Source organism: Bacillus sp. CZDM1, assembly GCF_055502545.1.
In genome coordinates this window covers 1-44,112 of record NZ_JBUESO010000024.1, presented here as the reverse complement: position 1 = coordinate 44,112, position 44,112 = coordinate 1, and the positions used below count along the sequence as shown (strand labels likewise).

Annotated in this window: 36 protein-coding genes, 20 tRNA genes, 1 rRNA gene, 1 pseudogene and 1 other annotated feature; of the genes and pseudogenes, 6 read left to right on the top strand and 52 right to left on the bottom strand. The window is 39.8% G+C overall.

The genetic code is table 11. The features are described 5' to 3' along the window. Positions 1-91 precede the first annotated feature (91 nt). The 12 genes from ACY3XC_RS27740 to ACY3XC_RS27685 form a co-directional block, all read right to left on the bottom strand. Positions 92-165: transfer RNA gene (locus ACY3XC_RS27740), tRNA-Gly, on the bottom strand. A gap of 15 nt (positions 166-180) precedes the next feature. Further along, positions 181-257 (bottom strand) — tRNA-Pro (locus tag ACY3XC_RS27735). Positions 258-264: 7 nt separating this feature from the next. Beyond that, positions 265-341 (bottom strand) — tRNA-Arg (locus tag ACY3XC_RS27730). Positions 342-403: 62 nt separating this feature from the next. Beyond that, positions 404-489 (bottom strand) — tRNA-Leu (locus tag ACY3XC_RS27725). 62 nt (positions 490-551) lie between these two features. Further along, positions 552-636, bottom strand: a tRNA-Leu gene (locus ACY3XC_RS27720). Positions 637-697: 61 nt separating this feature from the next. Continuing rightward, a tRNA-Lys gene (locus ACY3XC_RS27715) sits at positions 698-773 on the bottom strand. A gap of 1 nt (position 774) precedes the next feature. Further along, positions 775-849, bottom strand: a tRNA-Gln gene (locus ACY3XC_RS27710). Between the two features lie 26 nt (positions 850-875). Then, positions 876-952, bottom strand: a tRNA-Asp gene (locus ACY3XC_RS27705). A 55-nt stretch (positions 953-1,007) separates the two neighbouring features. Next, positions 1,008-1,079 (bottom strand) — tRNA-Glu (locus tag ACY3XC_RS27700). A gap of 8 nt (positions 1,080-1,087) precedes the next feature. After that, positions 1,088-1,178: transfer RNA gene (locus ACY3XC_RS27695), tRNA-Ser, on the bottom strand. A gap of 9 nt (positions 1,179-1,187) precedes the next feature. Beyond that, positions 1,188-1,262: transfer RNA gene (locus tag ACY3XC_RS27690), tRNA-Asn, on the bottom strand. Positions 1,263-1,381: 119 nt separating this feature from the next. After that, the gene (locus ACY3XC_RS27685; RefSeq protein WP_464871411.1) at positions 1,382-1,855 is read right to left on the bottom strand and encodes a SprT family protein; all 474 of its coding nucleotides are present in this window, start codon (positions 1,853-1,855) and stop codon (positions 1,382-1,384) included. A gap of 94 nt (positions 1,856-1,949) precedes the next feature. On the opposite strand from ACY3XC_RS27685, the gene cmpA reads away from it, so the two are divergent. After that, positions 1,950-2,063: a cortex morphogenetic protein CmpA gene (gene cmpA / locus ACY3XC_RS27680; RefSeq protein WP_095251326.1), complete on the top strand. Its 114-nt coding sequence runs from the start codon at positions 1,950-1,952 to the stop codon at positions 2,061-2,063. A gap of 50 nt (positions 2,064-2,113) precedes the next feature. Here the strand turns inward: cmpA and ACY3XC_RS27675 are convergent, their stop codons facing one another. From ACY3XC_RS27675 to acpS, 6 genes are all read right to left on the bottom strand, one after another. Further along, positions 2,114-4,303 carry a Tex family protein gene (locus ACY3XC_RS27675; protein ID WP_464871410.1) on the bottom strand — a complete coding sequence of 730 codons (2,190 nt, stop codon included), beginning with the start codon at positions 4,301-4,303 and terminating at the stop codon, positions 2,114-2,116. Positions 4,304-4,751: 448 nt separating this feature from the next. Further along, the gene (locus ACY3XC_RS27670) at positions 4,752-5,102 is read right to left on the bottom strand and encodes a type II toxin-antitoxin system PemK/MazF family toxin (protein ID WP_034673264.1); all 351 of its coding nucleotides are present in this window, start codon (positions 5,100-5,102) and stop codon (positions 4,752-4,754) included. Positions 5,103-5,106: 4 nt separating this feature from the next. Next, positions 5,107-5,388, bottom strand: a complete 282-nt coding sequence (locus ACY3XC_RS27665; protein WP_095251323.1) for a CopG family ribbon-helix-helix protein — start codon at positions 5,386-5,388, stop codon at positions 5,107-5,109. A gap of 185 nt (positions 5,389-5,573) precedes the next feature. Then, the gene (alr, locus tag ACY3XC_RS27660) at positions 5,574-6,737 is read right to left on the bottom strand and encodes an alanine racemase (protein WP_464871409.1); all 1,164 of its coding nucleotides are present in this window, start codon (positions 6,735-6,737) and stop codon (positions 5,574-5,576) included. 126 nt (positions 6,738-6,863) lie between these two features. Continuing rightward, entirely contained in the window at positions 6,864-7,874 is a 1,011-nt protein-coding gene (locus ACY3XC_RS27655; RefSeq protein ID WP_464871408.1) for a LolA family protein, read from the bottom strand. 130 nt (positions 7,875-8,004) lie between these two features. Next, positions 8,005-8,355, bottom strand: a complete 351-nt coding sequence (acpS, locus tag ACY3XC_RS27650) for a holo-ACP synthase (protein ID WP_464871407.1) — start codon at positions 8,353-8,355, stop codon at positions 8,005-8,007. 99 nt (positions 8,356-8,454) lie between these two features. On the opposite strand from acpS, the gene ACY3XC_RS27645 reads away from it, so the two are divergent. Beyond that, positions 8,455-9,048: a rhomboid family intramembrane serine protease gene (locus ACY3XC_RS27645; RefSeq protein ID WP_464871406.1), complete on the top strand. Its 594-nt coding sequence runs from the start codon at positions 8,455-8,457 to the stop codon at positions 9,046-9,048. Positions 9,049-9,062: 14 nt separating this feature from the next. Here the strand turns inward: ACY3XC_RS27645 and ACY3XC_RS27640 are convergent, their stop codons facing one another. The 8 genes from ACY3XC_RS27640 to ACY3XC_RS27605 form a co-directional block, all read right to left on the bottom strand. Beyond that, entirely contained in the window at positions 9,063-10,502 is a 1,440-nt protein-coding gene (locus tag ACY3XC_RS27640) for a PH domain-containing protein (RefSeq protein WP_464871405.1), read from the bottom strand. Continuing rightward, positions 10,495-10,974, bottom strand: a complete 480-nt coding sequence (locus tag ACY3XC_RS27635) for a PH domain-containing protein (RefSeq protein WP_464871404.1) — start codon at positions 10,972-10,974, stop codon at positions 10,495-10,497. Before ACY3XC_RS27635 ends, ACY3XC_RS27640 begins: the two co-directional genes overlap by 8 nt. Before the next feature lie 65 nt (positions 10,975-11,039). Continuing rightward, positions 11,040-12,002: a UV DNA damage repair endonuclease UvsE gene (uvsE, locus tag ACY3XC_RS27630; protein ID WP_464871403.1), complete on the bottom strand. Its 963-nt coding sequence runs from the start codon at positions 12,000-12,002 to the stop codon at positions 11,040-11,042. Positions 12,003-12,104: 102 nt separating this feature from the next. Continuing rightward, positions 12,105-13,598 carry a DEAD/DEAH box helicase gene (locus ACY3XC_RS27625; protein WP_464871402.1) on the bottom strand — a complete coding sequence of 498 codons (1,494 nt, stop codon included), beginning with the start codon at positions 13,596-13,598 and terminating at the stop codon, positions 12,105-12,107. 357 nt (positions 13,599-13,955) lie between these two features. Then, positions 13,956-14,645, bottom strand: a complete 690-nt coding sequence (locus tag ACY3XC_RS27620) for an alpha/beta hydrolase (protein ID WP_464871401.1) — start codon at positions 14,643-14,645, stop codon at positions 13,956-13,958. 90 nt (positions 14,646-14,735) lie between these two features. Continuing rightward, positions 14,736-16,115, bottom strand: a complete 1,380-nt coding sequence (locus ACY3XC_RS27615) for a UDP-N-acetylmuramoyl-tripeptide--D-alanyl-D-alanine ligase (protein ID WP_464871400.1) — start codon at positions 16,113-16,115, stop codon at positions 14,736-14,738. 60 nt (positions 16,116-16,175) lie between these two features. After that, entirely contained in the window at positions 16,176-17,258 is a 1,083-nt protein-coding gene (locus ACY3XC_RS27610; RefSeq protein WP_464871399.1) for a D-alanine--D-alanine ligase, read from the bottom strand. A gap of 129 nt (positions 17,259-17,387) precedes the next feature. After that, the gene (locus ACY3XC_RS27605; RefSeq protein ID WP_464871398.1) at positions 17,388-18,164 is read right to left on the bottom strand and encodes a hypothetical protein; all 777 of its coding nucleotides are present in this window, start codon (positions 18,162-18,164) and stop codon (positions 17,388-17,390) included. Positions 18,165-18,469: 305 nt separating this feature from the next. On the opposite strand from ACY3XC_RS27605, the gene mgtE reads away from it, so the two are divergent. The 3 genes from mgtE (at position 18,470) to uptA (ending at position 21,865) form a co-directional block, all read left to right on the top strand. Continuing rightward, positions 18,470-19,828 (top strand): magnesium transporter, encoded by a 1,359-nt coding sequence (gene mgtE, locus ACY3XC_RS27600; protein WP_464871397.1) that lies wholly within the window; start codon positions 18,470-18,472, stop codon positions 19,826-19,828. Positions 19,829-19,986: 158 nt separating this feature from the next. Then, positions 19,987-21,168 carry an FtsW/RodA/SpoVE family cell cycle protein gene (locus tag ACY3XC_RS27595; protein ID WP_464871395.1) on the top strand — a complete coding sequence of 394 codons (1,182 nt, stop codon included), beginning with the start codon at positions 19,987-19,989 and terminating at the stop codon, positions 21,166-21,168. A 100-nt stretch (positions 21,169-21,268) separates the two neighbouring features. Beyond that, the gene (gene uptA / locus ACY3XC_RS27590) at positions 21,269-21,865 is read left to right on the top strand and encodes an undecaprenyl phosphate transporter UptA (RefSeq protein ID WP_464871394.1); all 597 of its coding nucleotides are present in this window, start codon (positions 21,269-21,271) and stop codon (positions 21,863-21,865) included. A gap of 21 nt (positions 21,866-21,886) precedes the next feature. On the opposite strand, the gene ACY3XC_RS27585 is transcribed toward uptA, so the two are convergent. From ACY3XC_RS27585 to argS, 3 genes are all read right to left on the bottom strand, one after another. Beyond that, positions 21,887-23,068: a NupC/NupG family nucleoside CNT transporter gene (locus ACY3XC_RS27585; protein WP_464871393.1), complete on the bottom strand. Its 1,182-nt coding sequence runs from the start codon at positions 23,066-23,068 to the stop codon at positions 21,887-21,889. 256 nt (positions 23,069-23,324) lie between these two features. After that, on the bottom strand, positions 23,325-23,786 hold the full coding sequence (locus ACY3XC_RS27580) for a DinB family protein (protein WP_179161471.1): 462 nt from the start codon (positions 23,784-23,786) through the stop codon (positions 23,325-23,327). 23 nt (positions 23,787-23,809) lie between these two features. Then, the gene (gene argS, locus ACY3XC_RS27575) at positions 23,810-25,504 is read right to left on the bottom strand and encodes an arginine--tRNA ligase (protein WP_464871392.1); all 1,695 of its coding nucleotides are present in this window, start codon (positions 25,502-25,504) and stop codon (positions 23,810-23,812) included. A 180-nt stretch (positions 25,505-25,684) separates the two neighbouring features. Continuing rightward, positions 25,685-25,893 (bottom strand) — a binding site (T-box leader). A gap of 102 nt (positions 25,894-25,995) precedes the next feature. Here argS and ACY3XC_RS27570 point away from each other — a divergent pair. Next, positions 25,996-26,250 (top strand): small, acid-soluble spore protein, alpha/beta type, encoded by a 255-nt coding sequence (locus tag ACY3XC_RS27570; protein ID WP_464871391.1) that lies wholly within the window; start codon positions 25,996-25,998, stop codon positions 26,248-26,250. A 24-nt stretch (positions 26,251-26,274) separates the two neighbouring features. On the opposite strand, the gene ACY3XC_RS27565 is transcribed toward ACY3XC_RS27570, so the two are convergent. The 23 genes and pseudogenes from ACY3XC_RS27565 to rrf all read right to left on the bottom strand — a co-directional run. After that, positions 26,275-27,057, bottom strand: coding sequence for an ABC transporter permease (locus ACY3XC_RS27565; RefSeq protein WP_464871390.1), 783 nt, complete (start codon positions 27,055-27,057; stop codon positions 26,275-26,277). Positions 27,058-27,063: 6 nt separating this feature from the next. Then, the gene (locus tag ACY3XC_RS27560; protein WP_464871389.1) at positions 27,064-27,867 is read right to left on the bottom strand and encodes an ABC transporter permease; all 804 of its coding nucleotides are present in this window, start codon (positions 27,865-27,867) and stop codon (positions 27,064-27,066) included. Beyond that, a pseudogene (locus ACY3XC_RS27555) lies at positions 27,864-28,718 on the bottom strand (ABC transporter ATP-binding protein); the annotation flags it as partial. The pseudogene ACY3XC_RS27555 and the gene ACY3XC_RS27560, both read right to left, overlap by 4 nt. A gap of 346 nt (positions 28,719-29,064) precedes the next feature. Further along, entirely contained in the window at positions 29,065-30,207 is a 1,143-nt protein-coding gene (locus ACY3XC_RS27550; RefSeq protein ID WP_464871388.1) for a mannitol-1-phosphate 5-dehydrogenase, read from the bottom strand. Between the two features lie 12 nt (positions 30,208-30,219). Further along, the gene (locus ACY3XC_RS27545) at positions 30,220-32,319 is read right to left on the bottom strand and encodes a BglG family transcription antiterminator (protein ID WP_464871387.1); all 2,100 of its coding nucleotides are present in this window, start codon (positions 32,317-32,319) and stop codon (positions 30,220-30,222) included. A gap of 91 nt (positions 32,320-32,410) precedes the next feature. Next, positions 32,411-34,324: a PTS mannitol transporter subunit IICBA gene (locus ACY3XC_RS27540; RefSeq protein WP_464871386.1), complete on the bottom strand. Its 1,914-nt coding sequence runs from the start codon at positions 34,322-34,324 to the stop codon at positions 32,411-32,413. 252 nt (positions 34,325-34,576) lie between these two features. Further along, positions 34,577-36,379, bottom strand: coding sequence for a glutamine--fructose-6-phosphate transaminase (isomerizing) (gene glmS, locus ACY3XC_RS27535; RefSeq protein WP_464871385.1), 1,803 nt, complete (start codon positions 36,377-36,379; stop codon positions 34,577-34,579). A gap of 461 nt (positions 36,380-36,840) precedes the next feature. Continuing rightward, positions 36,841-38,190 (bottom strand): phosphoglucosamine mutase, encoded by a 1,350-nt coding sequence (glmM, locus tag ACY3XC_RS27530; RefSeq protein ID WP_464871384.1) that lies wholly within the window; start codon positions 38,188-38,190, stop codon positions 36,841-36,843. A 39-nt stretch (positions 38,191-38,229) separates the two neighbouring features. Next, positions 38,230-39,459 carry a CdaR family protein gene (locus ACY3XC_RS27525; RefSeq protein ID WP_464871383.1) on the bottom strand — a complete coding sequence of 410 codons (1,230 nt, stop codon included), beginning with the start codon at positions 39,457-39,459 and terminating at the stop codon, positions 38,230-38,232. Continuing rightward, positions 39,452-40,285, bottom strand: a complete 834-nt coding sequence (gene cdaA / locus ACY3XC_RS27520; RefSeq protein WP_179161450.1) for a diadenylate cyclase CdaA — start codon at positions 40,283-40,285, stop codon at positions 39,452-39,454. Before cdaA ends, ACY3XC_RS27525 begins: the two co-directional genes overlap by 8 nt. 132 nt (positions 40,286-40,417) lie before the next feature. Continuing rightward, entirely contained in the window at positions 40,418-41,041 is a 624-nt protein-coding gene (locus ACY3XC_RS27515) for a zf-HC2 domain-containing protein (protein ID WP_464871382.1), read from the bottom strand. 16 nt (positions 41,042-41,057) lie between these two features. Continuing rightward, positions 41,058-41,621 (bottom strand): RNA polymerase sigma factor SigW, encoded by a 564-nt coding sequence (gene sigW / locus ACY3XC_RS27510; RefSeq protein WP_179161448.1) that lies wholly within the window; start codon positions 41,619-41,621, stop codon positions 41,058-41,060. A gap of 184 nt (positions 41,622-41,805) precedes the next feature. Next, positions 41,806-42,705: an arginase gene (gene rocF, locus ACY3XC_RS27505; protein WP_464871381.1), complete on the bottom strand. Its 900-nt coding sequence runs from the start codon at positions 42,703-42,705 to the stop codon at positions 41,806-41,808. A gap of 265 nt (positions 42,706-42,970) precedes the next feature. After that, positions 42,971-43,046 (bottom strand) — tRNA-Ala (locus ACY3XC_RS27500). Positions 43,047-43,110: 64 nt separating this feature from the next. Further along, positions 43,111-43,183 (bottom strand) — tRNA-Lys (locus tag ACY3XC_RS27495). 1 nt (position 43,184) lies between these two features. Then, positions 43,185-43,259: transfer RNA gene (locus ACY3XC_RS27490), tRNA-Gln, on the bottom strand. 47 nt (positions 43,260-43,306) lie between these two features. Next, positions 43,307-43,391, bottom strand: a tRNA-Tyr gene (locus ACY3XC_RS27485). 78 nt (positions 43,392-43,469) lie between these two features. After that, positions 43,470-43,545 (bottom strand) — tRNA-Thr (locus tag ACY3XC_RS27480). A 64-nt stretch (positions 43,546-43,609) separates the two neighbouring features. Next, positions 43,610-43,685 (bottom strand) — tRNA-Val (locus ACY3XC_RS27475). A gap of 41 nt (positions 43,686-43,726) precedes the next feature. Beyond that, positions 43,727-43,801, bottom strand: a tRNA-Glu gene (locus tag ACY3XC_RS27470). A gap of 18 nt (positions 43,802-43,819) precedes the next feature. Then, positions 43,820-43,892, bottom strand: a tRNA-Thr gene (locus tag ACY3XC_RS27465). Between the two features lie 26 nt (positions 43,893-43,918). Next, positions 43,919-43,993: transfer RNA gene (locus ACY3XC_RS27460), tRNA-Asn, on the bottom strand. Between the two features lie 9 nt (positions 43,994-44,002). Beyond that, positions 44,003-44,112: ribosomal RNA gene (rrf, locus tag ACY3XC_RS27455) — 5S ribosomal RNA — on the bottom strand; the annotation flags it as partial.

The window sequence follows — 44,112 nt, the reverse complement described above, 5'->3', positions numbered from 1 at the left end:
GTTACGTTGGCTTAGCTTTTATAAAAAGCTAAAAAATTGTTTGTTGACGTTCTTGTTTGTTTAGTTTTCAAAGAGCAATTAATAGTAAGATTGGAGCGGGTGATGAGAATCGAACTCACAACATCAGCTTGGAAGGCTGAGGTTTTACCACTAAACTACACCCGCATATAAAGTTTCGAATGGTCGGGAAGACAGGATTCGAACCTGCGACCCCTTGGTCCCAAACCAAGTGCTCTACCAAGCTGAGCTACTTCCCGTAAAATATGGCGCGCCCGAAAGGAGTCGAACCCATAACCTTCTGATCCGTAGTCAGACACTCTATCCAATTGAGCTACGGGCGCAAACTTTCAAAGTCAACTTTTATATTATATCAAACCGGGTTTGATGTGTCAACAACTTTTTTTGGTGCGGCCGAGAGGACTTGAACCTCCACGGGGTTGCCCCCACTAGGCCCTCAACCTAGCGCGTCTGCCATTCCGCCACGACCGCATACGTTTCAGCGACATTTAATAGCATACCATATTATCAACAGTCTTTCAAGAGTTAATAATTGGTGCGGGTGAAGGGAGTCGAACCCCCACGCCTTGCGGCGCCAGATCCTAAGTCTGGTGCGTCTGCCAATTCCGCCACACCCGCAAATATGGAAGATTATTTTACTAGCGCAAAAAATCTTGGTTATTTTCTAACGAAAATAACTTGGTGAGCCATGAAGGATTCGAACCTTCGACCCTCTGATTAAAAGTCAGATGCTCTACCAACTGAGCTAATGGCTCTTGGCTGGGCTAGCTGGATTTGAACCAACGCATGTCGCAGTCAAAGTGCGATGCCTTACCGCTTGGCTATAGCCCAATATTATTTTAATTCCATTAAGAAAATGGCGGTCCGGACGGGACTCGAACCCGCGACCTCCTGCGTGACAGGCAGGCATTCTAACCAACTGAACTACCGGACCAAATTTGTTTTAAATAAGAAACAGGAAATGAGCTAAAATCATCTCCCGTCCCTGATGACCCCTACGGGATTCGAACCCGTGTTACCTCCGTGAAAGGGAGGTGTCTTAACCACTTGACCAAGGGGCCAATTTTTATGGCGGAGAAGGAGGGATTTGAACCCTCGCGCCGGTTACCCGACCTACACCCTTAGCAGGGGCGCCTCTTCAGCCTCTTGAGTACTTCCCCATAAAAAAATGGCTCCGCAGGTAGGACTCGAACCTACGACCGATCGGTTAACAGCCGATAGCTCTACCACTGAGCTACTGCGGAATAATTAAACTTTTAGGTGCCAAACAAGGACAATCACCTTGTCGACTCTTTACATTATAATGACGATGTATGATAAAGTCAACATGATTTTCAGAGAAAATAAGCTGCATATTATTTCCTTATACTTCATGTAACTCTTTCACCTTTTTTAGCTTGCCTCTACATTTTCCACACACATAGCGACTTGTATTAATACTTCGTTTTCTTTTATATTGCTGCAGGCATTTTGTACATTCATAAAGGAGAATTTTATTAGGGGTGCGTTTTTTAGGTTTGTCTAGCAGCGGGCTGCAGAATCTTGGTGCACCTACTTTTTTCAATAACATTTTAAAATCTGGATCACGGTGCTGATAACCTTTTCCTTCTATGTGGAGATGGTAATGGCAGAGTTCATGTTTAATAATCCCGATTAGTTCGTTTAAACCCAGTTGGTCTAAGTATTTTTTATTGATGTCGATGTTATGAGTCCCAAGTAGATATCTTCCCCCGGTTGAACGCAGCCTGCTATTAAAGGAGGCTTTATGCCTAAAAGGCTTGCCAAAGAATTCAATCGAGACTTTTTCGACTAATTTTTGTAGTTCTTTATCCTCCATTTGCTTTCCCTCCAAACATAAAAGCGAACGTGACAACCTATTATAGCATATATTGTAGATACCTATAATGATCTACTTTTCGGGAGGGTTAACTATGCCGACTTGGTTTCAGAACCAAATGAAAAGAGCTTTCTACGAGAAGGACCGATACCAAATTAAACTGCTAAACCAATGCTGGTTTTTTTACAGAAAAAAGCACATTTCATAAGAAAAAGTGCAACTCACTAGGTGGGTTGCACTCTTTCTTCTACTTTACTCTTATTTAGCTGGCGGCAGCATCGTTAACGCTACTCTGCCTTTCTTCATATCTACAGAGTCTACCCAAACGGTTACCACATCACCAACAGATACGATATCCAAAGGATGTTTCACAAAACGATTACTTAGCTTAGAAATATGAACGAGACCATCCTGCTTAACACCGATATCTACAAACGCGCCAAAATCCACCACATTTCTAACTGTACCCTGCAGTTCCATTCCTGCACTTAAATCTTCTAATTTAAGGACATCCTTTTTCAATAATGGACGCGGCAGGTCATCACGCGGGTCACGTTCTGGTCTTACGAGTGCGTCGATGATATCTTTTAGTGTTAATTCACCAATTGACAGTTCTGCAGAAACTGATTTTAAATCTAGACCACCAAGGGCATCTCTTAATTCAGCACTTCCTAAATCATCTGTTGAAAAGCCCAGACTCTCTAATAACTTTTTCACTTCATTATAGCTTTCCGGGTGAATTCCCGTCTTGTCTAACGGCTGTTTCCCATCTAATACACGCAAGAAGCCAATGGCTTGTTCATATGTTTTAGCCCCTAGACGAGGGACTTTCTTTAATTGCACCCTGCTCGTGAACTTCCCTTCTTCTTCCCTTTTCTTCACAATATTGTGTGCCGCCGTTTTTGTCAGCCCTGCAACATATTGCAGTAAGGAGGCTGAAGCTGTATTTACATTCACACCTACACGGTTAACCGCCGTTTCAACAACAAAATGCAATGACTCGGAAAGGCGCTTTTGGGTAACATCATGCTGGTATTGACCAACTCCAACTGATTTCGGATCAATCTTCACTAACTCGGCAAGTGGATCCTGTAATCTTCTTGCAATTGAGACCGCACTTCTTTCTTCTACTTGAAAATTAGGAAACTCTTCTCTCGCTATATCAGAGGCAGAGTACACGCTGGCACCCGCTTCATTTACAATTAGATAATAGATTTCATCATCCATTTCTTTAAGGATGTCCGCCACGAATTGTTCAGTTTCCCTTGAGGCCGTTCCATTGCCAATGGCAGCCATCTCTACTTTATAATCCCGAAGAATTTGAATGAACTTCTCTTTTGCTTCCTTTGCCTTTGCTACGGGTGGATGCGGATAGATTACATCTATCTTCAATACCTTTCCTGTTTCATCCACCACAGCAAGCTTACAGCCTGTCCGATAAGCCGGATCCACACCAATAACGACTTTTCCTTTTAAAGGCGGCTGCAATAGTAAGTTGCGAAGATTTTCAGAGAAGATATGAATCGCTTGCTCTTCACCTTTATCATTTAGTTCGCCTCGAATTTCCCTTTCAATCGAGGGCTGGATAAGCCGCTTATAGCTATCTTCTATTGCTTCAATGACAAAAGGTGCTGCGGGTGAATGCTGGACGCGTACCCATTTTCTCGATAGATAAGAAAGGACTATGTCATTATTCATCTTTATGGATACCCTTAAGATATCTTCCTTTTCACCACGATTTAACGCAAGGATTCGATGGGGAACAATTTTATTTACTGGCTCCTCATATTCATAGTACATTTCATAAACTTTTTTCTCGTCTTTTTCCGCATCTTTTACTGTTGATTCCACTTTACCTGACTTAAAGGTTTCGTTACGAATCCATTTCCGTCCCTCTGCATCATCAGAAATCATTTCAGCAATGATATCTTTCGCACCAGCAATAGCGTCTTCAACCGTAAGAACTTCTTTTTCATCCGATAAAAATTCCTTTGCCTTTTCCTCAATCGGAGTTTTAGGAAATGTTAATAACCATTCTGCTAAAGGTTCTAGCCCTTTTTCCTTTGCAACCGTCGCTTTTGTACGTCGTTTTTGTTTATAAGGACGATATAAATCTTCCACCTCTTGAAGCTTTTCTGCTTTCGTTATTTTATGTGAAAGTTCTTCGGTTAATTTACCTTGCTCCGCAATGGTCCGTAGTACTTCTTCTTTCCTTTGCTCAAGGTTTTGTATGTATTGCCAGCGTTCCTGGATATTTCGTATCTGGACTTCATCTAGTGCCCCAGTCATTTCTTTACGGTAACGGGCGATAAACGGGACTGTGTTCCCCTCATTTAATAACGAGATTACACTCTTTACCTGCTTATGAGGTATGGTTAACTCGGCAGCTACCTTCCCAAGAAGCTGTTCATCTTTTACAACTGTATCATTCACTTCACAAACCTCCATCCATTCCTATTACCATATTGTATCAAATTCCCACAACTGATTCATTACAGGACCATTTCTTTCCTATTAAAAATGTTATAACTGAATGTTGATATCACTGTGTTTTGAAAATAGACGGAGAAATTCCGCTTAAATTAAAAAATACCCATATTTCCTTAAGAATAAGGGGAGTTTTTCCGCTTATATAATCCAAGTCCTTGAACTTTGTCTTATTTAGAGCTGATAACCGGAATATCTCCGCCTATATCAGCTTCTAAGCTTCCTTTTTATACAATAGGCGGAAATTCTCCGCCTATGAATAATCAACCCTGCACGAAAATCAACAATGAATAATAACAAAGTCTAAAAAAAAGAAGCAAGCTAATGAGCTTGCTAAAGGCAGAAACAAATATGAGGTTAGAGCATACGTATAAAAAAACGCTCTTTCTAAAAAGAGCGTGCATTCATGCTAAAATTCGATGAGACCTATACTTACTCGCAAGGCTTCATCCACTTTTTCCATCATTTCGTCATCGAGATGGGTTATTTTATCGGTTAACCGCTGTTTATCAATTGTACGAATCTGTTCTAAAAGTATGACTGAATCTCGTTCAAAACCGTAGCGCTTCGCATCAATTTCTACATGAGTGGGAAGCTTCGCTTTTTGAATTTGTGCTGTAATCGCTGCAACAATAACTGTGGGACTAAACCGATTCCCGATGTCGTTTTGAATGACAAGTACAGGACGGACGCCGCCTTGTTCAGAACCAACAACTGGGGATAGGTCCGCGAAATAAACGTCACCACGCTTGACAATCAAGGGATTACCCTCCGCTTACAAGACGTTCAACTGTGTGCTCTGCCTCAAATTCTGCTTGAAATGCTTCCGATGCAATCGATAAATTGATCATTGCCATTTCCATGTATCCACGTCTCATGGATTCGCGAATTTGTCTCTTTTTTCGTTCGCGTAAATACATTTTAGTTGCCTGATAAATAAACTCGCTCCGGTTAACGTTTTCTAATTTTACAAAACCATCTAACTCGGTTAAAAGATGTTGCGGTAATTTTACTAAGATTTCCGTAGTTGCGCCGGATTCAGACACAAACATACACCTCCACCATCACTACACACCATTTTTTCTATCTACCATATTTTATAATACCACTTAATGCCCAACATGCATAGACTAAATATAATACTTCTGTATTATAGGCCAAACAAACTATCTTTTATGCACTAAAATTCCGCATTATCATAATTATGTTCCCATTTTTAATATTAAGCCATTTATTCGTGCAAAAGATAGTTTTTTAATACGACAATTTTCCCACCCTGTTTATATAGACGGGGTACTCTATTTGAGATGATACACGGTACTTCATAATTAATTGTTTCTAGTTTTTGAGCAATTTCATTAACAGAGATAAATTCTCCATTTTCTCTGCCAATTAACGTAACAGTCGTCCCAACTGGCACTTCATGTGGTAATTTTACCATACATTGATCCATACAAATCCTGCCAACAATTGGCACTCTTCTACCTTCAACCAATACTTCCTGCCCTTGGAGCCGACGAATCCAGCCGTCAGCATAACCAATGGGAATCGTACCAATCCACTCTTCGCCCTCAGCTTCATAAGTAGCACCATAACTTACTTTATCACCTTTATCGAGTTTTTTCACATGGACAAGCCTCGAACGGAGCGAAAATGCCTCCTTAAGGGGAAAAGGCAGTTCATTTTCAATCTCAGGAGATGGTGTTAATCCATACATAGCAATCCCAAGACGTACAGCATTAAAATTAGCTTTTGAGAATCGTAAAGCAGCAGCACTATTACTACAATGGATATATTTAGGCTGTTCCTTCATGACAGAAAGCAAATCATGGAATAGCTCTAATTGTTTATCCAGGTAAGTTTGGTCTACTTCATCTGCTGTGGCAAAGTGTGTAAAGACACCCTCAATTGCTAGCCTTCCATCTCTAGATATCGTTTCTACAACCTGTGCTAACTCATCCTTTGTACGGATACCAATTCTCCCCATTCCAGTATCAAGCTTAATATGAACGGGAAGTACCTTATCTTTTGGAAGATAGGATTGTGCCGCTGTTACCCACTCTAACCGGAACACTGTAATGGTGATGTTAAACTTGACTGCTAGCGTAGCATCTTCTGGACGTGTTGCACCTAAGACTAGAATCGGTGCAAGTACTCCCTTATTCCGGAGAGCGATTGCTTCATCCATAAATGCTACTGCTAGATAAGTTGCACCTGCTTTCAGTGCACTCTCGGCCACTTTAAAGTCCCCGTGACCGTAAGCATTTGCTTTTACCACGGCTATGATCTCCACGTTGGGAGGCAAAAGTTTTTTGACAGAGGCAACATTTGAGAGAATATAATCCAAATCAACCTCTGCCCATGTGTCTCTATAAAAATAGCCCTGCTCTGTCATTATTCCACTTCCTAATTACTTAAAGTCACTTTTATTATATTTATTTTTACCCTATTGATTATCAAACTACTTATTTTAATTGTCAAATGAAAAACAGGCCCTATTCAGAGCCTGTATCCTTTAATCCTATTTTTCTACATCACCTTGAACTGTTCTGGCGATCTCAACAAGTTCCTTTTCTGTTAAGTCGTTGGAGGCAATCATGTAGTCCACACCATCCATGGTCCAAGTAATCGAACCTTCAGAAACAGCACCAATGGTAATACCTAAATCAACTAAGTCTCCATCGATATAAGTAGGTGACGTTGAGGCTTCTTTCACGGTTACCTTTTCTTGTACAAGCGTGAATGACTTAGCACCTTCGTAGGTTAGGACAACCCGTTTTCCATCTTCAAGTTTGACAACTTTTTCTTCCACTAACTTCGCACCCATATCGGCAGTTGGGTATTTAACAGTAAAGGCTTCATCCTTACTATCTGCCATGACAGGAAGGTTAAGGTCAGCACGAGTCATATTCTTTTTCATATCAAAATCGCTATCATCAAAGCTGGCGTTGAATTTAACCTTTGAGAATTCTACAGTCACTAGCGCATTTCGATCTGGATCCATTACTTTTACCATAGCCGGGGATAAATCTTCCTTGTTTAGTTTAATTTCCTGGATTGGCAGCATACTATTGTTTTGATAGCGGGTTTTGGTTTCAAATACATAATGTTCTTTAGTAGCAGAGAATTTTGACTCCTTATCTTCAACAATGTCTTTAATTAACGATTCATATAAATAGGCTTGGCTGCTGTTTTGAGGCCAATCGCTTTGGAATTTGAAACTCTTCTTTAGTGCAGGTGTTAATACAAATACCCCTTCATCGTTACGTAATATCATCTGACTCTGATCTTTTTCTGCATTTTTTAAATTGACGCGGTAGAATGTTGGATCCTTATGCCAAATCTCAACGTTATACACCTGTGAATCAGTGCCCATTTTCAACGTCATTTTTGCATCTACTTTATAACCAGTTAAATCATTTAGTTTTCCATTTAACTCTTTCACCACATCATCTTTTGACTTAGAGCCACAGGCAGCTAGTAGAAAGATGACCATTAACCCAGTAAACACAAGCAAAAACCTTTTCTTCAATTCCTTCAACCCCTTCTTGTCTCATTTTTCATATGAATATAAAGAAGACTCGTCTCTCCCATTTCCCTATGAATATATGAGACAACCTTAAGGAATATGATAAAAGGGTGCCAAGCTATATATGATTTTTCTATTTTTCTTCGATAACTACCTGTGCAACAGCATAATCTCTGCTGTGTGAGATCGAAAGAAATCCATTCGTTTCTGGCCTTACGATGCAGGGCTTGCCGTAAGAATCTGCTTCAATTTCAATATCTAGAAAAGATAACTCTTTGCCGATTCCCGTGCCAGCAGCTTTAGAATAGGCTTCCTTTGCCGCAAATCTCCCGGCTAAAAATTCAATTTTTCTTCGCTCAGGAAGCTCTATGAACGTTCGTTTCTCATTCTCAGTTAAAATCCGATCTACCAACTTCTTTTGTCTAGTGACAATTTCTTCAATTCTTGAAAGTTCAATAATATCAATTCCGATCCCTTTAATCATGCTCAAGATCCCTTCTATTTAAATTAAAAGATGCATAATAGTACAACAAGACCATATTTCAGTCTATTATAATTAGTAAGTATTCTCGGGGAGGTTATTATGTTTACGAGGACAGAGAGTTTTCGCGAATTCATTCGCTTTTATCCAGTTGTTTCTATTATTATAGCCATTCATTTCCTATTATATCTTTTTACTGCTTTACCGATATTCCCAAACTTTTGGTTTAAAGCGACTTTTTCAGGTGTAAACCTCTATATTATGGAAGGTGAGTATTGGAGGCTTTTTACTCCCATCTTTATGCACGGCGGGTTTACTCATGTTTTATTTAACAGTTTCTCACTCGTTCTTTTTGGTCCAGCACTTGAAAGGCTCTTAGGAAAGGGTAAATTCCTGCTCGTCTATCTTGTTTCCGGTATCCTAGCAAATGTGGCTACTTTACTGCTTGAACCTTTAACCTATGTACATGTTGGGTCTAGCGGCGCGATTTTTGGATTATTTGGTTATTATATAAGCATGATTCTCTTTCGTAAGCATATGCTCTCACAGCAAAATTCGCAAATTATCCTTATCATTTGTGCCCTTAGCTTAGTTATGACCTTCATCCAGCCCAATATTAATATCACTGCCCATATATTCGGTTTATTAGGCGGCTTTTTACTAGGAGCCATTTTTTATAATAAAAAGAAGGATTGAGCCAATCTTTTGGTTCAATCCTTCTTTTTAGCTTCCCTAGAAAACCAAGAGTAAACCTTCTTCACATCTTTTCGGTCCATATCGATTATAGTGCCGCCAGCACCACCGAAGCCAACTTTCACAAATGCTTCCAGCGTTCCTAGTTCTTTTCTTTTTTGAAAGTAGCTTTCTTTCATTTCTAGACTTTGGATTTTATTTTTCTTGATAAATACGGTAGCTCTGACAATCTTTCGATACCGTAAATTTAATTGCTGCTCTTCCAATTTCCATCCAGCATCCTTATATTTTAATATCCCCCAAAAAGTAAACCACGCTAGGACTGCCAATGAAAGAAGTCCCCACAATTTTAGAAAGAAAATAGCCGCAGCCACTACCGGAACAATCAGGATCCAGCTCCGAAAAACATAACGAAGCATCGCTCTTTTAGGTACTGGATTAAAGCTTGAGGATAGGTGGTAATCCGTAAGATACGGCCCCAAAATATCTTTAATGGTATCTATCTTTACAAGCGGCAGGAGCAGTACCTTTGAACCTTCCTGATTACTAGCTGAACCACCTGCACTTTCAACCATAACCGACCCATAACCCAGCCATTGGCGAACGATATTTTCATTAATCCTGATCGCTTGAATCCGAGTTAACGGAATCGTGATCTGTCTTTTTTCTAATAATCCTTGTGAAATAACCAAATCATGTTCCGTTTTTATGACATTAAAATTTGCATACTTTAGCATCGTTCCAATTAGAGCAATAACCCAAGCAGCCACAAAGCCTCCAAAAACAAGCAGGACAATGATAATCAGATTACTTACTGCCCATTGTTCCACTCCACGAAATATTCTCCGATAGGGAATCAAATCATCCAGCTGTGAGAAAAATGCCAATACCGCCGAAATGACCACTCCTACTCCACCCGATGTAAGTGATAGTAAGATTAACTGTGCTGGAGTCATTCTATACACTGTATGACTAGGAATTTCCTGAACAGATTCAGCTTCTTGAACAACCGGGTTTTTAGCTGCAGCTACATATTCTTGAATATAGCGTGCCTCTTCTTTAGAGATAGCCGCAAGGACCGCTTCCGCTTCATCATTTCCGCTTCCTCCTGCGGTTTCTATCTTGACCTTTACCATCCCGCATAGTCGCTGTAGGATTCCTTCTGAAATATCCAGACTTTGAATCCGCTCTAAAGGGATATATCTTTTCTTGCGAATAAAAACACCATATTCGATCCGAAGTTCATTCTGTTCTAATCTATAGGTGTATCGCAGCCAGGAAAGAATACTTGTCAGAACAATTGCAGCCATTGCGATAGCGATAGCCCCAAATAGCAGCAACTTTCCTCCTCTGTTCCAAATAAAGATCAAGGCGATAAAACTAAAAATGGTGTCCTTTAACCTTTTGCCTATAGACAGCACAATCACAATGGGATGAAGTCTTTTCGGTTCAAACATCTTCATCCGCCACCCTTGCAAGATTAGAAATAAAGTGCCTTAATACTTCTGCTTCACTTTCTTCTAATGCAGGAATTTCATGTGACGTTGCAGCGGTATTAATAATAACAGAGGCTAATTGATATTTACGTAAAATAGGTCCCTGTACCGTATCAACATGCTGAACACGAATCATCGGAATTAATGTCCGCTTTACGATGAAAATACCTTCTTGAAGTTCAATTTCCTCATCCCTAACCTCATACCGCAAGCGTCGCCACTTTATTGACGGCAATAAAAAAATAAATAAATAAGTAGAAATGAGTTCGATTCCGATTAATAAAACTGATATCCAAAATGGTCCTTTAAAGATATGTATTAGAAAAATAGCAACACCTGCCAGAATCCAGCTTATGACAATCTTTATCGCACCTGAAATTTTCCAAACCGTTAATGCCTTTGCAGATATTCGTTTTTGCGGCTCTAGTATCATGTGCCCCTCCTATTCACTACGCCTTCACTTAAGTATACATGGTAATCAGGAAGGAAACATCAACGTTATTCAACAACAAAACTAGATTGATCTATTGGCGTAATTCCTTTCCTGCCCTGCAAATCCTCCATCAGACGAAAGAGAGCGGCATCCTTTTGTTTGGCTTCTATCATACAATGGACCTCAGGAACACTGCCCTTCATTTTATTTATGAAGTTCAAAAACATATCCGGATCAACAAATTCAGCATGAGCTCTGTATTCCTTCTCTGAACGGGGACTTGATATATGCATTTTCACCGGTAGTGGTGATGTCCTCCAGGTGTTAACAATTCGTTCCCAGTCTTCCTGCCACTCCTCCTCTTCATGATTTGCCAAATGGTGGTGGTAATCAAATACCATTGGAATCCCTAACTTCTCACAAAGGTATAACGTCTCTTTCACCGTGAACGTGGTATCATCGTTTTCAAGCATAATCATTTTTTGAATAGCTGGCTGAATATATCCCCAATTATGAATAAATTGTTCAAGTGCCTTTTCCTTATCCTCATAGCCGCCGCCTACATGCAGTACACAACGATGTTCTGTATCAATCTTCATCCCCTTAAGCAATTTCATATGCATCACAAGTGTCTTTAATGCATTAGAGAGTATTTCTTTGTTGGGCGTATTTAGGACAACAAAATGGTCGGGATGAAAATCAATTCGCATTGGGTACTGGTTAATGTAGTCACCCATTTTTTTTAATGATTCCTTCAGTGGCTTCATATAATCCCAATCAAGCAGCTCCTCATGATTCGCCAGCGGGATTAGACGGGAGCTTAAACGAAAGAAATGAATTTGATTTCCGGCATTGTGTTTTAATAACCTTAAACAATTATCTATATTTGATTCTGCAATCCGCTCCAGCTTTCGAATTGCTGCTTCACGGTCCGTTAGCTTGCTAAATTGTGCAAACGTCATCGTTTGGGATGGTGATGCATTTTGAAGCTCAACACTCATCGCCACATATCCAAGTTTAACAATCATCCTCATCACTCCTAACAGGCTATTACCATTAATGTTCCCATTAAACACCCCGTTAAAATAAAAAGAGAGCAATGGACATTAAGTCCATGCTCTCTATCTTTATTATCTGTTAAAGCTTCTTGGTTTTCCTGATGTGCGCTTTTCACCTGTTCTTGGCTTAGCAGGTGCCTTTTTACGATCGCGGTCACCACGTTCGCCACCGCGTGAAGAATTATAGCTTCTATTGTCATCTCTTCTTCTACGGTCACGGTCTTGTGGTTTTCTATCTCTCTTATGATGAACCGGTGATTCTTCTGTTAACTTCACAGGAGTGGTATCTGGTTCTTTTGTTAACATTTTCAAAACAGCTGCAATGACAGTTGAAGCATCATTTTCTTCAAGTAATTCATTAGCCGCTCTCTTATAATATTGAAGATTATTGCCTTCAATCGTCTGCACAATCTTATCGACAACTGCACGTTGTTGACCTTCTAATGCTTCATCAAGTGTTGGAGCAGTCATTCTCTCCATCTTGCGTTTCGTTGTTCTTTCTAATACAGATAGGTAAGACTTTTCACGTGGAGTGATGAATGTAAGTGCCATACCTGATTTACCAGCACGTCCTGTACGTCCAATTCGGTGGACATAACTTTCAGGATCTTGTGGAATATCAAAGTTGTAAACATGGGTTACGCCAGAGATATCTAGACCCCTTGCTGCCACGTCCGTTGCCACTAATACATCAATGGTTCCTTCTTTAAATTTCCGAAGGACCTGCATACGTTTCGCCTGCGTTAAATCTCCGTGAATTCCCTCAGCAGTGTAACCTCTTAAGGTTAATGCTTCAGATAATTCGTCAACACGGCGTTTCGTCCGTCCAAAAATAATCGCTAACTCTGGTGATTGAATATCAAGAAGTCTTGTTAAGACATCAAATTTATTTTTTTCCATCACTTCAAGATAGAATTGTTCAATCGCTGGTACAGTCATTTCCTTCATCTTGACACGTACAATTTGAGGGTCTTTCATAAACTTTTCTGCCATTCTTTGAATCGGAGCTGGCATTGTTGCTGAGAAAAGTAAAGTTTGACGCTCTGCCGGTGTAGAAGCAAGAATGGTTTCAATGTCTTCAATGAATCCCATATTTAACATTTCATCTGCTTCGTCAAGGATTACAGTATTAACTGTATCTAAGCGCATTGTTTTTCTGTTGATATGATCCAATACACGTCCAGGAGTACCAACAATAATATGTGGAAACTTCTTTAATGAACGGATTTGGCGGCTGATGTCCTGTCCGCCGTAAATGGATAGAACGCGGACTCTTTTTCCAGATCCGATTTTATAAAGCTCTTCTGATACTTGGATTGCAAGCTCACGAGTTGGTGCAATGATGATTCCTTGGATGGCATCCTTGGTTACATCAACCTTTTCAACTAAAGGAATTCCAAATGCAGCTGTTTTACCAGTTCCTGTTTGAGCCTGCCCGATCAAATCCTTGTTTGCAAGCCCCATTGGAATTGTTTCTGCCTGGATTGGTGTTGCTTCCTCAAAACCCATTTTGAGGACAGATTCTAAAGTGACCTTACTTAGGCCTAAATCTTCAAACTTTGTCAATGTTTTCATTCTCCTTCATCTATGTGAAAATATTTTTAAAGTGCTGAATATTTTCGCCCGATACTCAGAAATGCGGAAGCGTCTCGCTTAGGGGCGAAAAGCGCTGTAGGACGGTGACAGTGAAGTTCAATTTTTGACTTCACTGCCGGGACTGAAACGGTCGAGTCCCTAGGCGCGCAGCTAGACACGCATCAAAATGCCGCAAGTAGGTAACATCTATATTTTACCAAAAAAAGACATTCTCCTTCAAGGAGTATGCCCTTTATTCATCGTTCTTTAGACACGTTGCTGACTATCATAACACTTTAACATGTTAATTGCAATTAATGCGGTTTACTTACGGTTCCCATATAAGCATTACCGATCCATCAAAAATTCATACACCTGAGAAAATAGGGCCTCTTTTTCCTCACAGTGACAAATATGATGGCTAGAATCCTTGATATACGTAAGTCTTTTTGTTTTTGCACTAATCGTTCGGTATAAGTATTCAGCACTTTTAGGAGGGACGATTCCGTCACATTCTCCCTGTGCAATTAATGTTGGCACTTCTACTTGAGGGAGAAGTGGTTTGATATAAGAGACAAGCCTGCGAAATTGTAAAGTCGCTTTTATGGGAGTTGCTTTTATTTTTCTTCTATAACGCTGAAAAAATTCATTATTTCCTAAGTTTCCTTTTAATGAATCCAAAATCATTGATTTAATTTCACTTGCCATTTGCTTTGGATTTAGGTAAAAGGCAGCTGCACTAAGTAGTACAAGCTTGTCCACAGGGTGCTTTGCAGCCAAAAGACTTGCAATCATCCCCCCCATGGAAAACCCTATCACATAGACCTTATCACAGGTAGCAATTAATTTCTTTAGTTCGGTCTCTGCATGTTCGATCCACTGTTGATAGTGGACACCTTTTAGGGAAAGATTTTCGCCATGGCCAGGAAGAGTCGGGACACTGAATATCCAGTCTGTATGTTTCGTTAAATACTCAGCAAGAGGCTCTACTTCATATGGTGCCCCTGTAAAGCCATGAATACATAAACAGCCAATCATGTTCTCCACCTGCTTTATTTTGAAGAATATTTTTCTTTAGTTTTCCATTAACAGTTTTTCGCATACGGTCTTATTTTTGGAATTAAATCCTTACCTTTTCTGTAATGCTGTTACGATTTCTTCTAACTTCATTCCTCTTGAGGCCTTTACCAAGACTAATGATTCGTTAGTAACATGCTGCTTTAACACTTTAATTAGCTCATTCTTGTCACTATAGGAAAAAACTCTGTGTTTCCCTAAAGTGGAACGTGCTCCTTCAGCAATGTGTTCTGCTAATTTTCCAAAGGTAAAGACCAAATCTATTTTACCGGGATTCAATCCCTCACCAATTTGCTGATGGTACTGTTCTTCCTGAGGTCCCAATTCAAGCATATCACCGAGAACTAGAATGATTTTTTGATAACCCTTAAGGTTTGAAACCAGTTCAATTGCCGCCGTCATCGAGGTAGGACTAGCATTATAGGCGTCGTTGATAATCTTTTCACCATGACTCCCCTCGACGATTTCCATCCTCATATTGGTAAGTTTAACGTTCGCTAAGCCTTCATTCATTTTACTAAAGGATACATCAAAGTGTTGAGCAATGATCATTGCAGCAAGTGCGTTTAATATATTATGAGTTCCTAACACAGGAAGTTCGAAGTTTTCTGAGGACTCATTGATCGTAAACCTATTGCCTTGTTCTATCTGTATGACTTCTGTAGGATAAAAATCATTCCTGTTATTTCTTCCAAATGTTAGAACGTTAACATTCATCTTATATTTATTTATTCTTTCCATTAGAAGTGGTTCATCGCCATGAAGGACGGCCAAGCCCCCCTCTTTTAAACCTTGCAAGATTTCAAGTTTAGCTTCGGCAATTCCTTCTCTTGACCCAAGATCAAGAAGATGTGATTCTCCAATATTTGTAATTACAACTGCATCCGGAGAAGCAAGTTTTGTGAGAAATTCTATTTCCCCTCTTCCACTCATTCCCATCTCTAATACGGCAATTTCAGTATCCTCATCCAAACCTAAAACGGTAAGAGGCAGTCCAATATGGTTATTATAATTTCCTTCTGTTTTTTGTACTTTATAGGTGGTGGACAAGAGGGATGCTGTCATATCCTTTGTGGTTGTTTTTCCATTACTTCCGGTAATTCCTACCACTTTCACTGGTAATTGTTTGCGATATTCTCTCGCTAATTCCTGCAAGGCAGCTAAGCAATCTTCAACAATAAGGATTGGTAAGTGTGTTGGTGGGTTTGGGACATCATTTTGCCACAGAGCAGCACCTGCACCCTTTTTAAGTGCTTCCTCTACAAATTTATGACCATCCGAGCTTTCCCCTTTAAAAGGAATAAACAAATTACCTGGTTCAATTTTTCTAGAATCAATGGAAACACCCGTAATTTCTATCTCGACAAATGAGGTAATATCATTTTTAACAGCTATCATTTCTGATATTTGCTTTAGGTTTCTTTTAATCATTATAAACCTCCAGTTAGTTATGACTTTAAATAAAGACACGGCACCAAGCCGTGTCAATTCTTAGAAAGTGTATTTTATGTTTTGTTTTTCTGCATGTCGTTCTTTTGCAAGATTCACTAAGGTTTCAATCAATTGTGGATATTCAACACCTGTATGTTTCCATAACAAAGGGAACATGCTGAAAGGCGTGAAACCTGGCATCGTATTCACTTCATTAATTAATGCTTTACCGTCTTTTGTTAAGAAGAAGTCAGCACGAACAAGTCCTGAGCAATCTAGCGCTTTAAAGGCTTGAATGGCCATTTCTTTTATTTGTTGATACTCTTCCTCAGAAACATCTGCCGGAATGATTAATGCAGTATCACCATCTTCATATTTCGCTTTATAATCATAAAAATCCTTCTTTGGAACAATTTCACCGGCCACAGAGCATTTTGGTTCGTCATTCCCAAGGATTCCCACTTCAATTTCACGGGCTACAACACCCTCTTCAATGATCACTTTACGATCAAATTGGAATGCTTCCACAAATGCTTCTTCAAGTTCTGTTCGGTTTGTACATTTACTGATACCGACACTTGAACCTAGGTTCGCTGGTTTTACAAAGCAAGGGTAGCCTAGTTTTTCTTCCACTTTGGTATAAACAGACTCTTTCGCCTTTTCCCATTCCGTTCTAATAAAAGCAACATAATTCACCTGTGCCAACTCTGCTTGAGCAAATACATTTTTCATCATTACTTTATCCATTCCTGCCGAAGAAGCTAAAACACCGTTACCGACATACGGAAGGTTTAATAATTCCAATAATCCTTGTACTGTTCCATCCTCACCATTCGGTCCGTGCAGCAGTGGGAAGATTACATCTAAGGGTTCGTTTTCAGTTTGTTCGCTGTTCGGAAAGAGAGATGGTGCTAATGATAAAGGGGTTAACTGATTTTCATTTGAAAATTCTAATGCTTTTACGTTTTCTACAGGCGCAGTCAGCTGTGGTCCCTTGATCCACTGCCCTTCTACATTTATGTAAATCGGATGTATTTCATATTTTTCAAGATCCAGTGCTTTTATTACCGCAAGAGCTGTTTGTAAGGAAACTTTATGTTCAGCGGATTTACCCCCGTACAATAAACCAATTTTTGTTTTCATAGTAAACCTCCATTTTCGCATTTCACGATTTTATTTTATCACTTTTATTATTTTATGAAACCTACAGCTTGGTTAAAAACTTCCTATTATTACTTACACAAACAAAATCTCCCCACTGAAATGGAGAGATTAGATTACGGTAAGCTTCCATTCTTTTGTTTTTTTATCAAAGATGATTTTAGCGTGGCAGTTTTCACCTGAAATTTGTTCATACTCCTCGTACATATCATCCATAGTGGCAAAATCACCTATCACCCAGATTGGGATTTCCAGTCTGGTTCGCTGATGATCCACATCTCTTAAGGAAATACAGATACCTTCCTTAATAAAAGGGGTCAGAGATAGGAGAATTTCCTTATTTATTGGTGGATATAGGCGCTTTTTCCTAATTCCAAGGATTGATTTCTCAAGCTTTAATTCTCCTAATTTACTTGAAAGCGAATGGCTTAAAAGTTGAAAAAAATCCTTAAAGCTTCGATAATATGTTTTATTAAAGAAACCATCATCATGTGCTAAATAAACAAAGCGATTACCAAGCTTATTATAAAAGGGGAGTTTTAAATGCTGCTTCTGGTGACCCAAATATAACAATTCTGCTATTTCCTGTCCTGTGAGTTCATTTAATCCTTCCTCTTCAACAAAGTCAATCCAGCAAAAGTCTCCGTAGCCATATATATCTTCGGCAGCAAGCTTCTTGATTCTGTCCTCCGGGCAATATTCGAGCAGAGTATGCCTATTAAAGTCACCATCTTCAAAGTGGTGCTTTAATAATAGCAGCGGATTTAAAGCACCGGAAAAAGCAGCAGCAAATTCGGCAAATTCGATACCGTGAGACAGTACATACTGATCATTTTGATTTAGATGGACATAAACGAGATCCCGTATGTCTTGGTGATGCTTTTTCAAAACCAAACTCCTCCGATCAGGAAAAATAAAATCTATGATAATGAGTTAGACGTACTACATAAAAGTGCTCACTGATATTAATCAATCCTTCATCATTTTATCATTAATAGTACAAATAGCTTATTTCAATTCTTTTACAATTCTATAGGTTTTTGTGATACTTTTGAAACAGTTAGCTTGTTTAGTTTACAAATAACACATACTATTTTTAAACTCCTTACTAGTATTGGCATATTATCAACAAATCATTTTCTAGCATACTTGTATAGAGTGTAAAAACGCACCGTTAGAAAGGAGCGTATATAATGATCAAAGATATGACGCAGGATGAAATCACTCTCCATATTATTAAATTACTAAAAGAAAATAAAAAGGCTGACTTTATTACGATTCTTGAAGAATTACAGCCATATGACACGGCGAAGATCTATGAGGATTTACCTGAAAAGCATAAACTTCGATTTCTTTTATTCTTAAATTTCGACGTCCTTGCTGATTTAATGCAGGAACTTGAAAAGGAAGAACAGCTTGAAGTATTAAATAAACTTGGAATAGAGAAATCCAGCAAAGTCCTTGATTTAATGGACAATGATGACTTAGCCTTACTCCTGGATGAACTATCCCCAGAGAAAAAAGAGTCACTTCTCTCGGGTATGAAGGTAGAAGAGTCCAAAGCGGTTACCGATATCATGAATTATCCACCCGAAACAGCAGGAAGAATGATGACCAATCGCTTTGTGTGGATTCGCAGTTATTATAATGTCAGAGAAGCTGTTGATAAGTTAAAAACGTTTGCGGAGTTTGCTGAATCGATAAACTACCTGTATGTCGTCGATGAAGAACGAAAGCTTGTTGGCGTCGTTTCCTATCGAGATTTACTGATGGCGGATCTCAATGAAAGAATTCATAGTATTATGTATGAACGTGTTATTTCGGTATCCGTCACCACCGACCAAGAAGTAGTGGCCCAGATGACGGAACGATACGATTTCCTAGCTATTCCCGTAGTGGATGAAGAAAATGTGCTGGTTGGTATTGTAACGGTTGATGATATCATTGATGTCGTCATTAAGGAAGCAAATGAAGATATAGAAAAGTTATCAGCCTCTGGGAAATCCATCGACTTCGATACAAAGACATTGGTTGCTGCTGCCAGGAGGCTTCCATGGCTTATTTTGCTTTTATTTATCGGACTCATATCCGGGAGCATTATCAGCAGTTTTGAAAATACATTGGATCAGGTCGTCGCCATTGCCTTTTTCATGCCAATGATTGCCGGCATGACCGGAAACACTGGAACTCAATCACTAGCTGTTGTTGTAAGAGGTCTTATCTCTCATGATATAGATAGAGGAGTCATTGCACGCTTAGTACTGCGCGAACTCGGCGTAGGAGTGACAATTGGCGTTACCTGTGCCATTCTTATTTCAATCATTGCTTATATCTGGCAGGGAAGCTTTATCTTGGGCGCAGTTGTCGGTGTTTCTCTTTTCTTTACTCTTATTATCGGCACCATGGCTGGCACCATTATCCCGCTCATTTTATTCCGTTTAAATATAGACCCTGCCGTCGCTTCTGGCCCATTAATTACAACGATTAATGATATTTTTTCACTGCTCACGTACTTTGGAATTGCAACGATGTTCCTTCACTATCTTCTGTAAGCACGGACTTGGACCATGCTTACTTTTTTTGAAACATATTCCTTAATTGATTCGTCATAACACTTAAGTTCCTGTAATAAATTCCCTAAATGTATTGTTACCAAATCTTTTCTTTGTTAGCATAACACTAAACAAACAGATAAAATTGGGTGTGGCATATGGACAATTTCACAAAAAAAGTAGATCGCTTTGATTGGACGTTAACATTAATTCTGTTTCTATTTTTTCTTGTTAGCTGTGTAGGAATTTATAGTGCACAAACTGCTGGGCAGTACGAGGATAATTTCTTAGTCAGACAAACCTTCTGGTATGTAGTTGGTGCCGCCATCATTTCCATTACCATCCTTTTCGACGGATATCAATACCGGCGGCTTTCTTGGTATTTGTATGGATTTGGACTTCTTTTACTTATTGGTGTTCTTGTTGCACCGTTAGATATCGCACCAATTAGAAACGGGGCAAAAAGCTGGTTTATCACTCCTGTGGGTTCCATTCAGCCTTCAGAGTTTGTAAAAACGTTTTTAATCTTAGCGCTTAGCTCCGTTGCAGCCAAGCATCAGGAGAAATATCTTGAGAAAACATTTAAAAGAGACTTTTGGTTATTGCTTAAACTATCAATCACCACACTCGTCCCTATCTTCTTTATTATGAAGCAGAATGATCTGGGCACCTCGCTCGTCTTATTATCGATCTTAGTTGGATTTATTCTAGTCTCGGGGATCACATGGAAAATTATATTACCGCTCTTTAGTACTGGAGCTTCACTTGGAGCTTTCATTATTTATCTAGTACTGCAAAGACCGGATATCCTTGAAAAGTATTTACATGTACAACAATACAAGTTTAACCGCATTTATGCTTGGCTCGACCCAATTAATCACTCCAGCAGCTCAGGCTATCACCTATTGAAATCCTTAAGTGCCATTGGGTCTGGGTTGATAACGGGAAAGGGCTTTGGAAACCGGGAAGTATATATTCCCGAAGGACATACAGACTTTATTTTCAGTGTAATTGGTGAGGAGTATGGCTTTGTAGGCGGCAGTATTGTCATTGGACTATTTTTTCTATTAATTTATCATTTAATAAAAACGGCCTTAGATACGAATGAACCGTTTAATACATATGTGTGTACAGGAATCATTTCGATGCTGACTTTTCATGTTTTTCAAAATGTCGGTATGACCATTCAGGTCCTGCCGATCACAGGAATCCCCTTACCTTTCATCAGTTATGGCGGAAGTTCGTTAATGGGTAATATGTTTGCAATGGGGATTGTTTATAGTATTCGTTTTCATCATCGCAATTACATGTTCACATCATCAAGGTCATTAAGTAGTTAAATGACGAACAGCGGGTTGTCCGCTGTTTTTATTTCTTTCTAATCGAAACTGTTATAAACTAAGAAAAGCTAAAAAACATTTACAAAAGTGAAGGTGGACTATGAAGGAATTTATTTTTTCAGTATTGGAGTTCTTATCAGAGTTAGGTTACTTCGGAATTGCATTAGGGTTAATGATTGAGGTTATTCCAAGTGAAATAGTCTTAGGATATGGCGGTTATATGATTTCAGAAGGGATTCTCGGCTATCCAGGAGCGATTATTGCAGGTACCATCGGCGGGACCTTTGCACAGTTATTCCTCTATTGGGCTGGTTATTATGGCGGTCGTCCGTTCTTGGAAAAATACGGGAAGTATGTCTTTATTAATAAGAAGCAAATTGACCTATCCGAACTATGGTTTAGAAAATATGGAGTCGGCGTCATTTTCTTTGCCCGCTTTATCCCCGTTGTTCGGCACGCGATATCCATTCCAGCAGGAATTGCAAAAATGTCGGCAGCAAAGTTTACTTTTTATACGGTAGCCGCTGTTATTCCGTGGACCATTCTATTCCTTTACTTAGGACATGCGTTAGGCGAGAATTGGTCACATATTAAAGAATATGCAGCACAATATACACTGCCTATTATTATTGGTGCTGTTATTCTTGGTGTCATTTATTTCTTAATAAAGAAAACTAAAAAAACAACCACTGATTGATTTTCAGTGGTTGTTCTTTATTTATAACATAATGCTAGTTATGGCAGCTGTAAGTAAGCTTACAAGCGTTGCTCCGTAAAGTAATTTAAGTCCAAACTTAGCTACTTGATTTCCTTTTGCTTCATTCAATCCTTTTACTGCCCCTGTAATAATCCCAATGGATGAGAAGTTTGCAAACGATACCAGGAATACGGAAATAATCCCAACTGTTCGGCTGGATAGAGAATCTGCCATCTTTGCTAAATCCATCATCGCAACAAATTCATTTGACAATAATTTAGTAGCCATAATCGTTCCGGCTTTAACCATATCAGCCGCAGGTATTCCCACAATAAAGGCAAGCGGTGAAAACACATATCCTAGAACGGTCTGGAAGCTTACACCAAAAATGGCATCAAATACATGGTTAATCATACTAATTAACGCAACAAAACCAATTAGCATGGCTCCAACAATAATGGCTACTTTAAATCCATCCATTATATATTCGCCAAGGACTTCGAAGAAGGTTTGTTTTTCTCCCTCTTGAACATCTATAATATCTTCTTCTGCTGAAACCTCATAAGGATTAATGATATTGGCAACCATGAATCCGCCAAATAAGTTTAAAACCAATGCGGTTATAACATACTTCGGATCTATCATCGTCATATACGCCCCTAATATGGAAGCAGAAACCGTTGACATTGCTGACGTACATAATGTATAAAGGCGGTGTTCAGGAATATAAGGAAGCTGTTTTTTCACAGATATAAATACCTCTGATTGGCCGAAAACGGCTGATGCAACGGCATTATAAGATTCAAGCTTACCTAATCCATTTACCTTGCTTAATAGAATTCCAAGATAGCGAATGATAAAAGGAAGAACCTTAATATATTGCGCAATTCCTATTAATACAGAAATAAAGACAATGGGCATGAGGACATTTATGAAGAATGGACCTGCACCTTCATTCGCCATTCCACCGAAAACAAAGTTTATTCCCTCTGCAGCATAGCTCAAAAGATGGTCGAACAAACTAGAGACTGCTGTAATAATAACAAACCCAATTTCTGTATTAAGCAGCAAAAAGGCAAAAATAAGCTGTAATACTAGCATAGTGATAAGCGGTTTAACCTTGATTCTTTTCTTATTGTTACTTACGATAAAGGCTAACAAAAAAATGATAACGATTGCAGCCAAAAATAGTAGATACTTCAAACAATCCCTCTCCAATTCATGATGTTCTATCAATTTTATGTAAGAAGATAGAAAACACAATTTATTTCGACATTTTTTGACAAATATCGAACACACCAAAAATTATAGAAGTACCTATATCCAGTGTCAATCCATTCAAGGAAAGTAATAAAATTCAGGTTTTTCACTTATTATTCCATGCACCCCACTTTTCTTACTCTTTTAGTAAAAAAAAATCCACCAGGAAGGTGGATTTTCAATATTATTTTCACTGCTGCTATTTAGCAGTTTCGATAACACGTTTCATAGCTTGAATATGTCCTAAATGTAAATTCTCGTGGAACAGTGCAAAATTGACGAGTTCACCATATGTTTTTTGACCAAGAAATGGCTCTTTTAACTCCACACTGAGGCTTTCAACGGAAATCTCCTTCATTCTTGCTAATTGTTCTTTTAACTGGCTAGTCAGAACTGAAATAGAAGGAACATCTCCTTCCCAGTCTGCTGGTTTCGTTCCCCTTGCGAATAATTCCATATAGTTCGCTGGTATATGGCTTGTATTTTTAGGAAAACCAAAAACCAAACTCTCAGCCGTCGTTAATACGTGTCCAATATGCCAATGAATGGTGTTGTTAAACCCATTGGGTTGTACTTCGGCGAGACCTTCCTCAATTGCTGCTACATTCTTGATAAAGAAACTTCTTGTAAGCTCCATATTATTAAACAAAAGTTCACTCATTCTACTATTCCTCCAAATATTTATTACATTTCTTCTGGTGCTTCGATCCCTAATAATCTCAATCCTTCTTTTAAAACAATCGTTACGGAATATACTAGTGCTAGGCGTGCTTGTTGTTCTGCGCCAACTTCGAGAATTTTTACCTCGCCGTAATATTTATTGAAGGCCTGCGCGAGATCCACAATATATTTAGCGATTTGCGATGGATCAAACTGTTCATACGCCCTTTTAATCGCGTTTGTAAACTCCGTAAGTAAACTTACAACCTTCCACTCTTTTTCCCAGGTTGGAGACGATGTTTCGGCACCATGCTCCTCCTGCCAGTTTGCTTTGCGTAAAATAGAACATGCCCTTGCATAAGTATATTGGACATAAGGACCGGTTTCTCCTTCAAAACGAAGCATTTCTTCTAACGAAAATTCTATATCATTCATTCTATGGTTTTTTAAGTCATGGAACATGACTGCCCCGACACCCACCTGCTTTGCTACAACGTCTTTGTTTGTGAGGTTTGGATTCTTTTCTTCAATATTATGTTTGGCCATCGAAATGGACTCATTTAGTACTTCCTCTAGTAAAACAACCTTCCCTTTTCTGGTCGACATTTTCTTTCCGTCCTTAAGCATCATTCCGAACGGAATATGGATCATATTCTTTGCCCAAGAATAGCCCATCTTTTCTAATACAGCCATTAACTGTTTAAAATGAAGACTCTGCTCATTCCCAACGACATATACTGACAAATCAAAGTCATAGTTTTCTTTACGGTAAAGGGCTGCTGCTAAATCACGCGTTGCGTATAGCGTTGCTCCATCGGATTTCTTAATTAAACATGGTGGTAATCCTTCGGCTGACAGATCAACGACTTGGGCCTGGTCAGATTCCACTAGCATTTCTGTTTCCTCTAGCAGCTTGACAACTCGTTCCATTTTATCATTATAAAAGGCTTCACCTGCAAAAGAATCAAATTGAACGTTCATTAACTCATATATTCTTGAAAACTCTTTTAAAGACTCTTCACGGAACCACTGCCAAAGCGCTAAAGCTTCCTCATCGCCATCTTCAAGTCTTTTAAACCAGCTCCTGCCCTGTTCAACAAGTGCATGATCATTTTCTGCCTCATCGTGGAACTTAATATAGAGGGCTAATAATTCCTTAATCGGGTTTTGTTTAACCTTCTCTTCTTCCCCCCACAGCTTATAGGCAGTAATTAATTTACCGAATTGAGTACCCCAGTCACCTATATGGTTAATTCGAATAGGCTTATACCCGCATTTTTCTACAATGAATGCCAAAGAGTTTCCGATAACCGTTGAACGCAAGTGACCCATTGAGAATGGTTTTGCAATATTTGGGGATGACAAATCAATGGTTACATTGCGGTTTTTCCCGATGTCTTGCGCACCATACTTCTCCTTTAGCTTGATAATTTCTGCAACCGTATCTTCTGAAACTAATTTTTTATTTAAGAAGATATTCAGATAGGCACCCACCACTTCGACCTTCTCGAAAATTGGGGATTGGATTCTTTCACTTAATTCCTCCGCAATAATATTCGGTGACTTTCTTTTTACCTTTGCTAATGAAAAACATGGAAAGGCTAAATCACCGTGCTGTGGATTTTTTGGTTTTTCAATTAGCATTTCGAGTTCTTTTATCTGCATTTCCTGTCCAAGCAATTCATTTAAAACCTCTGCAAGCTCCTGTTTATATTTCATTTTTGTAGACCTCCTATTTCTCTCTTTGTCCAGCTTCAGCGCCTAGGGGCTCGGGGTCATAAGCCAATCCGTCAAGAAGGTCAAAGAGCAACCTTCTCGCCGGCTCGTCTTATGCCTGTCGCCCCTGCCCAAGGCACTTCAGCTTTTCGTAAAAAAAACAAAAAACTCCCGTCTCTATTATGAAGAGACGAGAGTTAACTCGCGGTACCACTCTACTTGTTCCAAAAGAACCAGCTTGATTTGTTAACGGAGGATTTCTCCGGTTTGCCCTACTTTTTTCAGGCAGACATCTCAAAAGTGCGCTTCATCCTCTGCTTCGTATCAGGCTCCCACCATCCCTGACTCGCTTTGACTTCCCAAAGGATTACTCTCTTTTTCATTGATTTTTTCCGACTTGATTTGTAGTTATTATACTGGATAAAAAAGGATTTTTCCAGTCGTTGCTGATTATTTTTTCAAATTGGTCATCCTAACCCTAAAGGAGGGATAATATGGCCAGAAGAAATAAAATCCTCGTCCCTGAAGCTAGAAATGGATTAGATGCATTAAAGGCAAGGGTCGTACAGGCACAGAATCCAGAGAACGCCAAATTTGAGGCAGCCGAGGAGGTAGGTGTTCCATTAAAGAAAGGCTACAATGGTCAGCTCACTTCTCAGCAGGCTGGGAAGGTCGGCGGCAGGTTAGGCGGCAGCATGGTCCGGGAGCTTGTGAAAATGGCACAAGAAAATATAGTTAAAAAAAGGTAAGCAGTGGGAATCCCACTGCTTACCTTATGACCCGGTGGACCGATAATGCCTTACTCCAAATTGCCATACAAGAAAACAAGGAAGGATAAATAGGCTGCCCGCAATAGGCGTAAGCATATAAAGCAGCTCATTTCCAGTCGTTTTTCCCAGGATAAACAGCAGCGGCAGATAATTAACGGTCCCAAAGGGGATGACATAGGTGAAGAAACGTGCCACCCACTTTTGATAAATATTTAACGGATACTGCGCCATCTCTCTGCCGCCATCCGTAAAGATATTTGCTATTTCCAAACCCTGAACTGTCCAAAAACACATCGTCGCGGCAAGCATATAAATTCCCGTAAATATTAGGACACCACTGGTAATCATAAAAAACAGGGTAACAGCTTTCACGAAGCTCCATTCGATGGGCAGACTATTCAATGCCCATATAAGAACCATGGCACTTTGCAGAAGCCTGCCTATTCGCGTAAATTCAAATTTCGACCCTAGTACTTGAAGAAATGTACTTCGGGGGCGTACCAGAACCCGGTCAAAATCCCCCTTCACAATTAAGCTGGAAAAAGTGTCAAATCCCCGTGCAAAACACTCACTTAACGAAAACGCCATGTGAATAACCGCAAAACAGAGGGCAACTTCGAAAAAATCCCAGCCTTTGATCTGACCAAATCGCTCAAACAAAAAGTAGAGTCCCGCAAATATCGAAAAAGGAATAAAGAACTGTCCAATTGATAATAGCCAAAACGATGTTCGGTATTGCATTTGTGATTTAAATAAGATAAGCAAATACTTTAAATAAAGATTCATTTACTATTATCCCCCCTGTACGACAACTCTTTTTAGGACACTGTTAAGCGCCCATTTTCCTATCCAAAGGAGACCTAAAAGGTATCCTAATTGAATAAAAACTCCGATTACGGCGTCACTTTGCGTGATATGTCCTGAATATACACGAAATGGAAAATCTGCGGTCCAGCGAAAAGGTAGGACGTAGGCAATTTTTTGGAGCCATAGAGGCATTAAAGGTATTGGTATAATCAACCCTGCAAAGAATTCCCCTAGCACCCCAAATATCAATAGTGACCCCATTGGAGATAAGGTTACAAAGACGGATATATATAAGAACATTGAAATGGCTACTAATAGCAGTAAGCCTAATAAAAGGGTAATGAAAAATAAAATAAAGGTTATAACATTTGGAGGCAGTGTCATGTTGTAGGGCTTTGGTAAAAGGAAAGCCACGATTAAGATAGGATAGCAGCGTAGTAATGCGCTAGATAGTCTCTGTGCCAGAAGTTTAGCATACCAGAAACCATATAAATCCGTAGGGCGGCAAAGTTCATAGGCAATATTCCCGCTTGTGATCAGATCAAATAATTCATTATCACGAAACCAAAGCATGATGAAAGCAAGGAAGGCCTGTTGCAGCCATATATAGGTGATTAACTCTCTTAATGAGATTGGCGGTGTTACAGCAGCAAATTCATAGAATGCTTCAAATACCATGATCGAAATAAATCCCCAGAAGAATTGCGTTGCCACCCCAGCCAGTGCAGCAGAACGATACTGCATACCAATTAAAAGTCTAATTTTAAGTACCGATACGTATACCTTCATATTTGGAACTCCTTATACAGCTGTACGATAATATCTTCTATTGGCTGTGATTCAATTGTCACATCTAATAGGTCCACTTTTTTAGATAATTGGGTAATGACGTCGGAGGTAAGAATCTGTTCTGTATCTATACTGAGTACAGCGTGCTCGGGAGACCAGTGGATGATGGTAGTCCCTGGTATATCAAAGCTATTGGTGTTTTTACGATAGTCTGCGGTAATGGTTTTATGTGTACCAAAGCGTTTTCTCAATTCTTCTATTTTTCCATCATAAAGTAAACTGCCTTTACCAATTAAAATCACTCGATTGGCTAGAGCTTCAATATCATTCATATCATGGGTAGTCAGGACAACGGTGACGCCCTTTTCTTGATTGATGGTTTTGATAAACTGGCGGACTGCTATTTTCGAAACGGCATCAAGTCCAATCGTCGGTTCATCTAGAAATAGTATCTGAGGATTATGTATTAGAGAAGCAGCTATTTCACAGCGCATTCGCTGTCCTAAACTTAATTGTCTTACTGGAGAGTTTATGATGTCTTTTAATTCTAATGTTTCTATGAGCAGGTCAAAGGTAGATTTATACTCTTCTTGTGGAACCTTGTAAATATCTTTTAAAAGCTCAAAGGAATCGATAACCGGAACATCCCACCAAAGCTGCGAACGCTGGCCGAAAACGACACCAATATTTTTTACATACTCGACCCGGTTCTTCCATGGTGTGAAACCCATGATATCGCATTTCCCCCCATCAGGGACCAAAATTCCGCTCATAATCTTAATCGTGGTCGATTTCCCCGCACCATTTGGACCAATGTACCCAACAATTTCACCAGGTTCGATTGTAAATGAAATATCTTTTAGAGCTTCCACAATCGTATGCTCCCGGTAAAAAAGGGATTTGGCCGCTTGCAGTAATCCAGTGGACCGCTTTGCCACTTTGAAGGATTTCGTTATGCCCTCTAATTTTATCAACTGTTTTCCCTCCTTTTGTCACAGAGGAAAATAATATCACCCATCGATTATAAGTGTCAAGAATTTTCTAAATTGTTTTTCAGACGAAATCAGAGTGGGGTCCCGAATTCCTTAGACCCTGTACTATTGATCATATTAAAAGTAAACCGAAAGAGACTGTCGAGCAACTCTCGACAGTCCGGGGTTAGAAAAATTAATCTATTCTAATTTTCTCCCAAAAAAATTACCGCCTTAATACTTCATAATAGCTTAATATTTCTTTGGCAAGTCCGCTTGATTCCTCTAGGGTACACACTTCTCGAAGGACGTATGGCACTCCATATTCTTGAATCATTGTCTGCAGTTTTACTGCATCTTCATCTTCCTTGTAATCAAAAAGCAAGGCTGCCGCAATGGCCTTTGCAAGGTTGGTGTATGAGAGACCAGCTTTTTGGGCTTGTAATGCCGGGCGCACCAGACGGTCTTCTGGTCCAAGCTTTCTGATCGGTGAACGACCGACCCTTGTAACACCATCATTTAGATGGGCATTTTGGAATCGACTGATGATTTTATCAATATATTTTTGGTGCTCCTTTGGGTCCAGATTATATTGATTGATTAAGTAGGCGCCTGTCTCACCCAACGTTGCCTTCACCTGATTATAGATATCTTTATCGGCAAGTGTCTGGTCAATGGTTTCCTTGTTAGCAAGATAACCGAAATATGCAATCACGGCATGCCCAGTGTTGACAGTAAACAGTTTTCTTTCAATAAATGGAGCCAGTTCCGGGACAATTTTCATTCCTTCAATTTGGGGAATTTCTTCCTTTGTTTCCACTACCCACTCATGGTAAGGTTCAACTAGGACATCTAAAGAACCTTGATTGTTTTGAATCGGTACAATTCGGTCAACAGCAGAATTTAAAAATGAAACAGTAGCCAAAACCTTTTCTTTAGCATCTTCATCGAGTTGTTCTAAGATATAGCCTTTGAGCAGGTCGGTTGCCGAAATCTGATTTTCACAGGCAATGACATAAAGCCTTTCGTTATTCGTCTCTACTCTCTCCGTCAGGCCTTTGGCAATTAATGGCGCTATCCTTGGGAGGATATTTGGCCCAATGGCCGTAGTGATGAAAGCTGCCTCCTTGATTGCCTCGATCACTTCATTTTCTTGATTCAGATTATTCAATCCGGAAACATTCTGAATGGTTATCGTTTCCTGTTCATCCGTTGCAAGCTTGACATTATATTGTTTTTCCTCATTTAATTGATTAATAATTTGATCAGCAATGTCTACAAAGACCACGTGGTATCCAGACTGGGAAAATAGTGCTCCAATAAATCCTCTGCCAATGTTCCCTGCTCCAAAATGCACTGCTTTTTTCATCAAATCATTCCTTTATCGATTATTTTTAAAATTAGCTTGAAGGTACTCTACAAAAATTGATTCAAGCCTCTTGTATATCAATTCCTCATTTGCGGAGGAAAAAACCAGTATAGCCTCGTCTGATTCAATAATATTGGTGCTAATCAGGCTTAATATCTCCTGCTCTCTAAGGGTTAATTCCGCCGGCGCCAGCATGAGCAGCAGATTCTTCATCATGACTTCGTTTCCGTCCATCCCCTTTACTAAGCATGGGTCCGGCAAATGCGCAATCTGAAAAATCAGTCCACGGACATGTTCATCTCTAGCATGGAAAAGGGCAATATTTGTTTCGGGAATCCCCAATCCACCCTTCTTTTCCCGCTCTCTTAGGGAATTCAGTACAGCTGCCGGATTTGTCAGCAGATATTCTGCCTCTGCCCTCGAAAGTATTTTTTCTAAAATCTGCTCCTGGCTTGACTGTTGATCCATCCGGTAGAACCGGAAATTATGGATGATACCCTCAATGCTCTGCTGAACTTGTTTAAGGTCCTGCAGCAAATCAGTTAACCCAACATTTTGTTCAGTGACCGATGGGGAGGAATTCCCCTGTGCAATGTTCTGATATCCCTTGCCTTTTGTAAGTCTTTCAAGATTATTCTGTAAAAAGGTTTTAATGGCGGTAATATTTTCTTCACTCAAAAGCGGATTCACCAGGATATACTCGGCATTCATAAATGGCAGCCTTACAGTGGAAAGAATCAGGTCATAGGCTTTCAGGTCCACATATGCGGTTATATCCTTAATTGACTTGATATCAATGTAAGCAATCTCTGTTATTTTTTTCTTAATTCTGCTCGCCAGCATCTTCGAGGTTCCAATACCTGTCGGGCAGATGACAAGTGCTCTTATGGACAAATTCTCTTCCAAAAGCACTAACGCAGATCCGAAATGAAGGACCATAAAAGCTATTTCGTCATCAGGGAAATGGTCGATATCTTTAAATTCCTCACCCACACTATTTTTAACCGCCATAAACAGGAAGGGGTACTTACGTTTAATTTCCTCTTTCAAATGGTTAAAGGATTCTATTTTTTTCCTGATTCGGAACAGAGAAGGCTCCATATGAGCAAGCAATCCCTGAAATAAGGAAAAATCATTTGTTAAATCCACATGTATCTGGTGTGAAACGGATTGGATTACATTTTTAATCTTTTGGGCAAATACGATACTGTCAAAAGGAACATCCTGTTCCCCCCGCATCTTTGTCCCTTTAAGGATCAGCGCCAAATATAGGATGTCATTTTTTGATAAGACTGTATCGAATTTACGTTCCAGCTGCCTGCCGATATTGAGCATCACATCATATTCGGCAGCGAATTCCCTCTCTTTTTGGATTGTGTCCTTTTCCAGATAATAGTGGGATTCTGCCCTCTGCAGAGTAATAGTAGTATGTAGAACAATTTCCAGGTAGCCGCTGTCTGCAGGACGGGCAGGCGCACTATAATAAGCAGCATTAACCAGTGAAATGACTTCCCGAAGATAATCCGGTATAAAATAGTGTAGAATTCTTTCTTCAGTAAGGGTCCCTTTTTCCAATAGGAATAGCTTTTCGATTATATCCTCATGAAAAAATTGAAGAAAAAAGTTTGCCAGTGCTTTTCGTTTGTTTGTCTCACTGCCACTCAGCTCGACTCCTACTCCTCTTTTTCTGGAAAGCTTCAGCTGAAAATGGCTAAGCCATTGTGCAAGCTCATTCAGGTAAGCAGCCAACGTCGCGGCACTGATGCCAAGATAGTTTGCCAACACCTGAGTTTTATAGAGATCTTCCTCAAGGATGGCCAGCAATAGACGCAACTTTCTTTCCTGTGCTGGCTGGTCAATTAGCTCGGTGGATGTCAAATACTGAATCAGCCTGAATATTTGCTCATTCTTCCCCTCAATGACAAGCCCTTGATTGCTGTTGCGCGTCAGCTCAAGATCAAACTGCTGGATGATCCTTTCGACTGACTTTAAATCACGCTGAACCGTCCTAGCACTCACATTTAAGGAAGACGCAATCGACAAAGCGGTATGTTTTCCTGAGGTTTTAATAATCAGTTCGATAATGGCTTTTTCCCTCGAGGTAATATACATGGAATCCTCTCATTCCCAAGTGAAATGACTAGAAAATAATGAATAGAAAAGCACAGTCACTGCGCTTTTCTATTCATTACGAATCATTAAATTACTTTTTGCCGATGATATCGATAATTTCTTGAGCGGTTTTAGCCCCCGCCATTTTTTCGATATTTTCCATATCCGAGCATGTTACAGCGATTCCGGACAGGATTTCAAGGTGCGTACCGTCTTTTCCGGCAATACCGAATATCAAACGAACTTTCTGACCGTCAAAATCAACACCATTTGGTACCTGTAGGACGGCAAATCCTGATTTAATGACATCCTTCTTAGCTTCTTCTGTGCCATGAGGGATGGCCACATCATTCCCCATATAAGTGGAAGTCATGTTATCCCGTTCAATCATCGCTTCAATATAGTCTTCGTTTACATAGCCTGCATTGACCAGGGCTCTTCCGGCGAAGCGGATTGCTTCTTCCTTATTGGCAAACTCCTGGTTTAAAAAGACATTTTCCGGACGGAGCAGATCATCTTTATGTTCTGTTTCCTGATCCTGGTTCACAGTTCCATTCTCTTCTGCATCATCTACAATTTCGTGAAGTTGTGAGTTTGCCGGGAATTTCAGCTCGCTGATCAACTTTTCATACTCTGGGCTGGAAAGGAAGTTATCGACAGAAATGTGATACGCATTTGGCACCTTATTGCGCGCTCTCGGAGTTAGTTCCTCCTGAGTGATGACAATTTGTGCGTCGCTCGGCAGGCTGCTAATCGCTGTATTGGTTACAGAAATATCCATGCCAGCTTCTTTAACCTTTTTACGAAGAAGGGATGCACCCATTGCACTTGACCCCATTCCAGCATCACAGGCAAAGATAATTTTCGTTACGTTGTCAGGCATGGCCCCTTGTTCAGCAGTGATTGCACCTGCTACAGAGCTTTTCTTACCTTTCATTTCCTGCATTTTTCGAGTTGCCGCTTCAATATCTTCTTCATCCTGCTTCCCTGTTTTTAAAATGAATGAAGAGGCAAGGAAGGAGACTGCTCCAGCAACCAGGACAGCGGCATAGTTAGCAATGTAAGCACCTGCATGATGAGGGGTTACCGCAGTAATCGCAATGATACTTCCCGGTGAGGACGGAGCGAATAGTCCCCCGCCTAAAAGAACCAGTGTAAACACACCGCTCATCCCCCCAAGAATAACGGCAAGGAAAAGCATTGGACGCATTAGAATGTAAGGGAAATAAATTTCGTGAATACCTCCAAAGAAGTGAATGATCCCTGCACCAGGTGCAGACTTCTTCGCAGTTCCTTTACCAAAAAACATATACGCAAGCAGGACACCGATACCAGGTCCAGGGTTCGCTTCAAGAAGGAACAAAATAGACTTACCTGTATCTTTTACCTGTTCGATTCCGATTGGTGAAAGAACACCGTGGTTAATGGCATTATTAAGGAACAACACTTTGGCCGGCTCGATTAGAATGCTGGTCAATGGCAGCAAGCCAGCTCCAATTAGCCAATCAACACCTGCTACAAGCCAGTTTGTAAAGACGGTAACAGCAGGACCAACCCCTAAGAAAGCAAGAATTGCGATGATTGCACCAAGAATCCCTGCAGAGAAGTTGTTTACAAGCATTTCAAATCCTGCACGAACTTTTCCTTCAATCATCTTGTCGAATTTCTTGATCACCCATCCGCCAAGCGGACCAATCACCATGGCACCAAGAAACATTGGAATGTCCGCACCTGCGATGACCCCCATCGTCGCTATCGCACCAACAACGGCGCCGCGCTGTTCGTGTACCAGCTTACCACCTGTATAACCGATTAGGATTGGTAATAAGTAGGTCACCATTGGGCCGACCATTTTGGCAAGGCTTTCATTTGGAATGAAACCAGTAGGTATAAATAAAGCCGTAATCAAACCCCAAGCAATAAAAGCAGATATGTTTGGCATGACCATAGAGCTAAGGAAGTTACCGAACTTCTGGACAGCTACTTTTATATTAGATTGAGCCATATACTCTCTCTCCTTCAACAATTAGTTCTCTAACATCGTATCTTACAAAGTGAACAGTATCAATTAAGTTAAAAACTAACTTTGTCGTATATCTTGAGACAAAATTAGTTTTTCTCAATGTTTGGATTCATATTCCTTTGAAGCAATGTCTATGCCCACCTGCAATCACATGACCAGGCACGAGAGGGGTCAGTTGAACTTCATTTTTCTATAACAAAAAGCCCCAATCTATGAAAGATCGGGGCTTTACCATTACTCAACTGTCACGGATTTAGCGAGGTTACGTGGTTTGTCAACGTCGCAATCACGGTGCAGGGCTGCGTAATAGGCAATTAATTGCATAGGTATTACAGAGATAAGTGGTGTTAATAATTCATGGACTTCAGGAATGACAAAGCTGTCTTCGTCCATATTTAGTCCCTTCATCGAAATGATGCAGGTATTTGCTCCGCGAGCCGCTACTTCTTTAACGTTACCGCGAATACTTAAGTTTACACTTTCTTGTGTTGCAAGCGCAATTACTGGTGTTCCATCTTCAATCAAAGCAATGGTACCATGCTTTAACTCTCCGCCAGCAAAGCCCTCTGCTTGAATATAAGAGATTTCTTTAAGCTTCAAGGCACCTTCTAAGCAGACATAATAGTCTACTCCACGTCCAATAAAGAATGCATTACGAGTAATAGAAAGAAACTCTCTAGAAATATGCTCGAACAGTTCTTTTGAGTCACAAAGAACTTCCATTGCGTTCGCAATAATACCAAGCTCGTGTATAAGATCTAAATCGACACTGATATTTTGGCTTTTCGCCGTTACATTCGCTAAAATTGCCAATACAGCAAGCTGTGCAGTGTATGCTTTTGAAGAAGCAACTGCAATTTCAGGACCCGCATGCAGCAATAATGTGAAATCTGCTTCACGAGATAAAGTTGAACCAGGAACATTCGTAATCGTTAACGTTGGATAACCCATTTCTTTAACTTTTACGAGAACGGCACGGCTGTCTGCTGTTTCACCGCTTTGTGTAATGAAGATAAACAACGGCTTCTTCGTTAGTAATGGCATGTTATAGACAAATTCACTAGCAATATGCACCTCTACCGGTACTTTAGCAATGTTTTCAATAAACTGCTTACCAACAAGTCCTGCATGATAGGATGTTCCTGCTGCGACAATGTAAATACGATCAGCTTCATTCACAGCAGAGATGATTTCAGAATCGATTGTTAATTCATCCTGATCATTTTGGTATGCTTGAATGATTTTACGCATAACTGCAGGCTGCTCATCAATCTCTTTTAACATATAATGAGGGTATGTGCCTTTTTCAATGTCGCTTGCATCTAATTCAGCAGTGTAAGAAGTACGGGTAATTGTTTCTCCATCAAGATTCTGGATGGTTACTTCGTCCTTCATTACGATAACGATTTCTTTATCCATAAGCTCTACGTATTCGTTTGTTACTTGAAGCATTGCCATCGCATCGCTCGCAACCACATTGAAATCAGAGCCAAGGCCTACCAATAATGGACTTTTGTTTTTTGCAACAAAAATAGTCTCACTGTTTTGTTCATCTAATAAGGCAAGGGCATAAGAACCATGTAAAAGTGAAAGTGTTTTACGAAAAGCTTCTAATGTCTCCAAGCCTTCGTGAACGAATTTTTCAACTAATTGAACAATGACTTCTGTATCTGTTTCACTCACAAAAGTTACATCTGCTAAATATTCACGTTTTAGAAGATCATAGTTTTCAATTACACCATTATGAACCAGCGTGAATCGGCCAGATGCACTTTGGTGTGGATGGGAATTTGTTTTGCTTGGCACACCATGTGTAGCCCAGCGTGTATGTCCAATTCCGATGTTAGCCATAACATCCAATTCTACAATCTCACGTAAATCAGCAATACGTCCCTTTTCTTTAAAAACATGAACTCCATTTTCGTTCATTACAGCAATACCTGCTGAGTCGTAGCCTCTATATTCAAGCTTTTCTAAGCCTTTTAATAAAATTTCTTTCGTATCATTTATTCCAATATATCCAACAATTCCACACATTTTCTTTTCCTCCCTGATACAGGGGGCAAGAACGCTTTGGAGGCACACCTTGCCCCCTTATCTCTGTTTTTAAAGGTATCTGTATATACCTTCTTCTTTTTATTGCTACCTTTAGTATGCGCATTTTCCTCTCTTTGTGCACCGAGTTGCCTCGGTGTTTTAAAGAAGAAATAATCGGTTGTGCGTTCAACCGGGAGGTATCCGCCGAACATTCGATAAACCTCCTCCTCGTCAACTAACCCACACTGGTTAGTTCAGGCGCTTTTATTAAAATAAACTTTCTTATCAACTATCCTCCTTCATAGTTAGTTTTGCCTTTTAAGAAACAAAGCAAACTAATCTTAACCGATGAATCACCATTCGTCAATAAAATAAAATATGGGAAAGCTGTGTTGATTTCCCCCTTACATAATAAAATATGCATAAGGGCTCATTATCGTCCCTTATGCATATACAATCATCTATTCTTTTAATTCCATTTCAGCTTTTACAACAGAAACAATTCGGTCTACATAAGCTTCACATAATTCTTCTGTAGGTGCCTCAGCCATAACACGGACTAGTGGTTCTGTGCCCGATGGACGAACAAGAATACGGCCGTTCCCATTCATTTCTGCTTCTACCTGCTCAATGACTGCTTTTACCTTCTCATTATCTGTAACATGGTGTTTATCCGTTACACGTACATTAACAAGCTTCTGAGGAAACTTTTTCATATCTGCCGCTAGTTCAGATAATTTTTTCTGAGTTGATTTCATAATATTTACTAATTGCAACCCAGTTAATAGGCCATCACCAGTCGTATTGTAGTCTAAGAAAATAATATGACCAGATTGCTCCCCGCCTAGATTAAACCCGTTTTTCTTCATTTCTTCTACCACATAACGGTCTCCAACTGCTGTTGGTACACTTTGAATTCCATAGCCTTCTAAGCCTTTGTAAAATCCAAGATTACTCATTACAGTCGAAACAATCGTGCTATGTTTTAGACGGCCCTGTTCTTTCATATACTTTCCACAAATAAACATTATTTGGTCGCCATCGACAATATTACCTTTTTCATCTATAGCAATTAAACGGTCCCCATCACCATCAAATGATAGCCCTACATCTGCACCCTTTTCCTTAACCAGTGCTGCTAAGGCTTCTGGATGTGTGGAACCCACACCAGCATTAATATTGATGCCATTAGGCGAAGCACCCATAACAGAAATATCCGCATCTAAATCCGCGAATAGGTGGGTGGCAAGTGAAGAAGTAGCTCCATGCGCACAATCCAAGGCAATATGGATGCCAGAGAAATCCTCATCAACTGTATTTTTTAAGTATTGAAGATACTTTTGACCACCTTCAAAATAATCCATGACCTGACCTAGGTCCGCACCAACAGGTCTAGGTAATTGATCTTCTGACATATCGATTAATTCTTCAATCTCAAGTTCCTGGTCATCCGAAAGCTTGAATCCATCAGGACCAAAGAACTTAATTCCATTGTCCGCAACCGGATTGTGTGAAGCGGAAATCATTACACCGGCTTCAGCTCCCAGTGCCTTTGTTAAATAGGATACCCCAGGAGTTGAGATGACTCCTAAGCGCATTACCTCCGCACCAATAGAAAGTAAACCAGCTACTAATGCCCCTTCTAGCATATGTCCGGAAACACGGGTATCACGACCTATTAGCACTTTTGGTCTGTCCTTATCCTTTGTTAAGACAAAACCCCCGAAACGTCCTAATTTAAATGCTAATTCAGGTGTTAATTCACTATTTGCAACGCCGCGGACGCCATCGGTACCAAAGTATTTTCCCATTTTAAAAATCGCTCCTTGTCATGTTTACTGCAGTTTTGTTTATGCGTTGTCTCTCGTTATTGTAATTTTTGCAGATGATTTATCAGGTTCCCACTTTACATTAGGCGGCCCATTCACTTGAATGTTCACATTATGCACGCCCTCTGTAAGTCCATTTAGGTCAATAAATATATCGAAGTTGCTTGGTCCTAGCTCAGTTACTGCTGTTCCTGGTCCAAAGACGAATAAATTTACTACTCGATTTGCTGGATCATTGATGACCGCCTCATATTGTTCCGGTAAATTTCTAATCTTAATTGGGACATCAGAGACCGTTTTCTCTGCTTCACGGTTCACCACCACGGTTACCTTTACCGTTTCAGGTGTTACTTTTGTTATTCCGTTTGAAATAATAACCGGTAAAGTCAGAGTTGTATTTTCACTTATTTTACTTACATCCACTTCAACACGGACATTTTCCGTATCCTTTAAAACATCCTCATCTCCTGAAATAACGGCTTCCTTAACATCTAATTCCATTGATTCAATTGTGAGTCCTTCTTGCGGAGTACCTTTTTCTAGGATGTTTATTGGGACGGTTTTTGTATTGCTCTTTATTGGAATCGTAACTTCTACGATTTCCGGCTCAACGACTACATCCAGTTTATTTAGTTCTTTATCAAGTACTTGTACCTGTGCCTCTTTTGTCACAGTACTTTCGAGTAAATCTCTGCCTTCAAGTGCTGCTTTAACATATGTAATTCGATCGACTACATCTTTTGCACCTGTGATTTTTACCTTATTTGGCTTAACGGAAGGTTGTCCCGCAGAATAACCCTCTTTTATCAAATCATTATCAAATTCTGCCTCCACCGTAAATTCACTCGTAACCTTTTCTTGAACCGCTACGGTTATAGAACTGGGCTTGATGGTTGCTTTTAATTTTTCGGATAAACCGCTGACTTCTAAAGTTACCTTTTGGTCTCCAATTTTAGCATTGGTAATATCCACAAATACCTCGAAGTTTTTTAAAGCCTTCGCTGACTGAACATGGGGCATTGGTCCTTCAATTGTTACATCAACCATATCCGGGATTCCTGTAACTACAAGGTTTTCTGTATCAAAATAAGCTTTTACAGGAATATCAACTAAGGTTTCAGTGGTATTTTCCCCTGGTACATTAATTTCGTTTGTCTTGCTTGCAGAATTAGGAACGGCAGAATAAAGTAGAACTGCCAGTAATATTGCCATTATTTTAATAAACCAGGGATTATCCATTAGTTTATCCATTACTCTTTCCCCTCCAGTTCCAACGAGCTGAAGAAGCTGGTTTTACCTTCGTGCTGGTAACGATTAAATCATGAGAGATTAATTCCTTAAATCCCTCTAATGTTAAGTTCCGGTGAAGCTCTCCGTTTCTCGTGAGAGAGATATTTCCGGTTTCTTCTGAAACGACAACGGTTAAACTGTCTGTCACTTCACTTATTCCTAGAGCGGCACGATGTCTTGTACCGAGCTCCTTTGAGATAAAAGGACTTTCAGATAAAGGAAGATAACACGCAGCAGCCGCTATATTGTTTTTTTGAATAATGACAGCACCATCATGAAGTGGTGTATTTGGAATAAAAATATTTATGAGCAATTCAGATGATATTTTCGCATCTAGCGGGATACCTGTTTCAATGTAATCACTCATCCCTGTTTCCCTCTCAATGGAAATCAAGGCGCCAATGCGGCGTTTCGCCATATAATCTGCTGCTTTAATAATTGCGTCCACCATTTTCTCTTGTTCCTCATCATCAGGCCCACTGCTTCTTGAAAAAAACCGCCCTCTTCCTAATTGCTCAAGGGCTCTTCGAAGCTCTGGCTGAAAGATGATGATTACGGCTAAGAATCCCCAATCAATAGCTTGCTGCGTTAACCAGCTTAGTGTATTTAGACCAAAAAACTCACTGACAACTCTTATCAGGAGAATCACTACAATTCCTTTTAATAATTGTACAGCCTTCGTTCCTTTTATAAGGTTTAATAACTTATAAATGACATACGAAACAAGGAGAATATCAACAATACTAGCTAGGTACTTCCATATTGTAAAATCTTCAAAAAACGGCATTGTTTTTCCTCCGTAAATTTGTCTAACTTATAACCAACTTATTATACCATAAATGCAACCTGTACCTATTATTTGTCATGTAAATACTTATCATAAAAAAAGAAATCACCCACTGTGAGTGACTTCTTTTTATTATTCTTCATTTTCATTAAAGATATCAATAACATCAATGGCTGTCTTTTTCATGTGATACCAAATCCAATCAAATACCTCATTAACCTCTTCAATTTGACCCGTTACATGTCCGGCAGAAGCTAAATACTTTTCCCCGTTTATAACCGTTACATCACCTTGTACTTCACCCTCGATTTTTAACTTTCCGTTTCGAACGATAACATCACCCTTAACGACTTCTCCTTCAGGGACAATCACTGTATTGTTTTGTACCACTAAATTTTCCTGTTTTGAAACAGAAAATTCCCGTTCTTGATTCCATGTTGATAATATGCTTCCCATCATTAAAACCAAAAATAAGGAAGCAGCAGCAATGAGTGGATGATTTCTCAGCCATCTTTGCATACCTACCTTTTTCTTTTCCTTTGGCAGGCTGGCCATCACTTTCGCTGTAAAATCAGGTGGTGCCTGCATTCTTGACGTTCCTTTTACAACAGCGATCGTCTTCTTAAATTCATTGAATAGTGTTTCACATTCCTTGCAGCCTTTGAGGTGTTCTCTTAAAATCATCTCATTTGTAGGATCAATTTCTTCATCTAAGTATTCATGCATTAAGTCAACGATTTCATCATTACACTTCAACGTGTTTCACCTCTTATCAGACATAACGTAATTGTTGTCGCAATGCCTCGCGTCCACGATGGATACGGGTTTTGACTGTGCCTAATGGCATATCAAGGATTTCACTTATTTCATTTAATGACAACTCTTCCATATATTTTAGAACAATAACTGACCTGTATTTTTCAGGCAGCTTTAATATTTCAGTTTGAACCGTTTCTTGGAGTTCAAGACTTTCCAATTCATTCTCAGGTAAAGGGGAGTTCGAAGAAAGCTGTGAATACATGGTAAGACCATCTGTTCCAGAAACTTCTGCATCAAGGTAGTAATCTGGCTTCTTCTTTCTAATTCTATCGATACATAAGTTGGTTGCAATCCTAAATAACCAAGTAGAAAATTTTAAATCCTGATTAAATGATTTAATATTAACATATGCACGGATAAAGGCTTCCTGTGCAATGTCCTCTGCCTCATGACGGTTTCCCAGCATTCGATACCCCAGCTGGAAAATGCTGTTACTATAGATTTCAACAATTTCTGCAAATGCGTCCTGATCGCCTTTTATAACTTGTTTAATTCTCTTTTTGATGAGGGCTTCCATTAATTTATCTCAGCTCCAATACGGCTATACAATATTACGAATCATAAGCAAAAAAGTTTCAATATAAATAATATCTTCTTACATACTTTTTATATTAACAAAAATTAACTAATTTTGGATAATAAGAAGACTTATTTTATTGAAATAATAACAGCAGCTTTCTTGGAAAGCTGCTGCTTAATGATTATAATAATTTTTCCCCGAACAAGGAGCCCATTAATGCGACAGCTGCTCTAGCGGTTTTGTTTTTCTCATCTAAAATAGGATTGACTTCTACAAATTCTGCTGAGGTAATAATCTGTGCCTCTTCGAGCATTTCCATCGCCAAATGACTTTCACGATAACTAATGCCGCCCATTACTGGAGTTCCTACACCCGGAGCATCATTAGGGTCTAATCCGTCTAAATCCAGTGATAAGTGAACACCATCTGTTCTTTCGTTTAAATATGTAATGGTTTCCTCCATCACTTGTGCCATCCCTAGACGATCAATCTCATGCATTGTATATACTTTAATGCCTTTTTCTTTAATTAAAATCTTTTCACCTTCATCAAGCGCCCTAGCACCAATGATAACTACGTTTTCTGGTTTTACTTTTGGTGTATACCCTGCGATATCTGTTAAGGAGTGATGACCAATTCCCAAACTCGCAGCTAACGGCATACCATGTATATTTCCTGAAGGCGAGGTTTCCGCCGTATTCAGATCACCGTGTGCATCATACCAAATAACCCCTAGGTTCTTATAATGCTTCGAAACACCCGCTAATGTTCCAATGGCAATGCTGTGGTCTCCTCCCAAAACTAGTGGAAAGGACCCTGATTGAATAACTTCATCCACTTTTTCTGCTAGTAGAGTACTTTTTTCAGCTACGAGGTCTAAATTCCTCAAATTTGATTCTTTATCGATCACTACTTCTGGTCTTCCAATTGGAATATCACCCATGTCATGAATTTGTTCAAAAAGTGGTTTAAGTCTCTCGTAGATTCCCGCATATCTGATAGCACTAGGACCCATATCAACCCCACGTCTCATTTGACCTAAATCCATCGGCATTCCAATAATAGATAATTTTCTTTTCATACTGTACCTCCTACCCCTTCATTACTATTATTTTAACCGTTTTCATGCTAATGACTCAACTCGACAAAATTATGTATATATATACAGGTTATAGTGGAAATGTTGGTTTGGCACCTAAAGAATCGTTACCTTAAATAAGGACATTGTATCTTAAACATAAAAAAGCCTTAAATCAAATTGATTTAAGGCGAAGTATAATATGTAGTGTGATGGTTATTTTGCTTCGCAAAAGACCTTGGTAAATTTCACTATCGTGAAACTAACTTGGTGGAGCCTAGCGGGATCGAACCGCTGACCTCCTGCGTGCAAAGCAGGCGCTCTCCCAGCTGAGCTAAGGCCCCATATAGAAACTTATAGATAAAGACCCGAAGAGAAATTTTCTCTTGGGGTCAGTTTGTTAAATGATGAGCCATGAAGGATTCGAACCTTCGACCCTCTGATTAAAAGTCAGATGCTCTACCAACTGAGCTAATGGCTCTTGGCTGGGCTAGCTGGATTTGAACCAACGCATGTCGCAGTCAAAGTGCGATGCCTTACCGCTTGGCTATAGCCCAATGTTAAGGACATTAACTAGTTTGTCCAACATTTTAAAAAATATAAGTGGTGGAGGGGGACGGATTCGAACCGCCGAACCCGGAGGGAGCGGATTTACAGTCCGCCGCGTTTAGCCACTTCGCTACCCCTCCACTTATTAAAACTGCTTAAAATCCCTTCGGAGATTTTAAGCATGCTTCCGCTGATGTTAATTCAGGAAGTAAGAAGCATGGTGCCGGCGAGAGGACTTGAACCCCCAACCTACTGATTACAAGTCAGTTGCTCTACCAATTGAGCTACCCCGGCATATATGGTATTTTACTTTCACTTTGTGAAGTATTGAAAGTTATTTTGCTATCGCAAAAAACTTTGGTGGAGGATGACGGGATCGAACCGCCGACCCTCTGCTTGTAAGGCAGATGCTCTCCCAGCTGAGCTAATCCTCCGAATAATGGAACGTTATATTTTCGCTGTCACGAAAAAACTTTGGTGACCCCTACGGGATTCGAACCCGTGTTACCTCCGTGAAAGGGAGGTGTCTTAACCACTTGACCAAGGGGCCATATAATAAAAATAGGAAAGCTTCCAAGCGGGCTCGAACCGCTGACCTCTTCCTTACCATGGAAGTGCTCTACCTACTGAGCTATGGAAGCATAGCTAATTTTCGTATAAATAAAAATGGCTCCGCAGGTAGGACTCGAACCTACGACCGATCGGTTAACAGCCGATAGCTCTACCACTGAGCTACTGCGGAACAATAAAAGTCTGGCAACGTCCTACTCTCACAGGGACAAAGTCCCAACTACCATCGGCGCTGAGAAGCTTAACTTCCGTGTTCGGTATGGGAACGGGTGTGACCTTCTCGCCATTATT

What these genes read in the sequence shown, in the direction of transcription:
- ACY3XC_RS27685 (WP_464871411.1), bottom strand. Translation starts at nt 1,855, where the DNA reads ATGGAGGATAAAGAACTACAAAAATTAGTCGAAAAAGTCTCGATTGAA.
- cmpA (WP_095251326.1), top strand. Translation starts at nt 1,950, where the DNA reads ATGCCGACTTGGTTTCAGAACCAAATGAAAAGAGCTTTCTACGAGAAG.
- ACY3XC_RS27675 (WP_464871410.1), bottom strand. Translation starts at nt 4,303, where the DNA reads ATGGAGGTTTGTGAAGTGAATGATACAGTTGTAAAAGATGAACAGCTT.
- alr (WP_464871409.1), bottom strand. Translation starts at nt 6,737, where the DNA reads ATGACAGAGCAGGGCTATTTTTATAGAGACACATGGGCAGAGGTTGAT.
- acpS (WP_464871407.1), bottom strand. Translation starts at nt 8,355, where the DNA reads ATGATTAAAGGGATCGGAATTGATATTATTGAACTTTCAAGAATTGAA.
- ACY3XC_RS27645 (WP_464871406.1), top strand. Translation starts at nt 8,455, where the DNA reads ATGTTTACGAGGACAGAGAGTTTTCGCGAATTCATTCGCTTTTATCCA.
- ACY3XC_RS27640 (WP_464871405.1), bottom strand. Translation starts at nt 10,502, where the DNA reads ATGTTTGAACCGAAAAGACTTCATCCCATTGTGATTGTGCTGTCTATA.
- ACY3XC_RS27635 (WP_464871404.1), bottom strand. Translation starts at nt 10,974, where the DNA reads ATGATACTAGAGCCGCAAAAACGAATATCTGCAAAGGCATTAACGGTT.
- uvsE (WP_464871403.1), bottom strand. Translation starts at nt 12,002, where the DNA reads ATGATTGTTAAACTTGGATATGTGGCGATGAGTGTTGAGCTTCAAAAT.
- ACY3XC_RS27620 (WP_464871401.1), bottom strand. Translation starts at nt 14,645, where the DNA reads ATGATTGGCTGTTTATGTATTCATGGCTTTACAGGGGCACCATATGAA.
- ACY3XC_RS27615 (WP_464871400.1), bottom strand. Translation starts at nt 16,115, where the DNA reads ATGATTAAAAGAAACCTAAAGCAAATATCAGAAATGATAGCTGTTAAA.
- ACY3XC_RS27610 (WP_464871399.1), bottom strand. Translation starts at nt 17,258, where the DNA reads ATGAAAACAAAAATTGGTTTATTGTACGGGGGTAAATCCGCTGAACAT.
- mgtE (WP_464871397.1), top strand. Translation starts at nt 18,470, where the DNA reads ATGATCAAAGATATGACGCAGGATGAAATCACTCTCCATATTATTAAA.
- ACY3XC_RS27595 (WP_464871395.1), top strand. Translation starts at nt 19,987, where the DNA reads ATGGACAATTTCACAAAAAAAGTAGATCGCTTTGATTGGACGTTAACA.
- uptA (WP_464871394.1), top strand. Translation starts at nt 21,269, where the DNA reads ATGAAGGAATTTATTTTTTCAGTATTGGAGTTCTTATCAGAGTTAGGT.
- ACY3XC_RS27580 (WP_179161471.1), bottom strand. Translation starts at nt 23,786, where the DNA reads ATGAGTGAACTTTTGTTTAATAATATGGAGCTTACAAGAAGTTTCTTT.
- argS (WP_464871392.1), bottom strand. Translation starts at nt 25,504, where the DNA reads ATGAAATATAAACAGGAGCTTGCAGAGGTTTTAAATGAATTGCTTGGA.
- ACY3XC_RS27570 (WP_464871391.1), top strand. Translation starts at nt 25,996, where the DNA reads ATGGCCAGAAGAAATAAAATCCTCGTCCCTGAAGCTAGAAATGGATTA.
- ACY3XC_RS27565 (WP_464871390.1), bottom strand. Translation starts at nt 27,057, where the DNA reads ATGAATCTTTATTTAAAGTATTTGCTTATCTTATTTAAATCACAAATG.
- ACY3XC_RS27560 (WP_464871389.1), bottom strand. Translation starts at nt 27,867, where the DNA reads ATGAAGGTATACGTATCGGTACTTAAAATTAGACTTTTAATTGGTATG.
- ACY3XC_RS27550 (WP_464871388.1), bottom strand. Translation starts at nt 30,207, where the DNA reads ATGAAAAAAGCAGTGCATTTTGGAGCAGGGAACATTGGCAGAGGATTT.
- ACY3XC_RS27545 (WP_464871387.1), bottom strand. Translation starts at nt 32,319, where the DNA reads ATGTATATTACCTCGAGGGAAAAAGCCATTATCGAACTGATTATTAAA.
- ACY3XC_RS27540 (WP_464871386.1), bottom strand. Translation starts at nt 34,324, where the DNA reads ATGGCTCAATCTAATATAAAAGTAGCTGTCCAGAAGTTCGGTAACTTC.
- glmS (WP_464871385.1), bottom strand. Translation starts at nt 36,379, where the DNA reads ATGTGTGGAATTGTTGGATATATTGGAATAAATGATACGAAAGAAATT.
- glmM (WP_464871384.1), bottom strand. Translation starts at nt 38,190, where the DNA reads ATGGGAAAATACTTTGGTACCGATGGCGTCCGCGGCGTTGCAAATAGT.
- ACY3XC_RS27525 (WP_464871383.1), bottom strand. Translation starts at nt 39,459, where the DNA reads ATGGATAAACTAATGGATAATCCCTGGTTTATTAAAATAATGGCAATA.
- cdaA (WP_179161450.1), bottom strand. Translation starts at nt 40,285, where the DNA reads ATGCCGTTTTTTGAAGATTTTACAATATGGAAGTACCTAGCTAGTATT.
- sigW (WP_179161448.1), bottom strand. Translation starts at nt 41,621, where the DNA reads ATGGAAGCCCTCATCAAAAAGAGAATTAAACAAGTTATAAAAGGCGAT.
- rocF (WP_464871381.1), bottom strand. Translation starts at nt 42,705, where the DNA reads ATGAAAAGAAAATTATCTATTATTGGAATGCCGATGGATTTAGGTCAA.